Genomic DNA, 57,671 nt, shown 5'->3' with positions numbered 1-57,671 from the left:
AGGCGTCGAGACGTTCCACGGCCTTGTCCCGGCCCCCCATGGCGGCGAACAGACCGGCAGGGTTGTGCTGCACCATCCACGTGTACTGGGCCGCCGTGCCCTCGACGAAGCCGTTGCCGGTCGACGGCGTGAAGCCGGTGACCCAGCTGCCGTCGGCCTTGCGGTTGGCGATGTAGCCGCCGGTCGCGTCGGCGGCGATGTCGAAGTTGTTCTGCCACCACTGGGAGCGCTTGGCGAAGGCGGCCGCCGTGTCCTTCTCCCCTGCCTCCGCGGCCAGTTGGGAGAGTGAGAAGTCGGCGCCGGACATCTCCAGCGTCTCGGCCGCGCCGCCCCAGGCGTTGGAGACGGACGGCATGTAGTGCAGCTTCAAGTACTTGTCGAGGGAGGGCCGTTGGCCGACCGACAGCACCGGCTTCCCGGCCGACGAGAGGTCCTGTCCGGTGGGTACGGTGGCCGCCTTCACGAGCGAGTCCAACGCGCCGTGCAGGTCGAAGTCCGTGCCGCCGAAGGCGCGGATGCCGGCCAGGGCGGTCGGGGACGGGTCGCCGTTCATGACGTGGGTGCCGCTCGCGCCGTGCAGCCAGCGGTCCCAGATGCCGCCGTTCTGCTGGGCGAGCTCATACAGCGACTGCGCGATGTCGGAGCCCGTGCGCGGGCTGAGGAGGGTCAGCAACTGCACCTGGTCCCGGTAGACGTCCCAGCCGGAGAAGGTGCCGTACTGGGCCTGATGGCCGCGCGCGACCGTGTGCACCTTGCCGTCGCTGCCGCGGTATCTGCGGTCGGCGTCGCTGATGACGTTCGGGTGGAGAAGGGCGTGGTAGAGCGCGGTGTAGAAAGTGGTGCGCCCGGCTTCGGTGCCGCCGCCGACCCGGACCGCGTCAAGGCGGTCGCGCCAGGCGCGGCGGGCGGCGTCCTGGACCGAGTCGAAGGAGCGGTACGGCGGGTTCTCGGCGGCGAGGTTGGCCTCGGCGCCCGACTGGCTCACGTACGAGATGCCGACCTTGACGTTCACCGGGTCGGCGCCGGGCTCGAACTCGACGTAGCCGCCGGCTCCCTTGCCGGCGACGGGCCGCCCGCCGCCGGAGAATCCGCCGGTACCGCCGGACGTTTCGAGGGACCCTGGGCTGAGCTTGTCGTCCTGCCAGGTGCCGGTCGCCTTGAAGGCGCGGTCGAAGCGGGCAGTGAAGTAGAGGGTGTAGTAGGCGCGTTGGCCCTCGGGGTCGAGGTAGCCGCAGAAGTCCCCGGAGGTGACGGAGCCGGACACGGTGCGGGTCGCCGGGTCGATGTGGACCGTCGAATCGGTGGAGCCCACCTCGGAGTTGGCGGTGCGGATGAGAAGGGAGGCGGGTTTGTCGGCCGGGAAGGTGAAGCGGCCGGAGCCCGTCCGGGCCGTCGCCGTGAGGTCGGCGGTGACACCGGAGGCGAGCCCCACCTTGTAGTGGCCGGGCTCCGCCGTCTCGTCGGCATGGCTGAAGTCGGACGCGTACACGGCGTCCTTGGTGTCGCTCGCGGGCGAGGAGGTCACCTCACCGGCGTACGGGAAGAAAGGGATGTCACCGCTGCCGCCCGCGCAGCCGGTGCCGGACATGTGGGTGAGGCTGAAACCGCGGATGCGGGTGGCGTCGTACTGGTAACCGCCGGGAGCGGCCGTGCGGGTGGCGTCGCCTCTGGTGTTCTCAGGGCTCCAGGAGAGCATCCCGAACGGGGTGACGGCGCCCGGGAAGACATTGCCGCCGCTCTTGGTGCCGATGAGCGGGTCGACGTACGAGGCCGGGTCCCGGACGAGGTCCGGTGGGGCGGCGGTGGCCGCCAGGGCGGGGGTGGCACCGCCGACCGCGAGAACTGCGGCCAGCAGCAAGGACGTAGGACGGAAACGCATGACGCGGCCCCTCCTCCTTCGGACGGGTCGCGCACCACGGGTCGCACAAGCCGCAGGGACAGTAGCGTGCGCCACGGGTACCACGAAAGAGTGCCTGCGGGGCGGGGGCGCGCGGGAGGGACACCCGCACGGGTCTGCGGGGAAGGTCAACTGGTTTGACAGCGTTGTCCGTTGACGCGGTAGAGTCTTGTGTAGACCAATCGACAACGTTGTCGTCGCATCGCGGCGTCGCCACAAGCCAGCAGCATCACAAGCCCGCACCACCCGGGCAGGTACTCCCCCGGCCTGCACCGGCTCGCGGACCCGGTGGACGGTCCCACCGCGCCACCGGGTCCGCCCAGAGCGGCGGTGCAGAGCCCGTGAACGGACTCTCAGCCGACCTGGCAGGGCAGGATCGTCGCCGTATCACCGCCGTCGCCCGCGACGACGTATCCGAAGGTCGTGCTCTTCCCCGGATCCAGCGAACCGTTCCAGTCGGCGTTGTGGACCATCACGTCCTGGCCGTTGTAGGTCGCGTTGCCGTTCCACAGGCTGTCGACCTTCTGGCCGGTCGGCAGTGTCCAGTCGACCATCCAGCCCAGCATCGGGACATCGCCGGTGTTGGTGACGGTCACCTCGGACTGGTAGCCGCCACTCCAGCTGTTGGTGGTCCTGCGGGTGGCCTCGCACTTGCCCGGTACGGGGTCGGTCGGGTCGCCCGGGTCGTGGATGCCCGTCACCTCGCCGTTGCCGCCGTCGAAGACGACGTCGGAGCAGGAGTAGAAGGTCTCCGCGCTGTCCGAGCGCTGCCAGACCATGTAGATGATGTGCCGCCCGGACTTGTTGGCCGGAAGCTGCCCCGTCCAGGAGTAGTTGGCCTCGACCGTGCCCGGGGTGCCGTTGAGCGGCGGGTGGTCGACGGTGAGGAAGGGCTTGTCCTCGATGTCGTCCCAGGTGAGCGGTTTCGTCGGGTCGAAGCCGTCCTTGGTGATGTAGACGTAGAACCAACCCGGGTGCGCCGCCCAGGCGTTGTACGAGAAGTCGACGGTCGCGCCCGAGGTGAGATGGGTGAGCGGCCAGTCGTTGCGTGGGAGGTTGAAGCCCGTGAAGTTGGGGTTGCCGCCGCTGCACAGCTGGCCGTCCGGGACGAAGCCGCGGGTGCGGCCGGCGCCGTCGGAACGCAGCACGGAGAACCAGTTGTAGAACGGCGTGGTGCCGCTGACCTGTTGGGCCGCCTTGCAGGCCGGGTTGACCGGTTTGATCTCACCGGTGCTGGTGAGGCCGTCCTGCCAGCACAGGAAGGTGCGGCTGCCGGGTTTCATGGGGGTGCCGTGGGCCTCGGCCTTGCCGCCTGCCGTGATGACGAGGGCGAGGGCCGGGAGGGTGGCGAGGAGGGAGACGAGGATGAGGAAGAGGGTTCGGGTGGGGGGCGTTAATCGGCGCGCCGGTCGGCGCAGACTTGTCAGGATCATGACAGATACATTCCTTCAGCTACGGCCATACGGGTGCGGGTGTGCGGAGGTGAGCGGAGTGGGAGCGACCCGAGGGCGGCGGGTTCCGGTCCGTCGCCATATGGGAGCGCTCCCACCCCGCGTGTGGGGGAAGGTAGCGCCGGTTGGGTCGGTTGTAAACGGGGGGCGCGTGGGCTGTATGGCGTGGCGGGGGCGCGACGCGCGTCAAACGTGCGCCGTGGCATCGCCGCTTCAGGTGAAGGTACCTTCGTACGTACGATCACGCCGCGTATCGGCTTCCACACTGGCGTCCATGGGAGCAGTGATGACGACACCCCAGCAGGGACGGGCCACCGAGGACACCTGGATGTTCCCGCCGGCCGACGGCTGGACCTTCGACCAGGTCAAGGACTTGGAGCTGCCCTTTGACTGGGAACTTGTGGACGGACGGATCGTGGTTCGAGGACAGACCAAGTTTTGGCACAACCGCGTGCGGGACAAGCTCGCAGCCGCCCTGGAGGCGGCGCGTACCCAGCCGTACGAGGTCGTCGCCGAGCAATGCGTGATGGTCGATGATCAGAACACTCCCAAGCCCGACGTGATCGTCTTTGACCCCCGCAAGCTGAACTTCTTCGAGGTCGAGTGTGTTCCGGTGGGGAAGGTCTCCCTGGTTGTGGAGGTTGTCTCGCCCGGCTCCCGCCAGGACGACCGAGTGCGCAAGCCTGCCCTCTTTGCCGCACACAAGGTCCCCTGTTACTGGCGCGTGGAACTCGGCCGGGACCAGAAGCTCGCGGTGCACGAGTACTGGCTCAACGCGGACACTCGCTCGTACATCCCCGCCCCGATGCATCCGGTGCACCACGACAAGCTCGTCACCGAGTTGCCGTACCCCGTCGAGATCGATCTCGAGGCGCTCGTCGGATTCTGACCGGGGCGAGGGCTCAACGGACCGGCACGGCCGCCGGGAGCAGTGCCGTGAGTTCGTCGCCGAGGATCGACACGCCCTCCTCGGTCAGCAGGGACTCCGGATGGAACTGCAGCGAGCGGATGTGGGGCCCGCGCAGTGCGTGGACCTCTCCGGTCTCCCGGTCGCGGCAGACCTCGACGTCCTCGAAGCGGTCGTCGGCGGACAGGGCAGCGAAGGAGTTGTAGTAGCCGACTCGGGTCCGGCGGCCGAACAGGTCGATCTCCTGCTGCAGGCCCTGGTTGGGCGGGTTCTTGCGGATCAGTTCGAGGCCCAGTTCGCGGCACACCACTTGGTGTCCCAGGCAGACCGCCAGGAAGGGGCGTTGTTCCTCGATCAGCCTGTGCACGGTACGGCTCAGTGCAGCGATCTTGGGGGCCCTGCGGTCCCGTGGGTCTCCGGGTCCGGGGCCGATGACTACGAGGTCGAAGTCGTCGGTCTCGTAGGGCTCGTCGAAGCGTCGGACGGTGACGAGGAGACCCAGGGCGCGCAGTTGGTGGCCGAGCATCGCGGTGAAGGTGTCCTCGCCGTCCACCACGAGCACGCTGTGGCCGGTGAGTTCCTCCCGGTGGTAGTCGACCGCGCCGGGGGGTTCCAGCCAGAAACGTGACAGTGTGCGGTTGCGCTGGGCCAACGCCCGGCGGATCTCGGGGTGTTGGGCGATGGCGGGGGCGCCGTCGGCATGGTGCCCGGCGGGTGTGTGCGTGCCGCGCGCGGCGTCCAGCAGGGCGGCCGTCTTCGCGTGAGTTTCGGCCACCTCGGAGTCCGGGTCCGAGTGGCGGACCAGTGTTGCTCCGACGCCGATCCGCAGCCGGCCGTCGGCCGAGATGTCCGCGGTGCGGATGAGCAGGGACGAGTCGAGCCGGCGGGCGCCGGAGTCGTCGCGGCCGACGAGGGCGAGGACTCCGCTGTAGTAGCCGCGCCCTTCGGCCTCGTGGCGCTTGATGACCCGGCAGGCGTTCTCCAGCGGGCTGCCGGTCACCGTCGGGACGAACATGGTCTCCCGAAGGATCTCCCTGACATCCCGTGAACTCCGGCCGGTCAGCAGGTACTCGGTGTGCGTGAGGCGGGTCATCTCCTTGAGGTGGGGGCCGACGACCCGGACGCCGGGCTCGCAGATCCGCGCCATCATCTTGAGTTCCTCGTCGACCACCATGTAGAGCTCGTCGGTCTCCTTGGGGTCGGCCAGAAAGCGCAGGACGTCCGGCACCGTGGGTCCGGCCGGCGGATGCCGGTAGGTCCCGCTGATCGGGTTCATCAGCACGGTTCCGGCCTGCAGGCTGGCGTGCCGCTCCGGGGTGGCGCCCACGAGCGTGCGGTTGCCCGTATGGACGAGGAAGGTCCAGTAGGCCCCCGACTCGTGCGCGAGCAGTCGGCGGAACACCGTGAGTGCGGCGTCCGTCGGAGGGCCTTCGACCGTGGCCGCGAACGACCTCTTGATGACGAAGTTCGCGCCCTCGCCCCGGCCGATCTCCTCGTCGAGGATCCTGCGGACCACGGTTTTGTAGGCCTCGTCGTCCAAGTCGAAGGCCTCGTCCAGGAGTTCCGGCGGACGGTCCGGAATCCGCTCCAGCAGGGTGCGGGCATCCATGGTGCTCTGTTCGCGGACCGTCATCGCCAGCAAGGGCGCGTCGTCGTCCCGGTGCGCGAACCCACGCTCGGCTATCTGCCGGTAGGGGACGAGTACGACCATCTCGTGCCCGGCCCCCGCCGGTTCCTGAGGCAGCGGAAGCTCCGCGAGGGTCGGTATCTCGGTGCAGTCGCCCACGAGGATCTCCACCCGGTCGTGCCCGGCCGAAAAGGGGCGGTGCAGCAGGGCGAACGGGGGTGCTTCCGGGGTGAACAGGGTGTCGAGGCGGGCAATATCAAATTCGCTCACTATGGCTCCCCATCGGGAATTCGACGGAACGGGTGATGATCGGCTCTGCCCCTTCGGTCCGACGATTCTGGCATCGAGGCCGGTCCGCCCACCACTACTCACTCGAGTAATGAAGAGCGGGTCGAGCAGCCTTGTCAACGAATCTGGACTGCTCACACGAGTAGCCTCATGGGCCGCGCGCCGGACTACAGTCGGAACTCGTCCACCGCTTCGATCCGGGGACGGAAACGTCGCTGATTCGACAGCCGACCGACGACTCCGACGACTCCATGGAGAAACCTTGATTTTGCTGCGCGGGCATTCGACAAGGTCCGTTGCCTCATGAACGTCGCCATAAGCTGGACCGGTCTCACCGAATCGCACGCCAGGCTGTCCGAGCACGAAATCACTTCGTGGCGGTCGCTGCCGGCCCTGCAACAGCCCGACTGGCCCGACGACTGGCTTCTCGCCGAAGTCACCAGGGATCTCGCAACGCTCCCGGAACTCATCGACGCGGACGAGACCGAAGCGCTGCGGCTGCTGCTCGGCGAAGTGGCCGAGGGGCGGCGTCAGGTCATCCAGGCCGGGGACTGTGCCGAGGACCCGGCGGACTGCGCGCCCGGCCCGCTGACCCGCAAGGTCGGGCTGCTCGACGCCCTGGCCGGTGTCATGCGCGTCGGCACCGGCCTGCCGGTGATCCGGGTCGGCCGTATCGCCGGCCAGTTCGGCAAGCCCCGGTCCAGCCCCACGGAGCGGGTGGACGGCACCGAACTGCCCGTCTACCGCGGGCATCTCGTCAACGGCCCACAGGCCACGGCGGAAAGCCGCAGGCCGGACCCCCTGCGACTGCTGGCCTGCCACGAGGCCGCCGGCGCCGCGACGGCGTTCCTGCGCAAGCAGCAGGACGGATTCGGCGCGCCGGTGTGGACGAGCCACGAAGCCCTTGTCCTCGACTACGAGGTGCCGCAGCTACGTCGCGACACGGACGGCCGGCTGCTCCTCACCTCCACACACTGGCCCTGGATCGGGGACCGCACCCGCCGGCCGGACGGCGCGCATGTGCGCCTGCTGGCGGCGGTGAACAACCCGGTGGCCTGCAAGGTGGGGCCCGGTATGACTGAGGACGAACTGCTGCGGCTGTGCGAGGTCCTGGACCCGGCCCGGCAGCCCGGCAGGCTCACTCTGATCGCGCGTACGGGGGCGGGCCGGGCAGCCGGGCACCTCCACCGGCTCGCCGCCCGGGTACGGTCCGCGGGCCACCCCGTCGTCTGGCTGTGCGATCCCATGCACGGCAATACGGTGCGTGCCACGAACGGCCGTAAAACACGCCTGCTCTCCTCCGTCACACAGGAGGTCCGAGAATTCCGGGAAGTGCTCGGTGATCTCGGTCTGCATCCGGGCGGTCTTCATCTGGAAGCCACTCCGGATCACGTCGCCGAATGCCTGCCCGACGCTTCGCAACTCGATTACTGCGACGGGCCGTACACCACCTTGTGCGACCCCCGGTTGAACATGCGCCAGGCGCTGGCCGTCGCCGAATCATGGAATCGAGAGGAACAAGAGGAGCGAGAGGAATCCGTCCCGTGCCCGTGATGCGGACTCATGCCGCCTGCGACCGGCTGCGGGAAATCGTGGCCGCGGTTCTCGAGATCGATATGACGGAAATCCAGGCCGATTCGCTTTTCTACGACGATCTGGCCGCCGACTCGCTGGAAAAGGTGGAGATCGCCGTGCGGATCGAGCGGGAGTTCGGTGTGCCCGTCGATGCCGAGGAGGGTGCGGAGCTGAGCAGCGTCTCGGCCGCACTCGCCCTGCTGCGGGCCAAGGGCGTGGTGAGCTGATGGCACACCTCGCCGTCGGCCCCGGGGAGTGCGTGGTCACCGGCGTCGGCGCCGTCTCCCCGGCGGGCATCGGGAGCGCCCCGCTGTGGGAGACGGTGTCCGGCGGCCGCGTGGCGACCGGCCCGGTGACGCGGTTCGACACGTCCCGTTACCCGGCGCGGAACGCCGGTGAAGTCCCCTTGTCCTGCCTGCCCCAGCTCGATCGTCTGGTACCCCGGCACCCTTCGCGCGCGGCTCGTTATCTCGCCGCCGCGACGGCCGAAGCAGTCCAGGACGCGGCGCTCGTGCCCAGTCGGACGCCGGGCCGTACCGGGGTCTTCGTCGGCACCGTCATGGGCACGCGCCCGCTGCTCGAACGCGGGCTGGACGACACGGGGTTGACACCCGTCGGTACCGAATGGGCCGAGCCGGAGCGCCTGTTGGACCTGGTGCCCGCGGTAGTGACCGTCGACGGTCCCATGGTCCTGCTCGCCTCCGGCTGCTCGGTGGGCGGGGACGCCGTCTCCCGCGGTGCCGCCGCGATCGCGGCCGGCGAGGTCGAGGTGGCGGTCTGCGGCGGGGCGGAGGAACTGTCGCAGGAGGTCTTCGCCATGTTCACCGCCCTGCGGGCCCTCGCCCCGGACGTGGCACGCCCCTTCGACGCCGATCGGCGCGGAATGCTGCCGGCCGAAGGGGCCGGCGTGGTGGTCCTGGAGAGCGCGGAACACTGCGCCGCCCGGGGCGGCCGGGCCCGGGCCGTGCTGCTCGGGCATGCGTCCGCCGCGGACGCCTTCCATCTGACGCAGCCCCGGCCCACCGGTGATGCCCTCATCGAGGCACTCACCACTTGTCTGAAGGACGCCGGACGCACCGCGGACCAGGTGGACTGGGTGTGCGCCCACGGAACGGGGACCCCGGCGAGCGACGGCGTCGAGGCACGGGCGATCGCCACGGCCCTGGGCACCCCCGCGCGCCAGCCCGTCGTGTCGTCCCTCAAGGGGTCCCTCGGCCACACCCAGGGCGCCGCCGCCGCACTGGAGACGGTCGTGGCCGTACAGGCCCTGACCGCCGGAAGGATCCCGGGCAACGCCACACTGCGGCGTCCGGATCCCGCATGCGCGGACGTCGACCTCGTCCCACCACAGGGCCGCACGGCCCCCGTAGACCTCGTGGCGAGCCTTGCCTTCGGCCTGGGCGGCGGGGTGTCCGCGCTGGTGCTGAGCGCCCCAAAGGGGCGCGGGGCTGCATCGATTTGCGGCTCCGCCGCGGGGCGCGACCAGCCACAACAGACCCGCAGCGGACCGACGGCCAACATACGGATCACCGCACTCGGCGTCAGCCTGATCCCCGTACAACCCGCCCCGCAGGATCCCCGCACCGACGACGAAACCCAGCACGCATTGGCCGCCGTCACGAGTGCGCTCCACGGCCTCAACATGCCCGAGGGATCACAAACCGGCACGGTCTGGGCCGGCTCCACAGCCGGCCTCCAGGAATTCGCGCAGACCTGCGCCGACATTCCCGTGCTGGGCCCCGCTCGGGTCTTACCGCGGCGCGCGGCGCGGTCGGCGTTCACCGGACCGGTCACGGCGGTCTCCGTGCGGTACGGCTTCCAGGGCCCCTATCTGAATCTCACCGGCGCCCAGGACGCCGGCGCGCACGCCGTGGCCGAAGCCGTGCGGATGCTCCAACAGGACCAGTGCGCACGGGTGTTGGTGGGCGGTTCGGCCCTGCGTTCCGGCGGGGCCGACCGGTCGGGGGGCGCGGCCTGCGTCGTACTGGAGCGGGACCCGGGTGGCGACGCGGGCACCGCTGTACGGCTGCTGCACCGGGCCCGCGTCGGCGCCGACCCTGCCCCGTTCATCGGCGACTGCCTGGAACGCATGACCGGCCCGCCCCGGCGGGTCGTCCTGTCCGCGGCCCCCGGCTCCCACACCCCCGCGCCCCTGGTGTCGCGCCTGTGCGGCGCTCCCTGTCTGGACGTGGAGTCGCGCTGGGGAGACCTCGGCGCGGCGGGCGGATTCGCGGCGCTGGCGGCCGCGGCCGCCATGACGGCCCGTCGTGGCGGGGCGGCGAATCCTCGCGTCCTCGTGCTGGCCGTCGGGGCCGGCAATGCCGTCGCCATCGAAGTCATCTCGCAGAAGTCATCTGGCAAAGGGGAAGTCGGTAATGGATCTGATCGAGCGGCTGCTGGGCACGCACCTGGCGGCCGGTGAAGGAGAACGGGTCTGCTACGTGGACCCCGACGTCGGCGAGGTCACCTATACGGCCCTGCACGACGCGGCGCGCGGCTACGCCGGTGCGCTCCGGGAACTGGGCGTGGCGCCCGGCACCCGTGCCCTGGTGGTCGCCGACGACTCGGTGGCGACCGTGGCCGTGATCCTCGGGCTGTGGTGGAGCGGGTGCGTGCCGGTACCGGTGAGCCCCGTACTGTCGGACGCCGAGATCCGCTTCATGGCAGCGGACTGCGAGGCCGGCTTCGCGCACCTCGACGCCCCTACGGCCAAACAGCAGGCGCTGGAGAAGGAGTTCACCTCCCTCACATGCACCACGGGGGACGGGGTCAGGGCCGTGTTCACGGCCGGTGACCGGACGGGCGTGCACCGGCCGGAGGCGGCGCTCGCGCCGGCCCAGTGGCCGACGGACCGTGCGGCGCTGGTGCAGTACACCTCGGGCAGCACCGGCTCGCCGAAGGGCGTCCTGCACTCCGCGGCGGGCATCGAGGCGGTCCTCGCCGGAGTCGGCAGCCTGCTGCGGCTGCGCCGGGACGACGTGGTCCTGTCCACCGCGAAGCTGTCCTTCGGCTACGGCTTCGGCAACTCGGTGCTGCTCCCGCTGGCGGCGGGCGCCCGGACCGTCCTGCTGCGCGGCAGCGTGGATGCCCATGTCGTCTCCAGCACCCTGCGACGGCACCGTCCGACCGTGTTCTTCTCGGTGCCCCGGATGTACGCGGCACTGCTGGCCCTCGCCGCGAGCCACGGCGCCGAGGGGTTCGCCTCCGTACGACTCGCCGTCACCGCGGGCGAGCACTGCCCCGAGCACCTCCACCAGCGGATCACCAGCACCTTCGACGTGCCGCTGGTCAACGGGCTGGGCGCCACCGAGGCCCTGCACATCGTCGTCGCGACCCCGCCGGACGCGATCGTGCCCGGCGCCACCGGCCGTGCGGTCCCGGGCACCGAGGTGACGGTCCGGGACGACAACGGGGTCCCGGTGCCCGACGGGACCGAGGGGCGGCTGCACATCTCGGGCTTCTCGGTCGCCCTCGGCTACCTCAACCGGCCCGAGGCGACGCGTCGGACCTTCGCCGAGGGCGGTGCCTTCACCAGTGACATCGTCCGGCGTACGGAGCAGGGCGACATCTGGCACCTGTGCCGCGCCGACGACGTGCTGAACCTGGGCGGCTACAAGGTCGCACCGGCGGAGATCGAGACCGTGGTCCGGGAGACCGAGCAGGTCGCGGAGTGCGCAGTGGTGGCCGCCACCGACGAGAACGGCCTCGAACAGGCCGTCGTCTACGCCGTACCGGTGGCCGGGGCCGACCACGCCGCGGTGCGCAAGGCGGTCCTGACGTCGATACGCCGGCAACTCGCCCTGTTCAAACGGCCCTCCCGCATCGAGGTGATCGACGCCCTGCCCGTCACCTCCACCGGCAAGCTGGCCCGGCACCAGCTGCGTGCATCGGCGGGTCGCCGATGAGCTGGGACATCACGGGCATCGGAGCCGTCGCCGCGATCGGCGAGAACCCGTACGACATCTTCGACTCGCTCTGCGCGGGACGCAGCGGCCTCTCCGAGCTGCGCGCCTTCGACGTCGACAACTACCGCGCCCGGCACGCCTACGAGATCGACGACCGCGACGGCTCAGGGGCGGACCGTCCGCTGCGCGCCACCCGCTGGCTGGAGACGGCGGTGGCGCAGGCCCTGTCCGACGCCGGACTCGAGGAGAACGCGGAGGCGTACCCCGTGCTCGTCGGCACGACCCTGCGCGAGCAGCGCTCGGCCGAGCTGTGGTGGCGGGAGAAGACCCAGCTCGCCCCGTCGGACCTGCACTTCGGGACCGCGCTGCACGAACGGTTCGGGACGGCGCGGACGTACACCTTCGCCAACGCCTGCGCGGCGACGCTGTACGCGCTCGGCATGGCCACCGACATGATCGAACTGGGCCTGGCCGACACGGTCGTGGTGGCGGGCGCCGACTCGATCACCGAGAGCGCCTACGGGGTGCTGGACCGGGTGCAGAACGAATCGCCCCTGGCGCTGCGCCCGTTCGACCGGGCACGCAACGGCATGCTCATGGGCGAAGGAGCCGTCGCCGTGGTCGTCCAGCGGTCGGGGGCCCGGCCCGGCGGTGCGCATGCCGTGCTGCGCGGGGTGAGCATGAACTGCGACGCGAGCCATCCCACCGCGCCCGACCCCACCACCATCGCCGCGGCCGTCGAGGACGCCTACCGGCGGGCGCATGTACGGGCCGACGACATCGACCTGGTGATGCTGCACGGCAGCGGTACCCAGCTCAACGACGCCGCCGAAGCGACCGCGCTGTCCCGCGTGTTCGCAGGCACGGGCGCCGATCCGCTGCTGACGGCCATCAAGTCGATGACCGGTCACACCCTGGGCGGCAGCGGTCTGCTGAGTCTCGTCATGGCCTCTCTCGCGCTGCACCGCGGTGTCGTACCGCCGGTCCTCGGGCTGGAGAACCCGATCGAGGAGGCGTCCGGGCTGCGTCTGGTGCGCGACGGGGCGGCCACCGCCGAACTGTCCACCGCGCAGGTCAACGCCTTCGGATTCGGCGGGATCAACGCGGTGGCCGTGCTGGAGAAGGGAGCGTCATGACGCCCGAGACCGCCGTGATCACGGGTGTGGGGCTCGCCGTCCCGGGCCTCGACGGGGCGCGGGATCTGCTCGAACCGCCGTCGGGCGACGGCGGGTTCGACCCCGCCACGGGGCTGAAGGGCCGGGAGATGCGGCACAAGGACCGCGCCTCACGGCTCGCGCTGCGGGCCGCCGAACCCGCTCTGCGGGAGGCGGGCCTGCTCTCGGACGACGGGACGTACGGCGGATCCGCGCCGGCCACCGCCGTCGTGGTCAGCACCAACTTCGGCAACCTCGACAGCGTCTGCGACTTCGCCGACATCATCGCCGAACACACCGTCACCGGGCTGAGCCCGCTGGGGCTGCCGCACACGTCCAGCAATGTGATCGCCGGCTGGATCGCCATCCGCTACGGCATGCGCGGACCGAACGTCACCGTGTGCAACGGCCCGACGAGCGGCACCGACGCCCTGTACTGGGCGCGGAACCTGATCGCGGTCCGGCGGGCCGAGGTGGCCGTCGTGATCGGTGTGGAACCGGACACCGAACCGGTGGCCCGCCTGCTGTCGGACGGCTCGGGCCGGACGGTGCTCGACGGTGCGGCGGCCCTGGTCGTCGAGTCGGCCGCGCACGCCCGGGCCCGGTCGGCCCGGCCGCTCGCGGCGCTGGCCGAGGTGGCCCGGGCCTCGGATCTGCGGACCGCGGTGGCCGAGGTCCTGAAGGCGGACGCGGCGCCCGTCGGGCTGTGGCTCACCGCCGAGGAGACCGCGGCGGACGTGGCCCCGGACGCCGACGCGGTGCCGTCGCTGGATCTCACGGCCCGGCTCGGTCACTGCTCGGGAGCGCTGGGTGTGCTGCAGTGCGCGGCGGGCGTCGCGCACCTCGGCCGGGGCGGCTCGGGCTCGGTCCTGACGACCAGCGGCGGATCCCCGGCGGACGACGCCGCGGCGGCGCTGCTGCTCACCGGCATCGGTGCGGCGCCATGACCCCGGGACGCGACGACGGGCGCCGGGTCGTGGTGACCGGCATGGGCTCGATCTCCTGTCTGGGTACGGGTGTTGACGCCTTCTGGGCGGGTCTGCTGGCCGGCGGCGGTACCCCCGCGACCGTCCCGGACCCCGACGCCCGGATGGCCAACCGGCTGATGTACCTGGTGGCGCCGGACCAGGTGCCCGCGGAGCCGGCCCGGCTGGCCGGCTCGACCCTGGCGGCCGGTCCCCGGATGGCGGTGGCCGCCGCCCGCCAGGCCGTCGCCGACGCCGGGCTCGACACCCGTACGCGGGCCCGCCTTGCCGTCGTCCTGGGCGTCGAGATGGGCAACGCGGGGTGGCACGAGAGCCGCCGGGCCGGTGTCACGTCCGTCGCCGAGGGCGCCGCCTGGTCGCCGATGACGCTCACCGCGGCCGCCGTCGGCGCGGCGCTCGGGGCCGGCGGCGGCAATACGAGCGTCGGCAACGCCTGCGCGGCCAGCGGTTACGCCGTCGCGGTCGCCGCCGACATGATCCGCGGCGGCGAGGCCGAGGTCGTCCTCACCGGGGGTGCGGAGGGCGTCACCCGGGTGGGCATGGGCGTTTTCAACCGGCTGGGGGCGCTGGATCCCGAGCGGTGCCGCCCGTTCGATCTGCACCGGCAGGGCACTCTTTTCGGCGACGGCGCCGCCATGCTCGTACTCGAATCGGCGGAGCACGCCGCGCGCCGGGGAGCCACCGCGTACGCCGAGGTGGCGGGCGCCGCGTGGAGCTGCGACGCACACCATCCGACGGCCCCCGACCCCAGCGGCAGCCAGGCGTCCCGGAGTATCCGCCGGGCACTCGACGAGGCCGGTCTGAGCGGCGAGGACGTCGGCGCCGTCGTCCCGCACGGCACGGGCACCCCGCTGAACGACGCCGTCGAGGCGCGCGTGCTGCGCGAGGTGTTCGAGGACCGCTGTGACCGGCTGCCGCTGTTCAGCCTCAAGGGGCTGATCGGACACACCGCGGGGGTCGCCGGAGCCTTCGGCGCTCTGACGGCAGCACTGCTGGTGCACCACCGGAGTGTCCCCGCGAACGCGCCCCTGGACGAACAGGACCCCGAGTGCCCGGTGTGGCTTCCGCAGAAGGAGCCCGTCCCGCTGGCGGAGAAGGCCGTCCTGGTCAACGCCTACGCGTTCGGCGGGAACAACGTCTCGCTCGTGCTGACCGGCCCGGAAGGAGCCCCGTGATCAGTCTCGACGTACTCGGCCTCGGTGTCGTACTGCCCGGCGCCGACAAGCCCGCCGACGCCCGGACAGTGCCGGACACGCCCGCACCCGGCTGGTTCGACGTGGTGACCGCGCTGACCGGACGCGGCTACAAACGCCTGCCGACCGCCTGCCAGTACCTGCTGGCCGCCACCCGCAACGCCCTGGACGACGCGGGAGACCCGCAGGAGGCGGTCCCCGCCGAGCGGCGCGGCGTCGTCGTCGGCACCAACAACGCCGGCATGGCGCTGATGGAGGACCAGGACCACAGCATCCTGGAGGAGGGCGCGGACGCGATCAGTCCGATCACCGCCCCCTACTTCGCGATGAGCCTGTTCGCGTCCCGGCTCGCCGTGGAACACACGGTCCACGGCTTCACCCTCACCACCAACTCGCCCCGGACCGCGGGTTTCGACGCGGTCCAGGCGGGCGCCCGCGCCCTCGCCCGCGGCAGGGCCGACCTGCTCGTCGTCGGCGCGACCGAGGAGGCGCTGCCGAGCGCCGAGCCGGGCGCCGAGGACAGCGACATCGGTGCCGTCGCCCTGGTCTGCGCACGCAGCAGGGGGGCGCCCGATCCGGCCGCGTACGGCAGTTGCCGGGTCCTGAGCGCCTTCCTGCCGCCGGGCGTCGAGCCCGCCGACGTGCTCGACGACACGTGGGCGGCGCTGACCGCCGACGGGCCGCGGCCGGACCGCGTGGAGGCGGTGCTCGACGACTCGCCCACGGGCCGGGCCGTCTCGGACTGGCTGGCGGGCAAGGCGGCGACGGTGTCCGTCTCCCCGGCCCGACCCGGCTGTCTCTCGCCGATGCGCCACCTGGTCGCACGGCTCGCCACCGGGGACGACGGCCCCGAACACGTCGTCGTCACCGCCGCGGCCGAGGGCAACGTGGCCTTCGCGCGACTGACGACCTTTCCCGACAACCACCCTCAGCTGCACGGGAGTTGGCAATGATTACTGAGATCCGGGGATCCTGGTCCCTCGTCCTGGGTGTGTCCAGTGGCTTCGGACGGGCCACGGCACGCGCCCTCGCGGAACGGGGCGGGAACATCATCGGGGTCCACTTCGACACCTCCGACGGTGCCGAGGCCGCGGCGAAGTTCGCCGACGAACTGCGCGACCTCGGAGTGTCCGGCCACTTCTTCAACCTCAACGCGGCCAGCGCCTCCACCCGCTCCGAGGTGGTCTCCAAGGCCGCCGAACTCGCCGGCCAGCAAGGGGTGCGCATCGTCCTGCACTCCCTGGCGTTCGGCTCACTGCTGCCGTTCGTGTCCGCCTCCCCGGAGCAGGGGACGATCGCGCCGAGGCAGCTGGCGATGACCGTCGATGTGATGGCCCACAGCCTCGTGTACTGGACCCAGGACCTCGTGGCGGCCGGACTCCTGCCCCGCGGGGCGAAGATCTACGGCATGACCAGTGCGGGCAGCACACAGGTCCTCGACAGCTACGGCGCCGTGTCGGCCGCCAAGGCGGCGCTGGAGGCGCACCTGCGGCAGCTGGCCGTCGAACTGGCCCCGCGCGGTGTGGCGGTCAACGCGCTGCGCGCCGGCACCACTCTGACGCCCGCCCTAGAGAAGATCCCGGGCAGTGCCGCGTACGCCGACGCGTGCCGCGCCCGCAACCCCCACGGGCGGCTGACCGAGCCGGAGGACGTCGCCGAGGCGATCGTGCTGCTGTCGATGAGCAGTTCGTCCTGGCTGACCGGCAACGTGATCGGCGTCGACGGCGGTGAACTCCTCACCGCCTGACCAACCCTCCCTGTTCTCACAACACTTCACGAAAGGAACCCCCATGTCCGAGAACACCGCATCCACCACCGCCCTCGACCTCGACGAACTGCGCGCGATCGTCGCCGACGCCCTCGAACTGCCCAAGGAGGAGGTCACCGACGAGGCGCACTTCGCGGACGACCTCCAGGTGGACTCGCTGATGGCGCTGGAGATCGTCGTGCATCTCGAGAAGCGGTACGGCATCAAGGTCGCCGAGTCCGAGTTCAAGGAGCTCAGCACCCTGCTCCAGGTCCGCGGCCTGGTCGAGTCCAAGCTCGCCGGGGGGAAGTGACGATGTCGGACAGCCTTCGTCCGGTCGCCCTTGTGTCGGGCGGTTCCCGGGGTATCGGGCGGGCCGTGGTGAACCGGCTCGCCGGGGACGGCTTCGACGTGGCGTTCTGCTACCGGTCCGACGAGAAGGCCGCCGAACAGGTGGTGAAGGAGGCGGCCGGGGCAGGCGCGCGGGTGCTGGCCCGCCGGGTCGATGTCTCCGACGGCGCTGCGGTCCGCGCCTTCGTGGAGGCCGCGGAGTCCGAACTCGGGCCGCTGGACGCCGTGGTCACCTCCGCCGGCATCACCCGCGACAACCCGCTGGTGAGGATGGCCGACGAAGAGTGGCGGGACGTCGTCTCCACCAACCTGGACGGCACCTACAACGTCTGCCGGGCGGCGATCTTCTCCTTCATGAAGCGGCGCACCGGGGCGATCGTCACGCTGTCCTCGGTCGCCGGGGTCCACGGCAGCGCCACCCAGAGCAACTACTCGGCCTCCAAGGCGGGCATCATCGGCTTCACCCGGGCGCTCGCCAAGGAGTGCGGCCGGTACGGGATCCGCGCCAACTCGGTCGCGCCCGGGCTGATCGAGACGGACATGACGGCGGCCATGGCCGATGCCTCCAAGGAGCGGATCCTCGAGCGGATTCCGCTGGCCCGCTTCGGCACCCCCGACGACGTCGCCGATCTCGTGTCCTTCCTGGTCTCCGGCCGCGCGGGCTACATCAGCGGTCAAGTACTGGGCGTGGACGGCGGGTTGGTCGTCTGAGCGCGTACGCCCCCCCTGCGAGGAGGTCCTGTGAGCAAGAAGCTGTTGGCGGTGTGCGCCGCGCCCCTGGTCGCGACCAGGGCGGCCTACGCGGCGTTCCACCCGCCCCCGCCCACCGGGCGGCGCAGGCCGGACCAGTTCGGTCTGCGCGCCGAGGAGATCACCATCGCCGTCGCCCCCTCCGGCATCCGGCTCAGCGGCTGGCTGTGCCGGGGGGACCCCGGGCGGGTGGTGCTCCTCGGCCACGGTCTGGGGCTGGAGAAGTCGCGCAGTCTGCCGTACGCCCGCTTTCTCCATCAGGCCGGGTACACGGTGCTGCTGTTCGACTTCCGCAACCACGGCGACAGCTCCCGGGACCGCAGTTTCGGCGGCTTCGACCGGCGTTTCGCCGAGGACGCCGTCGCGGCCGCCGCCCATGTGCGGTCGCTGCCGGAGTTCGCGGGCGCGCGGCTGGTGCTGTACGGCTTCTCGCTGTCGTCCTTCGCCATGCTGCGTTCGCTCGCCGATCTGGACGGCACCGTGGACGCGCTGGTGTGCGACAGCGGTCCGGCCTGCGACCCGCCCGCGGTCTCGCCGAACCTGCTGCGCACGGGGCTGCTGCCGGTGCCCGAGGCCATGCGGGCAGGTCCCGCCCGGCCGGTGGTCGAGCGCGTGTTCCGCCTGCTCAACCACCTCACCATGGGCAGATCGGGCAACTGGCCACCGGCGCCCGGAAGCCCGGTCTACGCCACCACTCCGATGCTGTTCATCGCCGGCGGCACGGATCCCGTCGTACCCGCCGAGGAGATCGTGCGGCTGGCACGTCCCTATCCGCGCGCCGAGACCCTGGTCGTGCCCGGCGCGCGGCATCTGCGGGCGATGTGGACCGACAAGGAGCGGTACACCTCGACCGTCCTCGACTTCCTCAACCGTTGTCTGGAACCCACGAAAGCGGTCCGCTGATGCGACTGGGCCTCAACCTCCGTTACCTCGGCGCCCTGGGCGCCGGCGCCGACCCCAGGACCTCCGCGTTCCAGGTACGGGAAGCCGAACGGCTCGGCTTCTCGGTGGTGTGGACGGCCGAGGTGTTCAGCTCCGACGCGGTGTCCCTGCTGGGCTGGCTCGCCGCGCAGACCACCCGGATCGGGCTCGGCACCGCGGTGATGCAGATTCCCGCCCGCACCCCGACCATGACCGCGATGACCGCGGCCACCCTCGACATCCTCTCCGAGGGGCGCTTCCGGCTAGGTCTGGGTGTCTCCGGACCGCAGGTCTCGGAGGGCTGGCACGGCGCCCGGTTCGACCGGCCGCTGGCCCGCACCCGCGAGTACGTCGACGTGGTGCGCCTGGCCCTGCGCCGGGAGGACGTCGCCTACGACGGCGAGCATCACCGGCTGCCGCTGCCGGACGGGCCCGGCAAGGCACTGCGCCTGGGAACCCGCCCGCTGCGCAAGGACGTTCCGGTGTACCTGGCGGCCGTGGGGCCGCGGAACACGGCCCTCGCCGGTGAGATCGCGGACGGCTGGCTCTCGGTGTTCTTCCAGCCCGAGCACGGCGCCCGGCACCTGGCGGACCTGCGCGCCGGACGGGAGAAGCGGGGCCTCGGCCTCACCGGGTTCGACGTCGTCGCGGCGGTCCCCGTCGTGGTGGGCGACGACCTCGCCGAGTGCGCGGACCGGGTCCGGATGTACACCACGCACTACCTGGGCGGCATGGGATCACGCAAACAGAACTTCTACAACAGCCTTGCCGTACAGCTGGGTTACGGCGATGCCGCCCGCCGGGTGCAGGAGCTGTACCTGGCCGGAAAACCGCGCGAGGCGGCCGCCGCCGTACCGCAGGAATTCCTACAACGCACCTGTCTGCTGGGCCCGGTCGAGCGGATCGCCGACGGCCTGCGGGCCTACGCCGAGGCAGGGGTGACCACGCTGTCCGCGATGGTCTTTCCCGAGCACGGCGGCGACGGTCTGAGTGAACTGCGCGCACTCACCGAGGCGTTCGAGAAGTCGGGAGTCGCCGAGTGACGCCCGCTCTGCCGCGCACCGACCCGCCTGGGAAAGGACACCCCTCGTGTACGACGTCATAGTGGTGGGCGCGCGCTGCGCCGGAGCCCCGACGGCCATGCTCTTCGCCCAGGCCGGCTATCGCGTGCTGATGGTGGACAAGGCGCGGTTTCCCCGCGACACCATGTCCACCCTCTACATCCACCAGCCCGGGGTCGCCCATCTGCAGCGCTGGGGCCTGCTCGAGGCGGTCGCCGGGACCGGCTGTCCTCCCATGGACCGGCACGGCTACCAGGTGGCGGACGTACGGCTGGACGGCTGCTCCTGGCCCGTCGACGGGATCCGCGCCGCCTATGCGCCCCGCCGCCACCTGCTCGACCCGATCCTCGCCGAGGCCGCCGTCGCGGCGGGCGCCGAGTTCCGCGAGGGGTGCACGGTCGACGACCTGCTCTTCGAGGACGGCCGAGTGGTGGGGGTCGGCCTGAGGACGGCGACGGGGCGGTCCGAGGAGCGCGCCCGGCTGGTCGTCGGCGCGGACGGCATGCGCTCGAGGACGGCGGCCCTGGCCGGTGCCCCTGTGGCCTTCGAGGACCCCCTGATGACGTGCGCCTACTACACCTTCTGGTCCGGTCTGCCGACCGGCTTCGAGGTGTACCAGTCGACGGACCGATGGGTGGGTTTCGTTCCCACGAACGACGGGCTGACGCTCGTGGGAACGTATTTCCCGCAGTCCGACTTCGACACCGTTCGCGCGAACGTCAGGCGTGCCTACCTCCGCAATGTCGCCGCTGTCGCGCCAGGCCTCGAAGAACGGCTGGCCTCGGCCACCCAGGAGGAGCGCATCTACGGCACCGGCGAGCAGCGGAACTTCTTCCGGCAGGCGGCGGGCCCGGGCTGGGCGCTCGTCGGGGACGCCGCGCACCACAAGGACTCGATCACGGGCAAGGGCATCACCGACGCGTTCCGGCAGGCGACGGCCCTGACCGAGGGCGTGGGCGACGATCTGCAGGACCGGCCCCTGCTGGACGCCGCCCTCGCCCGATACGCCCGCGGGCACCAGGAACTGCTCATGGACGGCTACCAGGACACCCTGGCCGTGGCCGAACTCAAGCCGCTGCGCAGGCTGGGGCTGCTGCGTGCCATCGCGGACGATCCGGTCATGGTCGAGCGGTTCTTCTCGACCGTGTCGGGTGCGTGTCCGTCCAGTGAGCTGATCACGCCGGAATGGCGGGAACGTGCCCGGGTGTGACGGACCGCCGGGCCGCCCGCGGCGGCCCGGCGAAACCGGGTCAGAGGCCGAACACGCCGGGGTCGGTGGCCACCGAGCGGAAGTACTCGGCCGGGTCGGCGACCAGCTTGCGGGCCTTCAGGTCGAGCAGCCCGCCGACGTTGAAGACCTCGGCCACCAGCGTGCCGTCGGGGAGGCTGAAGGTCTGTTCCACACGGAACGACTTGCCCTCCCCGAAGATGAAGGCGCACGTGATGTCGACCTCGTCACCCGCGACCACCTCCCGGCGGTAACGGATGGTGCTCTCCAGGTTGATCGGGCCGACGCCCTTTGCCAGCAGCGCGTTCTGCTCGATTCCGGCGGCCCTCAGCAGTTCCCAGCGTGCGTGCTCGGCATGCTGCAGATAGATGTTTCCGTTGAGGTGTCCCTGGGCGTCGGTCTCGTAGGCGCGAACGGTCACTCTCACGGTGAACAGGTCTGACATGCCAATCCCTTCATCACGGCGACTCATGGACGCCTTGGGTCACGTAACGGGTCACTTCGACCCGCGAACTGATGCCGAGCTTCCGGAAGATCGCCCGCAGGTGGTAGTTGACGGTGTGCGGAGAAAGCGCCACCCGGCGGGCGACCTGACGATTGGTCATGCCCTCGCTGACCAGACTGGCGATGGTCCGCTCGGTCTCGCTGAGGGACTCCCACTGGGACGCCGGCCGGCCCGCCCGCCGGGCCGGAGCCCGGGCAGGAGCGGGAGCAGCTGCGGGTGCGGGCGGCGCCGAGGCGATGTGCCGGTTGATCAGTTCCTGCACCCGGGCCGCATCCGCGTTCGCCCCGAACTGCTGGAACCGGTGCAGCGCGGAGCGCAGCCGGTCCAGCGCCAGGGCCCGGCCGCGGCCCTCGTCCGCCGCGAGCAACGCGCCCAGATCCTCGTCCGCCAATGCCCCCGAACACGGGCTGAGATGCTCCCGGGAAGCCCGGCGCAGCGCCCCCGTGTCCTTCTCCAGCAGGCCCCTCGCATGGGCCGCCGAGACGCCGACCGAGGGGAAGTCGGGGTTGGCGGCGGCGACCGCCTCCACTCCGGCGACCACGGTCGCCGCGAGGGGCGTGTCGTCGGCGGCGAGCGCCAGCCTGACCAGCCAGGGAGCCGCACCCACCTCCTCCACGTACAGCTGCGGCTGGGCCAGCAGGTCCACGTACTGGGTGGTGAGCAGTTCCGCCGCTCGCCGTGGGGCGAGCTGGGCCGTGGACACCAGGAACTCCCCCCAGGAGTACTGGATCGAGGGGAAGACGGTGCGGTCCGCGCTCACCACGGCGCGGGTGCGCCACACGTAGTCGGCGGCGGAGGACAGGTCACCGCGGCGCAGGGCCACCAGGATCAGGACGGCCTGTCCGACGGGGACGACCCAGCTGCTGCCGGCCTTCACCGCCGCGTCCAGCCCGGCCTGGGCCGCGTCCTGCGCCTCCTGGAGACGGCTCGCCTGGAGCAGCAGCCTGGCCCGGGTGATCAGGATCGCCGCGGTGTGACCGGTGAGACCGGCCCGGTCGGCCTCTTCCCTGGCAGTGCTGATGAGCTCCTCGGCCTCGTCGAACTGCCCGACGTCGGACAGCTTGGCGGCCAGCGCGAGCCGTACGTACGGCCGCCACATCGGGGGCGTGAACTCGCCGATGCGACTCACCGCGCGCCTGCCCCAGCGCAGTCCGGCGGCGAGATCGCCCTTGGCCCATTCCAGATTGGAGATCAGTGCCGTGGCCGTCACCACGTCCGCGTCACTGCCGCCACCGGTGTGGGCATCGAGGATCGCCTGCGCGTTCCTGCGCACCCGCCCGCTGTCGCCGTCCAGGAGCGAGACGACCCGGCGGGCCGCTTTGTCGACCTCCGTCGCCGCGGTGACGTGGACGTCGGCCAGAGTCCGGGTGAGTTCGGCCCGGATCTCCTCGGCGAGTCCCAGCGGCAGCGACTCGCCGCGGGTGCTTCTGGCCAGCAGCAGCGCGGGGACGAAGCGATCGGCGGGATTCAGTGCGACGGCCTCCTGCACGACAGTCGGCACCGAAATGTGAACAGGCGCCGTCTTCGCGGTGGCCCCGCCCGGAGCTCCATGGAACTCCGAGGCGATGAGGGCATTCAGCGGCCGGGGATTTCGCAACGCGCCGATCTCTTCACTCAGGGCGGTCCGCACAGCCGAGGGCAGCGCCTCCGCCACCGCTCGCCTTATCAGTTCGTGTTGGAAAACTGCCTGCTCGGCGGGGAAAACGAGAAGCCCCGCGGCCATGACCTCGTTCACGGCGGGCAGAATGGACGCCGTCGTCTCACCCTGCATTGCGGCCAGTTCGCCGATCATAAAGGGCCCGCCCATCGCGGCGGCGATCTGAATGAGCTGATGCGACTTCTCGGACAACGCATTCAGCCAGCGCGCGGCGACTTCCCGGATCCGCCGCGGTGTCCGAAAGTCCTTCAGGCGAGCCAGTCCGTCATGGATCTCGACGTTCTGCTCCTCGCACAATCCGCTGACGAGTTCGGTGACGAGCAGCGGGTTGCCACCCGCGTCCTTGACCATGGAAATGATCTCGGTGGCGGGTTTCGCGCCCAGCAGTCCGGCGGCAAGTTCGATGGCCTCCTCGTCCGAAAGCGGCTCCAGGTCGACGCGCGTCACACCGTGACCATGACCGAGGAACCCCTTCGCAGACCGGCTGCCGCAGCACGAGCGCAGCGCCAGCAGCCACGCCACGTGCGGATGGCTGCGCCGCGCGCGCACCGAGAGGACGCGGTCGAGCAAAGCCTCGGTCGCATGGTGGAAATCGTCGACCACGACCAGGAGACGCTCCGAGGTCCCGACGGATCCGGATTCCAGTCCGGCCAGAAACGACTCGAACCCCCCGTCGCCCGATGAACCTTCACGGGAGGGCAGCGAGAACGAGGCGGTGACGAACCCGAGATCAGCGGCGAGACGTTCCGCGTCCTGCAGCAGTCGGGTCTTGCCCGTTCCGGCCGGCCCCTCGAGGGTCAGAACATTTCCATAGTCGCCCGAACTTGCGGCGAGGAACTTTTCAATGTTTTCCCATTGGTGGCTGCGGCCCAGCAATAACGCCCCGTCGACGCATCCTGTCATTACTCCCCCACTGTCCTCCGAAGCACGACTCGAACCAGCCGGTCCAGGCGACACATACGCCTCGGAGCCTAACGACCGATCGCAGTGAACGGAGCCTCCCCTGTATTGCTTAGGCCTTTCTTTACCTCATCCCAGACCCGTACGCAGCCCCGCCTACCCAACCGTAACCTACCCGGATACTTGAACGGCCCAACAGCGAATCGTTGGCCAACGATTTCGGCCAATCATTCGGCACGCGCGGCAATCCTTGCATTAAGAGGGCGGCCCATGATATTCTCCTGCGCCAATTTGTCATGCCCGAATAGAAAAGGCCGTTGCCGCCTGAACCGTGTCGCCCACCCGCGGCAATTCGATCGTGAACTCCGTGCGGCCCGGGACGCTGTCGACGTCGACTCGTCCGCCGTGCGCCCCGACGATCGCCGCTGCGATGGCCAGCCCCAGCCCCGAACCGCCTTCCCTGCCCGCGGCGCGCGAGCGGGACGTGTCGGCGCGGGTGAACCGCTCGAACACCCTCGGCAGCAGCTCCGCCGGAATCCCCGGCCCGTTGTCCCGGATCCGTACGACACACCGCTCCGGCGTCGCCGCCACCTCCGCGACCACCGTCGTGCCCGCGGGCGTGTGCACACGGGCGTTGGCCAGCAGGTTGGCCACCACCTGATGGAGGCGTGCCTCGTCGCCCGCGACCAGAGCCGGCGCCTCGTCGAGGGACAGGACGAGTTGCCAGTCGTGGCCGCTGCCTGCCGCCCGTGCGTCCCACAGGGCCTCGGCGGCCACGGCCGCGAGGTCGACCTCGGCGGACTCGAGCGGCCGGCCCCCGTCGAGACGGGCGAGCAGGAGCAGGTCCTCCACCAGGCCCGTCATCCGCGCCGACTCCGCCGAGACACGGCGCCAGGCCAGCACCGGCTCGACGCGGTCCGTGCCGCGGTTCATCAGTTCCGCGTAGCCCGCGATGGACGCGAGGGGTGTGCGCAGTTCGTGGCTCGCGTCGGCCAGGAAGCGCCGCATGCGTTCCTCGCTGTGGCGGACCTGCTCCTCGCTGCGCCGGCGTTCGGCGAGGGAGGACTCGACGTGGTCGATCATCCGGTTGAGGGCGGCGCCGACCTGGCCGACCTCGCTGCGGGGGTCGGTCTCCCGGGCGGGGACGCGGGTGAGGCCGGTGACCTCGCCGCGGCCGAGCGGGGAGCGGGAGACCTCGACCGCGGTGGCGGCGACCCGGCCGAGGGGGCGCAGCTGGCGTCGTATGACCACGGCGCAGACGATGCCCGCGGCGGCCAGGCCTGCGGCCGCGACGACCGCCTCGGCCTCGACCAGTCCGTCGATCATGTCCTGTACGTCGTCCATCGGGAGCCCGGCAAGGACGCGGATCCCGTCCGAGTCGAGCCCGGCGATCCGGTAGGTACCGAGGCCGGGCACGGTGACGGTGTGTTTGGAGCCGTTGGTCGCGGTGCCCTTCAGGGCGGTGCGCTGGACGGCGCTCAGGTTCTGCGGCGGGGCGTCCTGGCTGACGATCGCCGCGGAGACGACGGTGCCGTGGTCGTCGAGCCTGGCGGCGAGCATGCCGACGGGGTGACCGTTCTCGGTGAGGAAGGAGAGGTTCGCCTCGTCGTCCCGGTGCAGAGCGACTCCGCCCAGGCTGCGCTGGGCGGCGTTGGTGACGCGGCCGTCCAACTCGCCCATGAGAGAGGACCGTTGGACCACGGCCGTGGTGAACGTCATCGCCGCGCACACGACGACGAGCGTGACGCCGACGAAGAGCAGCAGGCGGGTGCGCAGGGAGCGTCCGCCCAGGCCGGCGGTCATCTGCCGTCCTCCGTGGACCTGATGGTGTACCCCATCCCCCGTACGGTGTGGATCATCGGCGCCCGGCCCTTGTCGATCTTGCGGCGCAGACTGGAGATGTAGACCTCGACGAGGTTGCCGCCGCCGTCGAAGGAACTGCTCCACACATGCTCGAGGATCCGGGCCTTGCCGAGCACCTGGCGCGGGTGGTCGACAAGGAGGCTGAGCAGGTCGAACTCCCTGGCCGTGAGCCGGATCGGCCGGCCCGCGCGGTGGACCTCGCGGGTCTCCCCGGTCAGCACGAGGTCGCCGAGGACGCGTACGGAGTCGTCGGCCCGGGTGCCCTCGGTGCCGGCCCGGCGCAGCAGGCCGCGCAGCCGGAGCACGACCTCCTCCAGGGAGAAGGGCTTGGTGACGTAGTCGTCGGCGCCGTTGTGGAGGCCGTCGATGCGGTACTCCAGGGCGTCGCGGGCGGTGAGCATGAGGACGGGGAGCTTCGGGTTCTCGTACCTGAGCCGGCGCAGCACCTGGATGCCGTCCAGGTCGGGCAGCATCCCGTCGAGCACGACGGCGTGCGGGGCGCAGCCGCGGGCGATCCGCAGTGCGCTGTGCCCATCGGCGGCCGGGTAGGGCCGCCAGCCCGCCTCGGCGACGGCGACGGAGAGCACGTCGATGAGCGCGGGCTCGTCGTCGACGATGAGCACGCGCACCCGGCCGGTTCGGGACGCAGAGGTGCCTGACATGTCTCGATGCTGTCCCGGTCCGCTGAGGGAACCCTGTGTTCCACCTGAGGGTGGCTGATGACCTGGGGTTTCCGGGGCCGGACACGGCGAAGGCCGCGCCCCCGGCGAACCGGGGACGCGGCCCTCAACTGCCTTGCGCTGCCGCCTACTTGCGGATCAGCGAGCGCAGCACGTACTGCATGATGCCGCCGTTGCGGTAGTAGTCGGCCTCACCGGGGGTGTCGATGCGGACGACCGCGTCGAACTCGACGCCCGTGTCGGTGGTGACCTTGACCGTGCGCGGCGTGGTGCCGTTGTTGAGCTCCTCGACGCCGGTGAAGGAGAAGGTCTCCTCGCCGGTCAGACCGAGGGACTCGGCGTTCGCGCCCTCCGGGAACTGCAGCGGCAGGACGCCCATGCCGATGAGGTTCGAGCGGTGGATGCGCTCGTACGACTCGGCGATGACGGCCTTGACGCCGAGCAGCGCGGTGCCCTTGGCGGCCCAGTCGCGGGACGAGCCGGAGCCGTACTCCTTGCCGGCCAGGATGACCAGCGGGGTGCCCTGCTCGATGTAGTTGCGCGAGGCGTCGTAGATGAAGGAGACGGGAGCGTCGTCCTTCGTGAAGTCGCGGGTGTAGCCGCCCTCGGTGCCCGGCGCGATCTGGTTGCGCAGGCGGATGTTGGCGAACGTACCGCGGATCATGACCTCGTGGTTGCCTCGGCGGGAGCCGTAGGAGTTGAAGTCACGACGCTCCACACCGTGCTCGGTGAGGTACTTGCCGGCCGGGGTGTCGGCCTTGATCGCACCGGCCGGGGAGATGTGGTCGGTGGTGACCGAGTCGCCCAGCTTCGCGAGGACGCGGGCACCCGTGATGTCGGAGACCGGGGTGGTCTCCATCGTCATGCCCTCGAAGTACGGGGGCTTGCGCACGTAGGTGGACTGCGGGTCCCACTCGAAGGTGTCGCCGGTGGGGATCGACAGGGCCTGCCACTGGGCGTCGCCCGCGAAGACGTCCTGGTAGGACTTGTTGAACATGTCCTCGCCGATGGCGTTCGCCACGACGTCGTTGACCTCGGCCTCGGTCGGCCAGATGTCGGTCAGGTAGACCGGCTTGCCGTCCTGGTCGACACCGAGCGCGTCCTTGGTGATGTCCACCTTCATGGAACCCGCGAGGGCGTACGCGACGACCAGCGGCGGGGAGGCCAGGTAGTTCATCTTGACGTCGGGGTTGATACGGCCCTCGAAGTTCCGGTTGCCGGAGAGGACCGAGGTGACCGCGAGGTCGTGGTCGTTGACGGCCTTGGAGACCTCCTCCGGCAGCGGGCCGGAGTTGCCGATGCAGGTGGTGCAGCCGTAGCCGACGAGGTTGAAGCCGACCTTGTCGAGGTACGGGGTCAGGCCCGCCTTGTCGAAGTAGTCGGTGACGACCTTCGAACCCGGGGCGAGGGTGGTCTTGACCCACGGCTTGCGGGTCAGGCCCTTCTCGACCGCCTTCTTGGCCACCAGGGCGGCGGCGACCATGACGTACGGGTTCGAGGTGTTGGTGCAGGAGGTGATGGCCGCGACGGTCACCGCACCGTGGTCGATCGTGTAGGTCGAGCCGTCGGGGGCAGTGACCTGGACCGGGTTCGACGGGGCGCCGTTGGGGTGGATGGCCGGGGCGTCGGAGGCCGGGAAGGACTCCTGGCCCGCCTCGTCCACGGTGTCGACGTAGTTGCGTACGTCCTGCGTGAACTGCTGGGCGGCGTTGGCGAGGACGATGCGGTCCTGCGGGCGCTTCGGGCCGGCGATCGACGGGACGACCGTCGACAGGTCGAGCTCGAGCTTCTCGGAGAAGTCCGGCTCGGCCTGCGGGTCCAGCCAGAGGCCCTGCTCCTTGGCGTACGCCTCGACGAGCGCGAGCTGCTGCGCGTCACGGCCGGTCAGCTTCAGGTACTTGATGGTCTCGCCGTCGATCGGGAAGATCGCGGCGGTGGAGCCGAACTCCGGCGACATGTTGCCGATGGTGGCGCGGTTCGCGAGCGAGGTGGCGGCGACGCCCTCGCCGTAGAACTCGACGAACTTGCCGACGACACCGTGCTTGCGGAGCATCTCGGTGATGGTGAGCACGAGGTCGGTGGCCGTGGTGCCCGGGGTGAGCTCACCGGTCAGCTTGAAGCCGACGACGCGCGGGATGAGCATCGAGACCGGCTGGCCGAGCATCGCGGCCTCGGCCTCGATACCGCCGACGCCCCAGCCCAGGACGCCCAGGCCGTTGACCATCGTGGTGTGCGAGTCGGTGCCGACCAGGGTGTCGGGGTAGGCCTGGCCTCCCCGGACCATCACCGTGCGCGCGAGGTGCTCGATGTTGACCTGGTGGACGATGCCGGTGCCCGGCGGGACGACCTTGAAATCGTCGAAGGCGGTCTGGCCCCAGCGCAGGAACTGGTAGCGCTCCTTGTTGCGGCCGTACTCGAGGTCGACGTTCTGCTTGAAGGCGTCGTTCGTGCCGAACTTGTCGGCGATGACCGAGTGGTCGATGACCATCTCGGCCGGCGAGAGCGGGTTGACCTTCGCCGGGTCGCCGCCGAGGGCCTTCACGGCCTCACGCATGGTGGCGAGGTCCACGACACAGGGCACGCCGGTGAAGTCCTGCATGATCACGCGGGCGGGCGTGAACTGGATCTCCTGGCTGGGCTGCGCCTGGGAGTCCCAGCCGCCGAGGGCGCGGATGTGGTCGGCGGTGATGTTCGCGCCGTCCTCCGTGCGGAGCAGGTTCTCCAGCAGGACCTTGAGGCTGTACGGCAGTCGGGCCGAGCCCTCCACCTTGTCCAGCCGGAAGATCTCGTACGACTCGTCGCCCACCTGCAGCGTGCTGCGGGCGTCGAAGCTGTTCGCCGACACGACAGTCTCCTTCATTGATGTGCGCGTACCTCACCGCAATCCTGCCGCCACGACGTCTTGGCCGATCCGCTAAGGTAAGGCTAAGTTAGGCAAGCCTTACTGCCAGACTGGCGATGCGTGCGGCTGCGGTGCGCCTCGGCAGATATCTCGATGTCGAGATAACTCTAGTACACGGGGGCTGAATGGTCATGCCCGGCCTCCGTTTGTGACGCCCCACACGGCGGGGCCCTGCCAGGCGATTATCCGGCGGAACGGAACATTTGGCGCGGGCGCCCATCAGCGATTCGAGCCGGGGTGCCTCACCGGTGTACCGCAGGGCGACATTGACGGTCCGTCACCCGAATGGACCCCCAACACATGCCTCATCTCATATCTGAGATACCCTCAGCCCCATGGCAGACGACTACCTCGTACGCATCGGCAAGCTCATCCGTGACGCCCGGCAGCACCGGGGCTGGACACAGGCACAGCTCGCGGAGGCACTCGGCACCAGCCAGAGTGCCGTCAACCGCATCGAGCGCGGCAACCAGAACATCAGCCTTGAGATGATCGCCCGAATCGGTGAAGCCCTGGAGAGCGAAATCGTCTCGTTGGGCTATGCGGGGCCGATGCATCTGCGAGTGGTCGGCGGCCGCCGGCTGTCCGGCGCCATCGACGTCAAGACGAGCAAGAACGCGTGTGTCGCGCTGCTGTGCGCCTCCCTGCTCAACAAGGGCCGCACGGTGCTGCGCCGGGTGGCGCGGATCGAGGAGGTCTACCGGCTCCTCGAGGTACTCAACTCCATCGGTGTGCGCACGCGCTGGATCAACGACGGCGTCGACCTGGAGATCGTGCCGCCCGCCGAGCTGGACATGGCGGCGATCGACGCCGACGCCGCCGTACGGACGCGGTCCATCATCATGTTCTTCGGCCCGCTGCTGCACCGCATGGACCGCTTCAAGCTGCCGTACGCGGGCGGTTGCGACCTGGGCACGCGGACCATCGAGCCGCACATGATCGCGCTGCGCCGGTTCGGGCTGGACATCACCGCCACCGAGGGGCAGTACCACGCCCTGGTGGACCGGACCGCGCGGCCCGACCGGCCGATCGTGCTGACCGAGCGCGGGGACACCGTCACCGAGAACGCGCTGCTGGCCGCCGCCCGCTACGACGGCGTCACCGTCATCCGCAACGCGTCCTCCAACTACATGGTCCAGGACCTGTGCTTCTTCCTGGAGGCGCTCGGTGTCAACGTCGAGGGCATCGGTACGACGACCCTCACCGTGCACGGCGTGCCGCAGATCGACGTCGACGTCGACTACTCCCCCTCCGAGGACCCGGTCGAGGCGATGAGCCTGCTGGCCGCCGCGGTGGTGACGGAGTCGGAGCTGACGGTGCGTCGCGTACCCATCGAGTTCCTGGAGATCGAGCTGGCGGTCCTGGAGGAGATGGGGCTCGACCACGACCGTACGCCCGAGTACTTCGCGGACAACGGCCGTACCCGGCTGGTGGACCTCACCGTGCGGCCCTCCAAGCTGGAGGCGCCGATCGACAAGATCCACCCGATGCCGTTCCCCGGCCTGAACATCGACAACGTGCCGTTCTTCGCGGCCATCGCCGCCGTCGCGCAGGGCAAGACGCTGATCCACGACTGGGTCTACGACAACCGTGCGATCTACCTGACGGACCTGAACCGGCTGGGTGGCCGCCTCCAACTCCTGGATCCGCACCGGGTGTTGGTGGAGGGCCCGACCCGCTGGCGCGCCGCCGAGATGATGTGCCCGCCCGCACTGCGGCCCGCCGTGGTCGTGCTGCTGGCGATGATGGCGGCCGACGGCACGTCCGTACTGCGGAACGTGTACGTCATCAACCGCGGTTACGAGGATCTGGCGGAGCGGCTGAACTCGATCGGGGCGCAGATCGAGATCTTCCGGGACATCTGACCGCGCTCAGCTGGAGTGCCGCCGCGCCCTGTCTGACCTGTGCGGATGCAGGCTTGGACGGGGTGCGGCGGCATCCCTCCACCAGTCAGTGGGCGACGAGCGCGCCACTCGACAGACCGCCTGCCCATGGCGCGTAGGAGGAAAGCCGTGCCCTGGGCGAGCCTTCAACCCCCGTCCCTGCCGCTCGAACTGCAGGTTCCCCTGGCCTCAAAAGGACAGGTCGCGGCAGGGGACGGGTCACGACCCGCCAGGAGAGGAGAGGCGCCGCGGCGAGCCAGGAACAAGACGACGAGCTGTTCGACCTCATCGGCGCGACAGGTGCCGGGATGGGCGTCGCCAAGGACCAACAGCTTTCCCCCCAGCCGCTCGTCAGGTCGGCACGGACGTTGCGGAGAACGCCGCAGCCAAGCTCGCGGAAAAGGATGCAGTCCGCGCTGCTCTCCGGGCACGGGCCGGCTGCCGGCGCAAGCCGTGCCCCCGACGGGGCACTGTCCTCCGGGCCTGCGCTGCGCTACAAGCGCGCGCCGTGTACGTGTCGCGGCTCTGCCAGCAGACCGTAGATGACCAGCACGGACACCAGCATCGTGAACAGAGACCAGAACGGGTAGACCGGAAGGAAGATCATCTGACCGACGAGACAGAACACTGCCAGACAGATGCCCGTCAGCCGCGCCGCTCTGGAGCCCACGAGTACACCGAGACTCGCCAGGGCCATCACGATGCCGATGGCGACCCAGATCCAGCCCCAAGCCGTGTAGTTGAAGATGAGCAGCCGGTTGCCTCCGGAATAGACGGTCGAGTAGTAGCCGTGATTGAAGATCGCCACAAATCCGTTGAGCAGGTTGAAGAGGGCGCTGACCATCAGCAGGATTCCGGCGAAGGCCACCCAGTGCGATCGCTCCATCGGAGGCACGGCACCGTCTGGTGGAGAGGTTTGTTGCTGCATGGACCCATGAGATGCAGCACCACCGCAGCCCGCAATCGGTAGTGGCCCAGGAGTGTTGCGCGACTGCCTGTGCTCCGGGGGACCGAGAGTCGCCCGTATATGGCCTGCCGGACAGTGGATTGCGTCGGAACATCAGTTGATCTTTGCCTGTCCGTTCCTGTTACCCGGGGTCAGCAGGACGGCCGTGTCCCCCGGCCGGGGAAGGAGTGTGCCGGCTTCCGTGACCGGGTCGAGGCGGCCGTCCCGGCGCACGAGGAACAGCAGATCGCTGCCTGGCCGCAGGGCGTCGTCGGCGGGCTGCCCCAGGACGGCTGCCCCGTCCTCGTACCTGCGGGAGAACGTCGGCCAGGTCAGATCCGGGCCGAACAGAACCTCACCGCCGATGTAAGGCGCCACTACGCCGTGGCTGTCGGCCGGTGCGTTGAGACGGTGGACCGTGCTCTCCACGCTGCCTCGCAGAAGCGCTGCCGCGAGTGCGTTGAAGTCGTCCTCGGCGGTGAGAAAGTACATCGCCGTGATCCCCTCCAGCTCGGCGGCCCCACCCGTGGCGGCGCCCAGCAGGTCACCGGGCGCAAGTTCGATCCCGGCCTGCCGGATGCGTTCACGCTGTTCCTCTCCCCCTGCCCACATCAGCACCTCCAACCCTGCCGACTTCAGGGCCACGCCCAGGTCGACCACCCAGGGGTCGCCGCCGACCAGCAGGGGCCGCGAGCGGGACGGGCGCACCACGCCCAGGCGTCGGGCGACGGGCGAGGCGGTCAGGCCGTAGAGCGTCACGGTCGCGACGATGACCACGAACGTGGCCGGAAGGATCTTCGAAGCGCCGCCGATCCCCTGGGCCACCAGGTCGGCCGAGAACGTCGAAGCCGTGGCAGCCGCGACGATGCCGCGCGGCGCCATCCAGCCGATGAAGCCCCGCTCGCTGCGTGTCAGGTCGGTGCGGAGGGTGGACACGACCGCGACCAGCGGCCTGACGACCAGTACCAGAAAGGCGGCGAGCCCGAGCGCGGGCAGCCACACATGGCGCAGCGAGTGCGGGGTGACGGTGGCCGAGATCGAGATGAAGAGCAGGCCGAGGATCAGGCTGACCAGGGTCTCGAAGAACGGCCGACGCGCGGGTACGTCCATGCCGGGGAGGTTGGCGACGGCCAGGCCCATCACCACGGCGGCGATGAGTCCCGTGTCGTCGCGCAGGACATCGCAGAACGCCGCGACACCGATCACCGCGGCAAGCTGCGCCGTGGTCCCGAGGACCTCGCCGAGCCGCAGCACCCGGAACAGCACCCACAGCAGAGCCGCGCCGACCGCTCCACCGGCCACTCCGATGCCCATACTGGCGAGGAAATGCCCCGCCCCACTGCCGAGATGGTGGCGCGAGCCGGCCACGACCGCGTGGAAGACCAGTGCTCCCAGGACGCCGCCGACCGGGTCGATGAGGGAGCCTTCCCAGATCAGGATGTGCTGGAGACGGTCCTTCGGCCGCACGAAGCCGAGCAGCGGTCCGACGACCGTCGGCCCCGAGACCACAAGGATCGCGCCGATCATGACGGCTGCCCGTGCGGACATCCCCAGCAGCGGCGCGGCGAGGAGCGCGCCGAGCAGTCCGGTGACGGGGACACCGATCCAGATCAGCCGGACGACGACGCGGCGGGTGTGGCCCTTCAGCCTCGCCAGGTCCAGCCCGAGGCCCGCGTCGTAGAGGATCACGGCCACGGCCAGCGACACCAGCGGTGAGAACGCAGTGCCCAGCAGCTGCTCAGGGGCGACGTCGTCGATCAGCGCGCCGGCGCAGAAGCCGACCGGCAGCAGGACGATGAGGGCGGGGATGTGCAGACGGCCGGCCAGGATCTGCGATCCGACGGCCAGGACCAGGATCACACCCACGCCGATGAGCACCTGGTTCGTCGTCACATTCGGCCCTTTCGGTGCGGGGTGGTGGGACGAGCGGGTGCTCTTGCCGTGACGGCGTCGTCACTCCCCCCACGGAGTGATCCCCCAGCGGACGGTGTGCTGTTCGCCGGGGCCGAGGCTGACGAGCCCGGTGCCGCTGCGGAAGGCGTCCGGGGGGCAGGTCATCGGTTCGATGGCGACCGCTCGACGGCGCTCCCTGGGCGGGAGGGTGTCGCCGGTGTAGAGCTGCACGTAGTCGGCGCCCTCACCGAGCCACACGTCCGTGCCGAACGCGCCCGACGGGTGGGCCAGGCGCACCACGGCCCGGCCGTCCGCGTCCCGGTCGAGGTCGCCGAAAGGGGTGTCCAGCCGGAGCGCACCGACGGCTCGGGGCGTTCGCAGGTCGTACTCGCTCCCGGCGACCGGCTCGGCGGCGACCGGCAGACCGCGCTCATCGGTGCGCAGCCATGTGCGTGCGGGGACGGTCAGCACCGCCTGGTCGACGACGGCGGTGCCCGCGGTGATGTAGGGATGCTGGCCGAAGCCGTACGGTGCGGCGCTCGCGTCGAGGTTGCGCGCGGTGACGGCGACGTCGAGCCCGCTCTCGCCCAGGGTGTACTCGGCGCGGAGGTGGAGGTGGAACGGGTAGCCCGGCTGCGGCCACAGCGAAATCTCCAGGACGGCGCGGCTGCCGCTGGCCTCCACGACCTGCCACGCGACCCACCGGAGCAAGCCGTGGATGGCGTTGCCGCCGGTCGGCTCGGTGAGCGGCAGCTGCAGCTCCTGCCCGTCCCAGGAGTAGCGGCCGTCGCGGATCCGGTTGGGCCATGGCACCAGGATCTGGCCGTGTCCGCCGGTGATCCGGTCCTGTTCGGCGAATCCGTCGATCACGGTGCGCTCACCGACCGCGTACGACCGAAGGGCCGCGCCGAGCTCGACGACAACGGCACGGTGCCTGCCGTGACGAAGGGTCAGTTGCCGTCCGGTGCGGCTCTCCTGCACGCGTGGCCTCCTCGGTCCGCCCGGCCGTCCTCGGGCGCCGGCGCAGTGGTGGCCTGCGGTGCCGGCCCTCCCGTCGGGAGCGTGCGGCCCCTCATGGGCCCGGTCAAGCACGACACGTTCCTGTCGGCGCGATCGCCGGGCAGGTTCGCCCGCTGAGGCCACAGGAGCGTGCGGCGGTCGACGCAAGGGCGCTCGTGCCGGCTCCCGGACGGCGGCGTCACCCGCTGCCCGCGCGCCCGTAGCGACGGCCGATGCGCCGCCAGACAGCCCGTTGGAATCTGATCATCAGCACGCCCACCAGGATCAGCAGTCCGATGTTGAGCAGGAGCTGGATCAGGGATCCGCGCGCCTCGCTCCAGCTGGAGAACGCGCTGGAGACGCCGATGTCGGCGGCGGCCGGGATGGTGGTGACCGAGATGAAGACGCCGAGCAGAGCGCTCGTCCTGGCCTGGGTCAGGGACATGATCCCGACGATGCCGGCCAGCACCGCGACGACTACGGAGAAGGCGTTGGGGGCGTCGATCAGCGTGGAGACGGGTCTGAAGCCCAGCTCGAACGCCTTGGGTTGAAAGTCGAGGCCCCGGACCGCCCACGAGAACAGGAAGGTCACGAGGATGGCCAGCAGGAATCCCACGGTCAGGGCGAACAGGCCCTGGCGGATCCTGGTGCCGTTGCCGCGGTCGATGCCCAGTGCAACGCTGGTGATGGCGCCGTACTCCGGTCCTACGACCATCGCCGCGACAATCAGGATCTGGGAGTTGGTGATGATTCCCACCGCCCCGATGACGCCTGCGATGACCAGGTAGACGTAGAAACTCGGCAGATAGGTGCCCTCGGCGCGAATCCGCGCCTCGACCTCCTCCCAGACCGGCGCGTGCGCGAGCGCCCCGAGCTGCTGCTGCTCGGCTTCGGCCGCTGTACCGGAGAAGGCCATCTCGACCGGTTCGATGACGATGGATCCGCGGCGGTCGAGTTCCAGTTCGCGCAGACCGCGCAGCACGGCATTGGCCGCACCGGCCAGGATGTCGCACTCGATCGCGTCGCCGTCGGGGTTGTGCGCCAGTTCGGCAAGGACGACCAGGTTGAAGACATAGCGGTCGTCGGTCAGCAGCCCGACCGCCCGGGGGGTGAGATCAGCGGGGCTCACCAGCCGGACGTGGATCATCTCCATGCACCACCTCCTTCGCTCGCCGACTGCGCCATCGCGGCGCCACGGTGCCCGAGCGCCGGAGCTCCCCGCTTGTGACCGGCTGACTCCAGTAAGTAACGCCCGGTGGGTGGGGGGCGGCAAGCCGGGTGCGCTGCTCGGGCACCGGAGCCCCCGGTCACATCGGTCACTTCCGGCGCGCAAGTACCACCCGATTGGCCCATAGTGGACTCAGGGGTTCTTTCCGACTTTTCGGAGCAACCATGGATCGCTACCCACCCATCGCCGAACACGGCCTGGTGGGCGACCTGCAGACCGCCGCGCTCGTCTCCTCGCAGGGTGTCGTGGACTGGTTCGCCGCTCCCCGGTTCGACTCGCCCAGCATTTTCGCCGCCCTGCTCGACCACGACGGCGGCGGGTACATGCGGCTGGCCCCCGAACACCCCGACCAGACCTGCAAGCAGCTCTACTACCCCGACACAGCCATTCTGGTGACCCGGTTCATGTCACCGGACGGGGTGGGCGAGGTGGTCGACCTGATGCCTCCGGACCGGACCGGCACCGCCACCGACCGGCACACCCTGATACGCGTCGTGCGTGCCGTGCGCGGGAGCGTCGACTTCACACTCGAGTGCCGGCCGCGCTTCGACTACGGCCGGGCCGAGCACCAGTTGGAGCTGGGCGAGGGCGAGAAGAGCGGCCTGTTCCGGTCGCCAGGGATGGACGCGCACCTGCAGACCTCCTTCCCGCTCGAGCGGGACGGCCAGGACGTACGCGGCAGGGTGGCGTTGCGCGCCGGCGAGTCGGGCGGCGTCGTGTTCACCGTCTGCGCGTCCGGCGGCGAGGCGCCCGCACCCCTCACGGTCGACGGGCTCACCGCACAGGTCGACGACACCGGCCTCTTCTGGCAGGACTGGCTGCACCAGTCCCGCTACCGGGGCCGCTGGCCCGAGCTGGTGCACCGTTCGGTCATCACCCTCAAGCTCCTCACCTACGCCCCCACCGGCGCCCTCGTCGCGGCGGCCACCACGGGCCTGCCCGAGCAGGTCGGCGGAGAGCGCAACTGGGACTACCGGTTCACCTGGGTACGCGACGGCGCGCTGTCCGTGCGGGCCATGCTGGACCTCGGCTTCGTCGAGGAGGCCACCGCCTTCGTCCACTGGCTCATGGGCAGGCTGCACGAGCGCGAGGGCAAGGAGGAGGAGCCGCTCCAGACGATGTACCGGATCGACGGCAACCCCGACCTGCCGGAGGAGACACTCGAACACTTCGAGGGCTACCGGGGCTCCTACCCCGTCCGCATCGGCAACGGCGCCGCCGACCAACTCCAGCTGGACATCTACGGCGAGGCCCTCTACGCGCTGTCCCAGGGCCGCGAGATCGGGCCGCAGGCCACCTACCGGGCATGGAAGACGATGGCCAGGACGCTGGACTGGCTCGCCGACCACTGGGACCGGCCGGACGAGGGCATCTGGGAGACCCGCGGCGGCCGCCAGGACTTCACCTACAGCCGGGTGATGTCCTGGGTCGCCTTCGACCAGGGGATCAGCCTGGCCGAGCACTACCGCAGGCCCGCCCACGTCGACAAGTGGCGCAGCGCCAGGGACGCCGTCCTCGAACAGGTCATGGAACGCGGCTGGAGCGAGAAGGAGGGCGCCTTCGTCCAGCACTACGGCGGCGACGTCCTGGACGCCTCCCTCCTGCTCATGCCGAGGGTCTCGTTCATCGCCCCGAAGGATCCGGCCTGGCTCTCCACCCTCGCCGCCATGGACCGCAAGCTCGTCTCCGACAGCCTCGTCTACCGCTACGACCCGGCGGCATCCCCCGACGGGCTGCGCGGCTCGGAGGGCACCTTCAGTCTGTGCACCTTCCTCTACGTCGACGCGCTGGCCCGGGCGGGGCGACTGTCCCAGGCCCGCTACACCTTCGAGAAGATGCAGACCTACGCCAACCACGTCGGGCTCTTCGCCGAGGAGGTCGGTCCGACCGGGGAGCAACTGGGCAACTTCCCGCAGGCGTTCACCCATCTGTCGCTCATCATGGCGGCCACCACCCTCGACCAGGCGCTCGACGCGGAGCAAGGGCGCTGACCCATGACCACCCGTGCCCGTCCGGCAGGACCGCCACGGCTGACCAAGGACGAGTTCGGTGTGCTCCACCGGCACCTGCTCTCCCGCGCCGCCTGGGCCTCCGGGGACCGGGGCGCCCTGGAAGCGCTCACTCCCGCCCGGGTGGTGGCCGCCACCCGCGAGGTGCGGACGGGCCGGACGGTGACGCTCGCCGCGCCGGTGGAGACACTGCCCGGCCCGGACAATCCGGAGCCCGCGAAGCACCGGATGAGCGGCCGGACGGACGACGACACGTCCAGCGGGCTCCACTTCGCGAGGGACAGCTTCGCGATGAACGTGCACGGCGACGCCGACAGCCACCTCGATGCCCTCTGCCACGTGATCTACGACGGCACCCTGCACGGCGGCGTGTCCGCGAGCAGCGTCACCGCGGACGGGGCCACGGCGCTCTCGGTCGAGGCGGCGCGCGACGGGATCGTGGGGCGCGGCGTGCTGCTGGACATCGCGCGGCTGCGCGGCGTGCCCTGGCTCGAACCGGGTGATCACGTGACGGTCGGCGACCTCACCGCGGCCGAATCCGCCCAGCACGTCCGCGTGACCGAGGGCGACCTCCTGTTCGTCCGCGTCGGCCATCGCCGACGCCGTGCCGAACTCGGGCCGTGGCACGCGGCGCGTGAGCGCGCCGGACTCCACCCGTCGGCACTGGAGTTCCTCGCCGACCGGCGGGTCGCCGTGCTCGGCGGCGACGGCAACAACGACACGGCCCCGAGTTCCACCGAGGGCGTCGACTTTCCCGTGCATGTGCTGGCGGTCCAGGCCATGGGCCTGCACCTGCTGGACTACCTGCAGTTCGAGGACCTGGCACCGGTCTGCGAGGCGGAGGGACGCTGGTCCTTCCTCTGCGTGATCGCCCCACTGAGGCTGCCGGACGCCACCGGCTCGCCGGTCAATCCGATTGCCGTCCTGTGACCCCGGCACCCTCGGTCGTGGTGGTCATGGGTGTCTCGGGATCGGGCAAGTCCACCGTGGGACTGCTGCTCGCGCAGCGGCTCATGGTGCCCTTCCTGGAGGCGGACGACGTCCACCCGGCCGCGAACCGCGCCAAGATGGCCGCGGGCCGCCCACTCGACGACGAGGATCGCCGCCCGTGGCTGCGGTCCCTCGCCCAATGGATCCGCGAGGCGACCGACGCCGGACAGGGCGGGGTGGTGGCGTGCTCGGCCCTCAAGCACGAGTACCGGGACGAGTTGCGCAGGGCAGGCGCAGGCGTGTGGTTCCTGTATCTGGCGCTGGACCGCGCGATCGCCGACCAACGGGTCACAGGCCGTGCGGGCCATTTCATGCCCGCCCGGCTGGTGGATTCCCAGTACGCCGCCCTGGAACCGCTGCGGCCCGACGAACCCGGGCTGACCGTCGACGCGCAGGCCGACCCGCAGACTCTCGTCGACCAGGCGGTGCGCGCCGTCCGGGCCGTGAAGTGACGGGCGCCTGATCGACTCCGCCGGGTCGCCGCCGACCGACCCACCCGATAGTTTGGGAATTGGCGCTGAATGTCCCGAATGCGTGAATGTCCGTGCGGAACGGCACAGCCCGGAGCCCCCTGGACGGGCGCTTCGGCCAGGACAGCCGACGACTCCTAGAACGGGACCCTCTCATGGCCGACGATCAGCACTACGACGTCATCGTCATCGGTACGGGAGCGGGCGGCGGCACGCTCGCCCACCGGCTGGCCCCCTCCGGCAAGCGGATCCTGATCCTGGAACGCGGCGGCTACCTGCCGCGGGAGCGGGACAACTGGGACTCCACCGCCGTCTTCGTCAAGGGCAGGTACCGTGCCCCGGAGTTCTGGTACGACAAGCACGGCAACCAGTTCCCGCCGGAGGTCAATTACTACGTCGGGGGCAACACCAAGTTCTACGGCGCCGCGCTCTTCCGGCTCCGGCCCGAGGACTTCGGCGAACTGCGCCACCACGACGGCATCTCTCCGGCCTGGCCGATCCGTTACGAGGACCTGGAGCCGTACTACACCCAGGCCGAGCACCTCTACCTGGTGCACGGCCGGCACGGCGAGGACCCCACCGGAGGGCCGACCAGCGCGCAGTACGCCTACCCGCCGGTCGAGCACGAGGCGCGTATCCAGCAGCTCAGCGACGATCTGGGCAAGGCCGGCCTGCACCCCTTCCACCTGCCGATCGGCGTGAACCTCACTCAGGACGAGCACGGCCGGGCCACCCACGACAGCGTCTGCATCCGCTGCGACCGGGTCGACGGCTTCCCCTGCCTGATGGGCGCCAAGTCCGACGCGCAGGTGATCTGCGTCGACCCGGCGCTGAAGTACGAAAACGTCACGATGGTGACCAACGCCGATGTGCAGCGCCTGGAGACCGACCCGACCGGACGCACCGTCACCAGGGTCGTCGCCGAACTCGGCAACGGAGCGACCGAGGAATTCAGCGCGGACATCGTGGTGGTGGCCGCCGGCGCGGTCAACTCCGCCGTTCTGCTGCTGCGTTCGGCCAGCGACAAACACCCTGCCGGTCTGGCCAACAGCTCGGACGTGGTGGGTCGCCACTACATGCGGCACAACAACCTGGCGCTGATGGCGGTGTCGAAGGAACCGAACCCCACCAGTTTCCAGAAGACCCTGGCGCTGAACGACTGGTACCTGGGCGCGGACGACTGGGAGTTTCCGCTCGGCGGCATCCAGATGCTCGGCAAGTCGGACGCCGACCAGATCCACGGCGAGGCTCCGCGCTGGGCCGGCGCCGTCATGCCCGACATGCCCTTCGAGGTACTGGCCCACCACGCCGTCGACTTCTGGCTCTGCGGAGAGGACCTTCCGCTGCCCGAGAGCCGGGTCACCCTCGACAAGGACGGCGCCATCCACCTGGCCCTCGACGAGAAGAACAACATCGCCGGGTTGAAGCGCCTCCAGCACAAGCTGCGGGGGATGCTCGGGCACTTGGGCATGCACGAGCACCACCTGCTGGACCACAGCATCTACCTGCACAAGGGCATGCCGATCGGCGCCACCGCACACCAGGCCGGCACCGTGCGGTTCGGCGACGACCCACGCAGTTCGGCCCTGGACGTCAACTGCAAGGCCCACGACCTCGACAACCTCTACGTCGTGGACACCAGCTTCTTCCCCAGCATCGGCGCGGTGAACCCGTCCCTGACCGCCATCGCCAACGCCCTGCGGGTCGGCGACCACATCGCCGCCCGGCTGAGCTGACCGGGGGCCGCTACGCGTTGTCGCCGGACGCTCTGGCGGCCCGGGTGTCGGCGTCGGTGAGCTCCTCCAGCTCACCCATCGTGTCGAGCCGGTAGAGCAGTACCAGCGCCGGGCCGACCAGCACGATCGCGATGGCGGTGACGATCACCAGCCAGCGCAGGGTGTGCGTGGCCCCGGCCGCCTCGGTCACCGTCAGCGAGGTGGGCAGCACGTAGGGCCGCTGCGCGAAGCCCCAGGCGCCGACGACCAGGGCCACGCTCGCCACCGAGGTGTGGCGGGACCAGCCGTGGGACCGGCGCAGCAGAAGCAACACCGTGGCCAGACCGCAGACCGCAGCCAGAATGATCAGCAGCAGGCCCCAGCCCCCGGTGAGGCCGTCCCAGACGTAGCGGGCGTCATCGTGCGTGACAGGCAGGGCGATGAGCGCGAGGACCACAATGGCGCCCAAGGCACACAGCGCCCGCACGCGGAAGTAGTCGACGAGATCGAGCGCGCCGAACCGCAGGGCGTCGGAGCAGAGGAAGACCGCTCCGAGGAAGGCGGTGGCGGCGATGGCCAGCAGACCCGTGAGGACGGAGGTTCCATTGGCCCAGGCATCCGCGGAGGCGGTCGTGCCGACCTCGACCCGGCCGGAGGCGATGCCGCCGAGCACCGCCCCGAGGAAGAACGGCGTCATCAGTGACGAGACGGCGAACATCGCGCCGTAGATCCGTTGTTGGGCCAGGCGGCGGGTCGGCTTGCGCAGGGCGAACCCGGCGCCGCGCAGGACCAGACCGACGGCGGCGAGGGCGAGCGGCAGCCACATCGCGGTGAAGACGGCCTGGAACATCGTCGGGAAGCCGGTCCACATGATGACCAGGACGAAGATCAACCAGACGTTGTTGGCCTCCCAGACCGGTGCCATGGCGTGGTCGATGAGCCAGCGGGGCCGCTTGCCACGCTCGGCGCCGCCGGCCAGGAGGTCCCAGAAGCCCGCGCCGTAGTCGGTGCCTCCGGCGCAGGCGTAGGCGGCGATGGCGAGCACCAGCACCCATGCGATGAATTCGGCCATTACGACGCACCGCCAGGGGTGTGGTCGGATCCGCCACCAGGCAGGGTGCCGGCGGTTGTGGGCTCGGGCTCGCTTCGGGGCCCGTAGGGGGTGTCGGTCTCCGGCGGCAGTTCGGCGCGCGCGGCGGCCGAGCCCTCGTCGGCGATGCGCCAGCGGGTACGCATCTTCAGGACGACCGCGAGGAACGAGCCGAAAACGGCCACGTACACGACGATGACGATGCCGAGCATCGCCCACAGCGATCCGGCGCGGGTGCTGGTCACCGCCTCCGAGACCCTCATGTACTGGTAGACGATCCAGGGCTGACGGCCGACCTCCGTGGTGATCCACCCGCACTCGACGGTGAACAGGCAGGCGACTCCCGCGAGCGCGGCACAGCGGTAGAACCAGCGGCTGCCGGGGTTGTCCCGGTGCCGCCACCAGGACCAGGCGTACCAGAGCGCCAGCAGGATGAGCACGCTGCCGATGGTGGCCATGATGTCGAAGGCCCAGTGGGCGATGGTGGCCTGAACCGCCGTCGGGCGGTCGCTCGCCGCGACCGACGACAGGCCCGTCACCTTGGTGTCGGGGCTGAATCCGGCGAGGATCGAGTCCAGCTGGGGGATCTTGAGGCCGCCGGAGATCGTCCCGTCGGGGTGCAGACGCCCGAACATGTACTCCGGTACATGGGTGTCGGTCTTCCAGACGATCTCCGTGGCGGCGAACTTGATCGGCTGTTTGTGGAAGACGGCGCGGGCGGCGGAGTCGCCGAGCATGAACTGGACCGGGGTGAGGATCGCGGCAACCGTGAACGGCACGGTGAAACCGAGCCGGTGGTAGCGGTCACGGCGCCCGCGCAGCCAACCGACCGCGTACACACCGGCGACCACGTAGCCGGCGGTCAGGAGCATCGCGACCACGAAGTGCCAGTACTCCGGGCCGAACATCGGTGTGAAGATCGCCTGTTGCACGTCGACGTGGATCGGCTTGCCCTGGGCGTCGAGGCCGAATCCCTGCGGCGTGTTCATCCAGGAGTTGGCCGCGATGATGCCGAACGCCCCCATCAGGGCGACCAGTGGCAGCGGTACGGCCAGCCAGAAGTGCGTCCAGGGCTTGAGCCGGCGCCAACCGTAGAGGTAGATCGCGATCAGGACGGCCTCCAGGAAGAACGCCCATGCCTCGACGCCGAACCCGAGGCCGAACACATCGCCCCAGCGGCCCATCATGCCGGGCCACAGCAGGCCGAACTCGAAGGACAGCACGGTGCCGGTGATGATGCCGATGGCGAACTGAACGGCCATCACCGCCGACCAGCGCCGGGCGAGGGTCAGGGCGACGGGGTCGTTGCGGCTCAGTCCCCGGTGGTGCATGAGCAACGTGATGAACGGCAGTGCCACTCCGAACGGGACCAGCAGGATGTGCGAGGCCAGGGTGAAGGCCATCAGCTCTCGCGCCGGCAGGAGCTGGGCGGGGGTGCTGTTCGCCAGAAGGACAGCGGTGCTGAGCATGTGCGCCTCGATGGTCTGCACTGCGTGCGGGGGGCGGAGGGGGGACAGGGCGTGGAAAAGTGCCCGTGGAGGGCCGGCCGGGCCCGTCCTCAGGGGGGCGGAGACGCCGCCGGCCCGGCCGCCCGGGCTGCCGACCCGTCGGTGTCGGGCATGGTGAAGGCGCGTTCGCGGCGCGAGCCGGTGGCGAAGGCGACGGACCAGCTGAGCACCGCTCCCAGCCTGCTGCGGAAGCCGGTGAGGAAGGCCACGTGGATGAAGAGCCAGGCCAGCCAGCCGGTGAAACCCGACACATGCAGCGGGCCGACCTTGACCACGGCCCGGCCGCGGGCGATGTAGGCGGCGCTGCCGAGATCCACGTACTTGAAGGGCTTCGGTTTCTTCGTCCTGCCTTCGACGGCGTGGCGTACGCTCCGGCCCGCGTACGCACCCGACTGCATGGCGACCTCGGCCAGACCCGGCAGCTTGTTCAAGCTCATCACGTCGCCCGTGACGCGGATCTCCGGATGGCCGGGGAGGGTGAGGTCGGGTTCGACGAGGATGCGTCCGGCCCGGTCCTGCTTGGCACCGGTCGCCCGGGCCAACGCGGCGGCGATCGGTGGCGCCTCGACGCCCGCCGTCCACAGCACGGTGCGTGCGTCGAACCGAGTCGTCCTGCCGTCATGGTCCCGTACCGTCAGGCCGTCCGCGCCGATGTCGGTGACCGTCGTGCCCAGGTGGAGCTCCACACCGAGACCCTGCAGGGTTCGGGCCGCACGGCGGGCCAGTCGAGGGCCGAACGCGCCCAGCACCGCGTCGGACCCCTCGAAGAGCAGCACCCGGGCCTTGGCGGAGTCGATCGTCCGGAACTCCCGCTCGAGCGTGTGCCCGGCGATCTCCCGGATCTGTCCCGCGAGTTCGACACCGGTCGGCCCTGCGCCGACCAGCGCGAAGGTGAGCCATTGCTGCCGTTCCCGGTCGTCCGCGGCCGTTTCGGCCATCTCGAACGCCCGGTAGATCCGTCGGCGGACATCGAGCGCGTCGTCCAGGGTCTTCATGCCGCGGGCGTGCGCAGCGAACTCGTCGTGCCCGAAGTAGGACTGGCGCATACCCACCGCGACGATCAGATCGTCATACGGCAGCACGAGGGCCCCGCCCTCGGGTCGCCGGGCGTGGACCAGCCGGGCGCCGGCATCCACGTCGGTGGCTTCGGCGAGCGCACAGTGCACGTTGTGGTGGCGCCGCAGGACGCCGCGGAGCGGTTGTGCGATCTGCCCCTCGGACAGGATCCCGGAGGCGCACTGGTACAGCAGCGGTTGGAAGAGGTGGTGGGCGCGGCGGTCGACCACAGTCACCGCGACCGGTGAATTCCGTAGGGCACGGGCGGCGAACAGCCCCGCGAACCCTCCGCCGAGGATGACCACCCGGCGGGGCGTGACGTGATCCTGCATCGGAGATCAGCCTCCGGTGGCGAACCCGGGGAAAAGAGTCATTCCGCCGTCGACGTAGAGGGTGGTCCCGACGACGTAGTCGAGCAGGTCGGATGCCATGGCGACGACGGCGTCGGCAATGTCGTCCGGGTCCCCCACGCGGCGGTACGGGATCAGCTGCAGGAGGTCGGCCTCGGCCTCGGGGGTGGACCAGGCGTCGCGGTTGATCGGCGTGCGGATGGCGCCGGGTGCGACCGCGTTGACCCTGATCCGATGGGGGGCCAGCTCCTGGGCGAGGGTCTGCATCAGCATGCCCACACCGCCCTTGGAGGAGGCGTAGTTGACGTGCCCCGACCAGGGGACGATCTGGTGGACCGAGCTCATACAGATGATCTTTCCCGCCGAACGGGAGACCTCCTCCACCACACCGCGCCGCATGAACTCCTTGGCGGCCTCCCGCGCGCAAAGGAACTGGCCGGTCAGGTTGACGTCGATGACCTTCTGCCACTGGGCCAGCGTCATGTCCGTCAGGGCTGCGTCCCGCTGGAGGCCCGCGTTGGCCACCATGATGTCGATGGTGCCGAACTCCTCGACCATCCGCGCGAACATGGCGGTCACCTGGTCCTCGTCGGACACGTCGGCCTCGTGGGCGTAGGCGCGGACCCCGAAGCCCTCGATCTCCTTCACGACGTTCTCTGCCTCGTGCGCACCGACGACGTAGTTCACCACCACGTCCGCTCCGGCCCGGCCCAGAGCGATGGCGGTCGCCAGGCCGATGCCCGAGTTGGCACCGGTCACCAGCGCCTTCTGGCCCCTGAGAAGCTGCGCGGGCATCGCCCTGCGCCTCTCGCTGACGTTTGCTGTCACCACGATCTCTCCTTCTGCGTTGCGGACGGACGCCCTCGGCAACCGGACGACGCGCAGGAGAATGGCTGGACGTCGGCCGACCCGTCAGGACCTGCACCGGAGCCGTCGCACACCCGGCCCCCCGACGAAAGCACCCTGCGTCGCGGGGGGACTGACCGGCGCGCAAGGCAGCCGCACTTCGGCCGGGCACGTCATACGATCGGGCTACGAGCTGATCCCAAACCGCCTTCGTACGCCGCGGCCCGCCGCACCGGTATGTCACCGACAGTTCGCCGGACGACCTGCTCCATCTGCCGCCACGTACACGTCGGCCACCGTGCTCGGCAGCCAGTCGAAGCGGTCGATGTCCTGTGCCGTCAGCCGGGTCGGTCCGTCAGTGGTGGCGGAGGCCGATGCCGTCGACGTACTGCCGGGCCGGCGAAGCGGGCCTCGACGCGTATCTCTTCCGTGGTCGGGATCGTGGCGTGGATGTCGAACGAGGCGCGCTCGGCGTCCACGTGTGGCCGTACCTGTCCTCGGCGCAGGGCGGACCGGCCGCGCAGGGTTTCTGCGCGGCCGGAATCACTCGGTTTCAGACCTTCAGGGAGACGTATTCCTTGCCCTGGTCGTTCTCCACCCGGACCTTGGCGACGTCGTCGATCGGAATGGCCGCCGAACCGTCGAGGTTGGCGCCCTTGTCCTCGTCGGCGACGACCCAGCTGCCGGCGACCTCGCGTTTGCCGTCCTTGCTCTCCACGATGAGGCGGCAGTGCTCGCCCACCGGGATGCCGGCCACCGAGGCGTTCACCCGGACCCACGACGCGGCCGGGGTCACCCGTACCGTCATCCGGCTGCCCGTCGAGGCGCTGGTGCCCGAGGCGAGCCGGGTACCGGCGGGCGGGGTGGCGGTCGCCGTGATCGAGGGCGTCGGGGGGTCCGCGACCGAGCTGGTGTCTCCGCCCATCTGCCGGCCGATCAGCACACCGCCGCCCAGTACGGCGGCCGCAGCGACCGCGGCGACCGCGGCCAGGACCGTCCGTCGCCGGCGCTCCACTCCGTCGCGTTCGTTGCGCACCTGCCTGATCGTGCGCTGCAGCAGCAGATCGCCGCCCTCCGGCGGACCGTCGAGGAACGCCTCCGGCGGCACCTCACCGAGTGCCGCTTCCATCTCCCGCAATCCGTCCAGTTCTTCGCGGCACCGGTCGCACGAGGCCACGTGTTCGTCCACGGCCCGCACTTCCCGCTCGTCGAGCGTGCCGAGGACGTAGGCGCCGAGCAGTGCGCTGTCGTGCTCCTTGATGCTCATGCCGCCACCTCCTTCAACGCGACGAGCTTCGCGGTCTTCGGTTTGTCTCTGTACAGGTCCCTCAACTGTTTCAACGCATAGTGTGATCGGGATTTCACGGTCCCGGGAGGTATTCCGAGAGTCTCGGCCGCCTCGGCGACGCTGCGACCCTGGAAGTAGATCTCGTTGAGCACGTCCCGGTGGTCCGGGGAGAGCTGGTCGAGGGCCTCCATGACGAGCATCGAGTCCACCACGCCCTCCGCGTGGTCCTTCTCCACCGGGGTGGTGCTCACGGACTCGGCGACCTCCTGCGGCCGCGCCGCCTTGGCCCGGAACCGGTCCGTGATGATGTTGCGGGCCACGGTGAGCAGCCAACCGCGCACCGAGCCCTTGCCGTTGACCAGGGCCTCCTGGTTCTTCCAGGCCCGGATCAGGGTCTCCTGGACCACGTCCTCCGCGGCGGCATGGTCACCCGTGAGCCGCTGGGCGTAAGCGAGCAGGGCCCGGCCGTGCTCCTCGTACAAGGAGCGGATCAGTACCTCGTCGCTTGTTCTCTGCTTGTCCCGAGCGCGGGACCACAGCGCCGCCATCCACTTTCTCCCGTCCTCTCCTGAGCTGACGCGCTGTACACGGGTGGCAGCCGGAGTCGGTTCGATCGAGTTCGGAACTTTTTTCACGCCAGGCTCCGGCGTCACTCCGGTCGGCAGTGCCGGCCCTCGTTGAGGCAGCCGACCAGCGCGGACATCCGACGGTCCGTCATGACGTCGATGAACATGCCGTGGTCCGTCTTCGGGTCGCGCTTCTCCTCCGGGAAGGAGTCCACCGCGTACGGGGTGCCCTGCGGCAGCGCGTACGTGAGGGTGATGCGCAGTTGCGGCACGGCGAAGGTGGCGTGCGGGCAGACTCCGTCGGCCGCCGGGAACACCACATGCGTACGGTGGTCGGGGCTGTCCGTGGACAGACCGTCCCAGCAGCTGGGGAAGTCCAGGGTGCGGGTCGGCCCACTGCCCTGCGGGCACAGGGTGTACCTGGTCGTGAAGCGGTCCGTGAAGCCCGAACAGCCCCACTGGGCACGCACGTTGGCGTCGCCCACGATCACCGCGACCGGGTCGCCGGTGACCAGCCGGAGGAACCGGGGCATGGCGACCACCTTGCTCACCGGGTTGCCGCGGAACTCGATTCCGACCGAGACCGGCGTCAGGATCTCACCGGTGTTGCCGTCCGCCCCGCCGCCCATGGCGTGGGCGTCCGCCCCCGCCCGGTCCAGCCGCCGCAGCACCGGCCAGTAGTACGTGGAGCGGTCGCCGCCGACACAGGTGGTGCGGGCGGCGGCCAGGCTCTCGTTGCTGGACAGGGCGGTGGTCGACACATTGCCCACGTAGTCGTGGACATGATGGGCCGAGCCCGAGACGCCGGGTGAGACCACCAGGTTGTCCGCGTTGCGGTGGGCGTTCTCGTTGCGGCCGCAGTCCTCGGTGTACGTACCCGTGGAGGCGTCCGGCAGGACGGCGGGCAAGGAGACCCGGGCGACCGAGGCGATGTCGACGTAACGGTCGGCGGCCGGCGCGGCCTGGGCCGCGGACGGACGGCCGGCGACGATGAGACCGGCTCCCAGGACGGCCGACACACCGACGGCCGCGGGCAGAACCATCCGGAGTAGACGGGCTCTTGAACGGAAGAGTCGAATCCACACGCGAGCAGGGTCGCAGTAACGTCTAGACCAATCAAGTCTCGCTTGGAACGATGACTGATTCTTGAAGGTCGTCCGCCCGGAAGCCGTCTGTTACTGAACGGTGGTTCACCTGTTGTTGAACGGCGGTTCAGCGGAAGAGCTGGCCGCGGACCGCTCCGTCGGGGAACTCCTCGGTGTGCAGGTTGGCGTAGAAGCCGGTCGGGGACTTCTTGATCTGGGCGAGGACCGAGGGATCCTGGACGCTCACGGTGCCGGAGATCGCGAAGATGTTCTGCGGGACCGGGGTGACGAACAGCGGGATCTTCACGTCGCCGTTGCGGCCCAGCGTGCCCTGGTGGACGTGACCGGCGAGCGGTTCGCCGATGTTCACCCAGGCCACGGAGTAGCCGACGCGGCTGCTTCCGGGGTACAGGAACGTGACCGCGTGGCCGTCCGGATCGCCGACCCGCTTAGGGTCGCCGGTCGGCACCTCCTGGCCGCCGTCTGCGAGCGCGCGCAGCTTGCCGCCGCGGATGATGCTGAGCGGGTTGACGGGCTTGGCCAGCGGCCGCAGCTGACCGCGCACGGCACCGCCGGGGAACTCCTTGGTGTGCAGGTTGACGTAGAAGTCGGCCGGGTCGGTGCGCAGTCGGCGGGCGAGCGCCGCGTCGGTCACCGAGGTCTGGCCGGCCGCGGACTGCACGGTGGACGGCATGGGAGTGGTGAACAGACCGACCTTCACATCGCCGTTGGTGCCCGTGGCGCCCTGGTGGATGTGGCCCAGCGTCGGGCGGTCGATGCCGTTCCAGGAGAGGGCGAAGGTGATGCGGTTGCCCTTGACCTTGACCAGCGCGACGGCCTTGCCGTCCGGGTCGCCGACAGCGGGGCCGCCCTTGACGGGCACCTCCTGGTCGCCGGAGAGCTGGGCGATGAGGGAGACGGCGGGTTCGTTCGGGGAGACGGCGGGCGGCGGTGAGGCCGTGGCCGACTCCGATGTGCCCATGGCGCCGTGCGAGCCGTGGCCCTCGTGGGCAAGTGCCGGGGACGTGGCGAGCAGTCCGGTGGCGAACACGGCTGCGGACACCGCGAGAGAGAGCTTGCGCATTCTTTTCTCCGTCGTTTCGGTTTTCGGTCCAGTGCAGTGCCGGAAACACGAGCGGACGCAGCAACCGGTTCAATTCCATTGCCGTAGAAGAAAACTGAACCCGAAACCGACTCGGCACGTGTGGGTCGCGGGGATGCGACCCCCTCCAATTCACGGCTGAGAGAGGTCATCACAATGCGCGCACGGACGGCTCTGATCGCGATACCGCTGGCTCTGGGGCTGGTCGCCTGCGGCGGGGGCAAGGACGACGGCGGCGCCGGCCAGGGGTCCGGCGGCAAGAGCGAGGCCATCGCCGTCAAGGACTCCGGGCTCGGCTCCATCCTGGTCGACGGCGAGGGCCGGACCCTGTACGCCTTCACCAAGGACAAGGGCGGCGCGAGCAACTGCGACGCCAAGTGCATCGCCGTGTGGCCCGCGTTGACCGGCGGCGCGAAGGCCTCCGCCGGGAAGGGCGTCAAGTCCGCACTGATCCAGGAGGCCAAGAAGTCGGGCGGTGCCGTGCAGACGACGTACGGCGGCTGGCCGCTCTACTACTACGTCGGTGACGCGGCACCCGGTGACGTCAACGGGCAGGGCCTGGACGGGCAGTGGTTCGTCGTGCGGGCGGACGGCAAGCTCGTGCGGAACGACACCTGAGAGCACCCGTCGCTTCGTACGCGGATGGCACGCGAGCGCCGGTCGACGGCCCGCGTGCCGTCCGCGTTTTCGTGCCCGCACATTTGACATGCCCGGGCTTTGAACCGCCCCGCCCCGGGTCCCGTTCCTGGTGCGAGGCAGGACAAGCCCGCCGAACCACGCACCCAGGGAGGAGCCCATGGCCGAGATCAACATGCCCGGAGACGAGGTGGAGCGCCTCGGCACGCTGCTGCGGCAGGTGATGGACCTGATCGAGACCAGGTCGAGCGGTTTCGACGCCGACGCCGTGGGCCGGCCCCTGGTCGACGCGGGCAGCAACTTCGACAAGAAGTGGAACGACGGGCGCACCCAGCTCAAGCGGAACAGCAAGGACCTCAGGGAAGCCTGCGAGGCCATCGTGAAGGCGTTCGCGGACGCCGACAACCAGCAGGCGTCGGCGCTCGACGGCAATGACGGAAGCAAGTCCTGACGACGGCGACGGCCGAACGTGACGAACCAACCGGACGCGACCAACCCAAGGAGCACGGTCCCCATGACCAACGGTTCGCAGACCTTCGGGATCGCCATCCCGGACAACTGGACGGAGTACGACCTCAGCGGCGACACACTCGCCGAGCGCCGGGCCGAGCTGCTGCGGCAGACCCCCGACAAGCCGACGCGGGACGTCGTCAACCAGGCCTTCCGCAATGCTCGGCGGATCATGGACGGTGCCCGCAGGCGCGGCGCCGTGTACGCCGCGGGCACCACGACCATGTACGAGGACGGCCTGCTGATGGCCGGTCTGCTGGTGTTCAGCATCACCCCGCCGCCCGGCGAGGACTTCTCCGCGCACGGCCTGGCCAAGCAGTTCTCCGCCACCGGGGACCGCCGGGGCGAGGGCACGACGCGGACGTTCACGACGGAGACGCTGCCCGGTCCCGGGCAGGTCGGCCGGCTTGTCGGCATCGAGGAGAGCGAGGTCGCCGCGGGCGTCTCGTACAAGCTGGTGGTGATGCACACGGTGGTGCCGGTGCCCGACAGCCGACGCGTGCTGATCATCACCTGCTTCAGCCCGAACATCCCGCTGGCCGACCAGCTCTACGACCTCTTCGACGCCATCACGTCGACGTTCGCGTTCGGGGAGGAGGCGCCGGTCGGCGCCGCGCGCTAGGCGCGGGGAGACGAAAGGGCCCTGCCGTCCGTCGGACGGCAGGGCCCTTTCGTACGGGCGCAGTGGTCAGTCCACCGTCGTCTCCGGCACCCGTACCGTCAGGAACCGGCCGTCGCCGAGCTGGAGATGGGCGCGGCCCGGTTCGCTGTCCTCGCCGAGGATGCCGCGGGGGACGCGGGCGCCGACGAGTTCGCCGTCGCTCGCCGAGCGCGGGGCGAGCAGCGCTCCGCAGCGGTTGCGGCGGACGATGGCCTGCCAGCCGGACAGGCCGCCGAGCAGGACCTCGTTGTTGCCGGCCACGACCAGGCCCCAGCCGTCGCCCGCGCTGCCCCGGGCGAGGGCGGCCAGGTCGTTGTCCAGCTCCGAGTTGATCATCAGCTCGGCGTCGTCGACCAGGATCGCGCCGGCCGGCGAGTCGACCCTGCCGAGCGCCGCGCGGAAGGCGGCCACCTCGACGTCGGAGTCCGTGAAGACCTCGACCACACCGGGATGTCCGGAGAGCCCCCGCAGGGGCGAGGTTCGGGGCGTGATCACCACGAGCTTCGTGCCCAGGTCGAGCAGCGATCGGGCCATGGTGAGCAGCACGGTGCTGCGGCCCGAGCGCGGCGGTCCGCCGATCACGAAGGACGGGACCTGGGACATGTCGGTGCCCTGCGCGGAGAGTTCGTCGCCGCCGACGCCGACCATCGCCCACAGCGGGGAGACATTACGGGGCCTGCGCTCCAGCGCCTCCTCGAAGCCGAGCCGGTCGGGCAGCACGTCTACCCTGAACGGCCGCCGCCCGTCCGGGACTTCGGCGTCCCGCTCCGTCGTCCGCTCGGCCAGTGCGACCAGGGCGCGGGCCTGGGCGGCGCCGCTCGGGTCGGTGCCTTCGACGAGTGCGATCTGGGCGTTCGTCGTGTCCTTGGGCTGGATGGCGCGGCCCGCGGGGAGGTCCTCGGGGACGGAACGGGCGGTCAGGCCCACCATCGAGTAATCGTTGCGGTCGTTGAGCCGCAGCACCAGCTTGTCCTCCGTGGTGGAGGAGAACCGGCTCTGGCTCAGCACCCGGTCACCGGCTAGCACCAGATGCACGCCGACGCTCGCACCCTCGCGCATCAGCAGCGTCATCGCGTCCATCACACTGCCCTGGTCGTACGCGGAGAAGTCCCGCTCGAAGGCCTCGAACCGGTCGACCAACAGCAGTACGTGCGGCGGCCGTTGCTCCTCGGGCAGGATCCGGCGCAGCTCCGTGAGGTCCGCGACGCCCTGCCGGCCGAGCAGCGCACGGCGCCGGCCGACCTCGCCGGTGAGCCGGGACAGCAGCCGCACCACCCGCTCGGTCTCGCCCCGGTCGACGACCGCGCCGCAGTGCAGCAGCCCGGTCAGGGCCTGGAGGGCGCCGTTGCCGCAGTCGAGGCCGTAGAGGTGGACGTCGGCGGTGCCGTGCGCCCCGGCCAGGGCGGCGGCCAGGGTGCGCAGCGTCTGGGAACGGCCGCTGCGGGGCGAGCCGATGATGTGCAGATGGCCCATCCGGTCGAGATCGAAAGCGAGTTCGCGCTGCGCCTGCTCGGCCGGCACGTCGACCATGCCGTACGCGACGGGGGCGAGGTGTCCGGGTTCGGAGGCGGCGTCGGAGGAGGCCAGGTCGGCGAGCGCCAGTGTGTCGGGCAGCGGCGGCAGCCAAGGCCGGCGCGCGGGCGGTACGGCGAGCTGCTCCGCCGCCCCGCGCACCGCCTCCACCAGCACCGACAGGTCGGTGACCGGCTGCACGGCGAGCTCCGCGACGGCCGCACGGGGCAGCGGGTCGCCCAGTTCCTCCCAGTGGAGTTCGGTGAGGACCGGGGCCGCGTGCTCCTCGTCCAGGGCCGTCGGGTCGAGGCGCCGGCCGCCGATCCGGCCGGTCTGGAAGGGCAGCAGCGCCGCGTGTCCGAGCCGGGCGTAGGCCCGTCCCGGGGTGCGAGGCGAGAGCTGGCCGGAGTCGGGGGCGTCGATGATGTCGCGGCTCTCGCCGGTGTCCGTCGTGCGCAGAGCGATACGGAGGTTGGTGTTGGCGCGGATGTCGGCGGTGACCGCGCCGGAGGGGCGCTGGGTGGCCAGCATCAGGTGGATACCGAGGGAGCGGCCCCGCTGCGCGATGTTGACCAACCCCGAGACGAAGTCGGGCAGTTCGCGGATCATCGAGGCGAACTCGTCGATGACCAGCACCAGTCGGGGCAGCGGTGCGAGCTCGGGGCGCCGGGTGCGCTTGTCGGTGTAGTCGTCGATGTCCTTGGCGGCCGCCCCGGCCAGGATGTGCTCGCGGCGCTTGAGTTCGGCGCCGAGCGAGACCAACGCCCGTTCCACCAGGTGGGTGTCCAGGTCGGTGACCATGCCGACGGTGTGCGGCAGGTCCTCGCACTCGGCGAACGCGCTGCCGCCCTTGTAGTCGATGAGGACGAAGTTCAACTCGTCGGGCCGGTTGGCGACGGCGAGGCTCGCCACCAGCGTCTGCAGCAGCTCTGACTTTCCGGAGCCGGTGGTCCCGGCGATCAGTCCGTGCGGTCCGTCCGCGGCGAGGTCGACGGAGAACGGCCCGTCGACTCCCTCGCCCAGAACCGCCCTGGTGCTACGGCCGTTGAGAACCCAGCCGGCGGCGACCCCGTCCGGCACCGGCGGTTCCAGACCGAGCACGTCGAGCAGTCGTACGGAGCCGGGCAGCAGGTTCTCCTCGGCGTCGTCGCCCACGTCCCGCAACGGGGCGAGGGCGCGGGCGACGCCGACGGACCAGGCGCGGCCCGGCGCATCCATGAGCACGCCGACCACGGGGTCGGCCCCGGTCTGCTCGACGCGCAGCCGCCCGTCGGGCCCGGCCACCGCCACGGCCTGGCACTCCTCGGGCAGCAGCCGTGCCTCGTCGTCCACGCACACCGCGTACACGCCGACCGCCGGCCCCTCCCGCAGGATCTGGATGACGCCGGGCAGCGCGCGCAGTCTGCGGGCGCCGTCCAGGACGACCAGGACGTCCGGTTCGCCGGCCGCTCCCCCGCGCGGTCCGCGGTTCCCGGCGGCCTGCCGGGCGGCGATCAGCGCGCAGATCTCGGCGATACGGCGGCCCACGGACTCGGTGGTCGCGCCGACCAGGCTGCGGGTGTCCTCGCCGAGCGGGGCGGTGTGCGGCAGCCAGTGCACCCAGGACCAGCGGTCCTCGCCACTGCTGCCCGCGAGCACGCAGATCCGCAGGTCGGAGGGGCTGTGCAGGGTCGCGGCCTGGGCGGCGAGCCAGCGTACGAGCGGTTCGGCGGCGTCGCCGCCCGCGACGCCCAGCACTCCAGCGGCGCGCAGCGGAACGGTGACGGGCACGGCCCGGGTGATTCGGGTGATCCGGCGGCGGTGCTCCGCCTCGGCCGGGTCGTCGAGTTCGACGTAGGCCGGCCGGTCGGCGACACCGAGGCGCAGCAGCAGGAAGTCGTCGTCGCGCCAGCGCCGCTCCCACAGCCGCAGGCGCGGACCGGCGGCGATGAGCAGGGTGCTCGCCGGGTCGGGGCTCGCGGTCCGCCGGGCCCGCTGCTCCGCGAGCACCGCCTGGTCCACCTCCCCCTCCAGCTCGGCCTTCTTCTTCTCGTACTCGGCGACCTGCTCCTGGTGGCTCTCCTTGCCGCGCTTCTTGTTGGAGAGCTGGCTGACCAGGGCGATGACCGGGGAGAGGAGACCGAAGATCAGGAAGCGGAGGTTGCCGAGCAGCAGCACGGAGACCCCCGCCATCACCAACGGGGCGAAGATGAGCGGCAGTTGGAGCTTGTTGCGGGCCGGCTTGCCGGGCGGCACCGGCAGCTTGAACCGGTTCTGCACGGGCGGCGGCAGCAGCCGCGGCGGACGGTTGTAGTCCAGACCGACGCCGTCCTCGGAGGGGACGAGGGCGGCGTCGGGGAACGAGGGGGCGGCCAGCTCCAGCAGGACCGGGCCCACTTCGAGGACACCGCCTGCGGGCCACTCCGTCCAGTCGGGTACGGCGGTGTCGTCCAGCAGCACCCCCTCACCCGGCGCGGACCGCACGGTCGCGGTGCCGTCGGCCAGGACTTTCAGCTGGGCGGCCGTCTTGGCGAGGCCGTCGGCGGTCAGCCGGATCCGGCAGGCGTCGGCGGCGCCGATCTCGTAGTCGCCCGGCGGCAGCCGGAACACGGCCCCGGCGTCGGCACCACCGACCGCCCGCACCTCCGCGACCCCGTCCGGCTCCCGGCCGGGCACGGCCACCGGCACGTCCAGGGACAGCAGGCTGCCGGCCTTGAGGCCGGTGGCGCCCACGGGTTGGTCGTACGGCAGCGGGGTGCCGCTGTGGAAGAGGACCGGCTGCGCGTCGGGGTCACCGCCGCGCAGCCGCCGGCGGAGCTCCTCGGCGAGCTCGCCGACCGGAACCGATGGATCGGCCTCGATCACGATGTCCGCGGTCTGGCCCTGCTGCGGGTCGACGGCGGTGACGGTCAGACGCATGGTCGGTGCTCCTCGGTGCACGCGGAGGTATGCGGGGGGTGCGGAGGTACGCAGTGGGGACGGCGACGGCAGGCCGGGCCGGACCGCGGTGGTCCGGCCCGGCCGGCAGGAGTGAACGGGCCTACTTGGAGAGGCTGTTGCCCATGTCGGAGTCGAGCTGGTTGAAGCCCTTGCCGACGCCGTCGACGTACTTGGAGATGCCCGTCAGACCCTCGACGACCGAGCGGTAGCCCTTGGAGAAGTCCTCGACGAAGGGCTTGAACTTGGTCTTGGCGGCAGGGGTGTTGTAGCCGTCCTCGGTGAGCGCGTCCAGGTCCCGCTTGATCTTCTCCAGCTGGGCCACGGCCGTGTCGTATTCGTTCATGGTGCTGGAGGCGGTCGCGGAGGTCTTCTCGTCGTTGACGATGTAGTCGGCCATCGGAATTCTCCCGTTTCTGTATCGGTAATTCGCCGCTGTGCGGGCTTCTTTGGTGGCTTTTCTCTGGGCTTCTTGGTCCGGCGCCATACACACGTGGGGCGCGCGGAAGTGGTTCAGAGAGTGACGGGCTTTTCGTCGTTCGAATGCGCGAAGTCGACGTCGGCGTTGTTGCTGAGGCCGCCGAGCACCTTTGTGGGCAGGCTGGAGACGGCTGTCTCGGGGCCCTTGGTCTTGAAGACGTAGGAGTTCTCCAGCTGCTTGTTGCCGAGCGAGCTGCCGATGCCGTTGCCGATCCTGATGCCGGCGTTCTCCAGGGTGGTAAGCGGGTCGGCGTGGTTGGCGCCGATCTGGTAGGCGGCGCTGATGCCTTGGTTGAAGACGCCCTTGAGGACGCTGGTGACGGCCTCGTAGCCGTACTCGCGCAGGTCGGTCACCGCGGTGGGCCCGCTCGTGTGCGAGTAGTA

46 protein-coding genes (2 of these 46 running past the window's edge) are annotated in these 57,671 nt (G+C 70.4%); 23 read left to right on the top strand and 23 right to left on the bottom strand.

Features of this window, described 5'->3' with window-relative positions; genetic code table 11:
• Together ACFY10_RS09445 and ACFY10_RS09440 are read right to left on the bottom strand one after the other, a co-directional pair.
• Positions 1–1,879 carry the 5' portion of a GH92 family glycosyl hydrolase gene (locus ACFY10_RS09445; RefSeq protein WP_390664470.1) on the bottom strand. Its footprint begins 1,394 nt before the window's first position, so only the first 1,879 of its 3,273 coding nucleotides appear in the window; it begins with the start codon at positions 1,877–1,879; the stop codon falls past the left edge of the window.
• Positions 1,880–2,250: 371 nt separating this feature from the next.
• The gene (locus ACFY10_RS09440) at positions 2,251–3,330 is read right to left on the bottom strand and encodes a lytic polysaccharide monooxygenase (RefSeq protein WP_390664469.1); all 1,080 of its coding nucleotides are present in this window, start codon (positions 3,328–3,330) and stop codon (positions 2,251–2,253) included.
• A gap of 292 nt (positions 3,331–3,622) precedes the next feature.
• On the opposite strand from ACFY10_RS09440, the gene ACFY10_RS09435 reads away from it, so the two are divergent.
• Positions 3,623–4,237: a Uma2 family endonuclease gene (locus ACFY10_RS09435; RefSeq protein ID WP_390664468.1), complete on the top strand. Its 615-nt coding sequence runs from the start codon at positions 3,623–3,625 to the stop codon at positions 4,235–4,237.
• 13 nt (positions 4,238–4,250) lie between these two features.
• Here the strand turns inward: ACFY10_RS09435 and ACFY10_RS09430 are convergent, their stop codons facing one another.
• The gene (locus tag ACFY10_RS09430; protein ID WP_390664467.1) at positions 4,251–6,152 is read right to left on the bottom strand and encodes an anthranilate synthase family protein; all 1,902 of its coding nucleotides are present in this window, start codon (positions 6,150–6,152) and stop codon (positions 4,251–4,253) included.
• 321 nt (positions 6,153–6,473) lie between these two features.
• On the opposite strand from ACFY10_RS09430, the gene ACFY10_RS09425 reads away from it, so the two are divergent.
• Genes ACFY10_RS09425 through ACFY10_RS09360 form a run of 14 tightly spaced genes read left to right on the top strand, consistent with a single transcriptional unit; the run spans position 6,474 to position 21,023 of the window.
• On the top strand, positions 6,474–7,724 hold the full coding sequence (locus ACFY10_RS09425) for a 3-deoxy-7-phosphoheptulonate synthase (RefSeq protein WP_390664466.1): 1,251 nt from the start codon (positions 6,474–6,476) through the stop codon (positions 7,722–7,724).
• Positions 7,724–7,972: an acyl carrier protein gene (locus ACFY10_RS09420; protein WP_390664918.1), complete on the top strand. Its 249-nt coding sequence runs from the start codon at positions 7,724–7,726 to the stop codon at positions 7,970–7,972. Before ACFY10_RS09425 ends, ACFY10_RS09420 begins: the two co-directional genes overlap by 1 nt.
• Entirely contained in the window at positions 7,972–10,167 is a 2,196-nt protein-coding gene (locus ACFY10_RS09415) for a beta-ketoacyl synthase N-terminal-like domain-containing protein (protein WP_390664465.1), read from the top strand. Before ACFY10_RS09420 ends, ACFY10_RS09415 begins: the two co-directional genes overlap by 1 nt.
• Complete coding sequence (locus ACFY10_RS09410; RefSeq protein WP_390664464.1) at positions 10,121–11,650, top strand: AMP-binding protein; 1,530 nt, start codon at positions 10,121–10,123, stop codon at positions 11,648–11,650. The genes ACFY10_RS09415 and ACFY10_RS09410 overlap by 47 nt, the downstream gene beginning before the upstream one ends.
• Positions 11,647–12,786, top strand: a complete 1,140-nt coding sequence (locus ACFY10_RS09405) for a beta-ketoacyl-[acyl-carrier-protein] synthase family protein (protein WP_390664463.1) — start codon at positions 11,647–11,649, stop codon at positions 12,784–12,786. Before ACFY10_RS09410 ends, ACFY10_RS09405 begins: the two co-directional genes overlap by 4 nt.
• A complete protein-coding gene (locus tag ACFY10_RS09400; protein WP_390664462.1) occupies positions 12,783–13,751 on the top strand; it encodes a beta-ketoacyl synthase N-terminal-like domain-containing protein in 969 nt (322 codons plus the stop codon). The genes ACFY10_RS09405 and ACFY10_RS09400 overlap by 4 nt, the downstream gene beginning before the upstream one ends.
• The gene (locus ACFY10_RS09395; protein WP_390664461.1) at positions 13,748–14,965 is read left to right on the top strand and encodes a beta-ketoacyl-[acyl-carrier-protein] synthase family protein; all 1,218 of its coding nucleotides are present in this window, start codon (positions 13,748–13,750) and stop codon (positions 14,963–14,965) included. Before ACFY10_RS09400 ends, ACFY10_RS09395 begins: the two co-directional genes overlap by 4 nt.
• Positions 14,962–15,936 (top strand): beta-ketoacyl synthase N-terminal-like domain-containing protein, encoded by a 975-nt coding sequence (locus ACFY10_RS09390; RefSeq protein WP_390664460.1) that lies wholly within the window; start codon positions 14,962–14,964, stop codon positions 15,934–15,936. Before ACFY10_RS09395 ends, ACFY10_RS09390 begins: the two co-directional genes overlap by 4 nt.
• Complete coding sequence (locus tag ACFY10_RS09385) at positions 15,933–16,730, top strand: SDR family oxidoreductase (protein WP_390664459.1); 798 nt, start codon at positions 15,933–15,935, stop codon at positions 16,728–16,730. The genes ACFY10_RS09390 and ACFY10_RS09385 overlap by 4 nt, the downstream gene beginning before the upstream one ends.
• A 43-nt stretch (positions 16,731–16,773) precedes the next feature.
• On the top strand, positions 16,774–17,043 hold the full coding sequence (locus ACFY10_RS09380; protein ID WP_390664458.1) for an acyl carrier protein: 270 nt from the start codon (positions 16,774–16,776) through the stop codon (positions 17,041–17,043).
• Positions 17,044–17,045: 2 nt separating this feature from the next.
• On the top strand, positions 17,046–17,792 hold the full coding sequence (gene fabG / locus ACFY10_RS09375; protein ID WP_390664457.1) for a 3-oxoacyl-[acyl-carrier-protein] reductase: 747 nt from the start codon (positions 17,046–17,048) through the stop codon (positions 17,790–17,792).
• A 30-nt stretch (positions 17,793–17,822) separates the two neighbouring features.
• Positions 17,823–18,734, top strand: a complete 912-nt coding sequence (locus ACFY10_RS09370) for an alpha/beta hydrolase (protein ID WP_390664456.1) — start codon at positions 17,823–17,825, stop codon at positions 18,732–18,734.
• A complete protein-coding gene (locus ACFY10_RS09365; protein WP_390664455.1) occupies positions 18,734–19,795 on the top strand; it encodes an LLM class F420-dependent oxidoreductase in 1,062 nt (353 codons plus the stop codon). The genes ACFY10_RS09370 and ACFY10_RS09365 overlap by 1 nt, the downstream gene beginning before the upstream one ends.
• A 46-nt stretch (positions 19,796–19,841) precedes the next feature.
• Positions 19,842–21,023 (top strand): NAD(P)/FAD-dependent oxidoreductase, encoded by a 1,182-nt coding sequence (locus ACFY10_RS09360; protein ID WP_390664454.1) that lies wholly within the window; start codon positions 19,842–19,844, stop codon positions 21,021–21,023.
• Positions 21,024–21,063: 40 nt separating this feature from the next.
• Here ACFY10_RS09360 and ACFY10_RS09355 read toward each other — a convergent pair whose 3' ends face one another.
• The 5 genes from ACFY10_RS09355 to acnA form a co-directional block, all read right to left on the bottom strand.
• The gene (locus ACFY10_RS09355) at positions 21,064–21,486 is read right to left on the bottom strand and encodes an acyl-CoA thioesterase (protein ID WP_390664453.1); all 423 of its coding nucleotides are present in this window, start codon (positions 21,484–21,486) and stop codon (positions 21,064–21,066) included.
• Between the two features lie 13 nt (positions 21,487–21,499).
• Positions 21,500–24,106, bottom strand: coding sequence for a LuxR C-terminal-related transcriptional regulator (locus ACFY10_RS09350; protein ID WP_390664452.1), 2,607 nt, complete (start codon positions 24,104–24,106; stop codon positions 21,500–21,502).
• 291 nt (positions 24,107–24,397) lie between these two features.
• Complete coding sequence (locus tag ACFY10_RS09345) at positions 24,398–25,906, bottom strand: sensor histidine kinase (RefSeq protein ID WP_390664451.1); 1,509 nt, start codon at positions 25,904–25,906, stop codon at positions 24,398–24,400.
• Positions 25,903–26,628 carry a response regulator transcription factor gene (locus ACFY10_RS09340; RefSeq protein WP_390664450.1) on the bottom strand — a complete coding sequence of 242 codons (726 nt, stop codon included), beginning with the start codon at positions 26,626–26,628 and terminating at the stop codon, positions 25,903–25,905. Before ACFY10_RS09340 ends, ACFY10_RS09345 begins: the two co-directional genes overlap by 4 nt.
• 145 nt (positions 26,629–26,773) lie before the next feature.
• A complete protein-coding gene (gene acnA, locus ACFY10_RS09335) occupies positions 26,774–29,491 on the bottom strand; it encodes an aconitate hydratase AcnA (RefSeq protein ID WP_390664449.1) in 2,718 nt (905 codons plus the stop codon).
• A gap of 392 nt (positions 29,492–29,883) precedes the next feature.
• Here acnA and ACFY10_RS09330 point away from each other — a divergent pair, with 392 nt between their 5' ends.
• Positions 29,884–31,413 carry a helix-turn-helix domain-containing protein gene (locus ACFY10_RS09330; protein WP_390664448.1) on the top strand — a complete coding sequence of 510 codons (1,530 nt, stop codon included), beginning with the start codon at positions 29,884–29,886 and terminating at the stop codon, positions 31,411–31,413.
• A gap of 511 nt (positions 31,414–31,924) precedes the next feature.
• Here ACFY10_RS09330 and ACFY10_RS09325 read toward each other — a convergent pair.
• The 4 genes from ACFY10_RS09325 to ACFY10_RS09310 form a co-directional block, all read right to left on the bottom strand.
• Positions 31,925–32,359: a hypothetical protein gene (locus tag ACFY10_RS09325; protein ID WP_390664447.1), complete on the bottom strand. Its 435-nt coding sequence runs from the start codon at positions 32,357–32,359 to the stop codon at positions 31,925–31,927.
• A gap of 132 nt (positions 32,360–32,491) precedes the next feature.
• Entirely contained in the window at positions 32,492–34,270 is a 1,779-nt protein-coding gene (locus tag ACFY10_RS09320; RefSeq protein WP_390664446.1) for a cation:proton antiporter, read from the bottom strand.
• Between the two features lie 60 nt (positions 34,271–34,330).
• Entirely contained in the window at positions 34,331–35,251 is a 921-nt protein-coding gene (locus ACFY10_RS09315; RefSeq protein WP_390664445.1) for an aldose 1-epimerase family protein, read from the bottom strand.
• Positions 35,252–35,468: 217 nt separating this feature from the next.
• Positions 35,469–36,422 (bottom strand): DUF389 domain-containing protein, encoded by a 954-nt coding sequence (locus tag ACFY10_RS09310; RefSeq protein ID WP_390664444.1) that lies wholly within the window; start codon positions 36,420–36,422, stop codon positions 35,469–35,471.
• A 239-nt stretch (positions 36,423–36,661) separates the two neighbouring features.
• Here ACFY10_RS09310 and ACFY10_RS09305 point away from each other — a divergent pair, with 239 nt between their 5' ends.
• The 4 genes from ACFY10_RS09305 to ACFY10_RS09290 all read left to right on the top strand — a co-directional run bounded on the left by ACFY10_RS09305 (position 36,662) and on the right by ACFY10_RS09290 (position 41,702).
• On the top strand, positions 36,662–38,488 hold the full coding sequence (locus ACFY10_RS09305) for a glycoside hydrolase family 15 protein (protein WP_390664443.1): 1,827 nt from the start codon (positions 36,662–36,664) through the stop codon (positions 38,486–38,488).
• Between the two features lie 3 nt (positions 38,489–38,491).
• Positions 38,492–39,436 carry a cyclase family protein gene (locus ACFY10_RS09300; RefSeq protein WP_390664442.1) on the top strand — a complete coding sequence of 315 codons (945 nt, stop codon included), beginning with the start codon at positions 38,492–38,494 and terminating at the stop codon, positions 39,434–39,436.
• Positions 39,433–39,948 carry a gluconokinase gene (locus ACFY10_RS09295; RefSeq protein WP_390664441.1) on the top strand — a complete coding sequence of 172 codons (516 nt, stop codon included), beginning with the start codon at positions 39,433–39,435 and terminating at the stop codon, positions 39,946–39,948. Before ACFY10_RS09300 ends, ACFY10_RS09295 begins: the two co-directional genes overlap by 4 nt.
• 173 nt (positions 39,949–40,121) lie before the next feature.
• The gene (locus ACFY10_RS09290; protein WP_390664440.1) at positions 40,122–41,702 is read left to right on the top strand and encodes a GMC oxidoreductase; all 1,581 of its coding nucleotides are present in this window, start codon (positions 40,122–40,124) and stop codon (positions 41,700–41,702) included.
• 10 nt (positions 41,703–41,712) lie between these two features.
• Here ACFY10_RS09290 and ACFY10_RS09285 read toward each other — a convergent pair whose 3' ends face one another.
• From ACFY10_RS09285 to ACFY10_RS09250, 8 genes are all read right to left on the bottom strand, one after another.
• On the bottom strand, positions 41,713–42,753 hold the full coding sequence (locus ACFY10_RS09285) for a cytochrome d ubiquinol oxidase subunit II (RefSeq protein ID WP_390664439.1): 1,041 nt from the start codon (positions 42,751–42,753) through the stop codon (positions 41,713–41,715).
• Positions 42,753–44,240, bottom strand: a complete 1,488-nt coding sequence (locus ACFY10_RS09280; RefSeq protein ID WP_390664438.1) for a cytochrome ubiquinol oxidase subunit I — start codon at positions 44,238–44,240, stop codon at positions 42,753–42,755. The genes ACFY10_RS09285 and ACFY10_RS09280 overlap by 1 nt, the downstream gene beginning before the upstream one ends.
• Positions 44,241–44,329: 89 nt before the next feature.
• Positions 44,330–45,667 carry an NAD(P)/FAD-dependent oxidoreductase gene (locus ACFY10_RS09275; protein WP_390664437.1) on the bottom strand — a complete coding sequence of 446 codons (1,338 nt, stop codon included), beginning with the start codon at positions 45,665–45,667 and terminating at the stop codon, positions 44,330–44,332.
• Positions 45,668–45,673: 6 nt separating this feature from the next.
• Positions 45,674–46,480, bottom strand: a complete 807-nt coding sequence (locus ACFY10_RS09270; RefSeq protein WP_390664917.1) for an SDR family oxidoreductase — start codon at positions 46,478–46,480, stop codon at positions 45,674–45,676.
• A gap of 604 nt (positions 46,481–47,084) precedes the next feature.
• A complete protein-coding gene (locus tag ACFY10_RS09265; protein WP_390664436.1) occupies positions 47,085–47,798 on the bottom strand; it encodes a zf-HC2 domain-containing protein in 714 nt (237 codons plus the stop codon).
• Positions 47,795–48,367: a sigma-70 family RNA polymerase sigma factor gene (locus ACFY10_RS09260; protein ID WP_390664435.1), complete on the bottom strand. Its 573-nt coding sequence runs from the start codon at positions 48,365–48,367 to the stop codon at positions 47,795–47,797. Before ACFY10_RS09260 ends, ACFY10_RS09265 begins: the two co-directional genes overlap by 4 nt.
• Before the next feature lie 101 nt (positions 48,368–48,468).
• Positions 48,469–49,428 carry a DUF1996 domain-containing protein gene (locus ACFY10_RS09255; protein WP_390664434.1) on the bottom strand — a complete coding sequence of 320 codons (960 nt, stop codon included), beginning with the start codon at positions 49,426–49,428 and terminating at the stop codon, positions 48,469–48,471.
• Between the two features lie 169 nt (positions 49,429–49,597).
• The gene (locus ACFY10_RS09250) at positions 49,598–50,554 is read right to left on the bottom strand and encodes a CHRD domain-containing protein (RefSeq protein WP_390664433.1); all 957 of its coding nucleotides are present in this window, start codon (positions 50,552–50,554) and stop codon (positions 49,598–49,600) included.
• A 174-nt stretch (positions 50,555–50,728) separates the two neighbouring features.
• On the opposite strand from ACFY10_RS09250, the gene ACFY10_RS09245 reads away from it, so the two are divergent.
• The 3 genes from ACFY10_RS09245 to ACFY10_RS09235 all read left to right on the top strand — a co-directional run bounded on the left by ACFY10_RS09245 (position 50,729) and on the right by ACFY10_RS09235 (position 52,340).
• Positions 50,729–51,190, top strand: a complete 462-nt coding sequence (locus ACFY10_RS09245) for a hypothetical protein (RefSeq protein WP_390664432.1) — start codon at positions 50,729–50,731, stop codon at positions 51,188–51,190.
• Positions 51,191–51,368: 178 nt separating this feature from the next.
• Positions 51,369–51,659, top strand: coding sequence for a hypothetical protein (locus ACFY10_RS09240; protein WP_388823661.1), 291 nt, complete (start codon positions 51,369–51,371; stop codon positions 51,657–51,659).
• A 63-nt stretch (positions 51,660–51,722) separates the two neighbouring features.
• Positions 51,723–52,340, top strand: a complete 618-nt coding sequence (locus ACFY10_RS09235; RefSeq protein WP_361260609.1) for a hypothetical protein — start codon at positions 51,723–51,725, stop codon at positions 52,338–52,340.
• A 66-nt stretch (positions 52,341–52,406) separates the two neighbouring features.
• Here ACFY10_RS09235 and ACFY10_RS09230 read toward each other — a convergent pair whose 3' ends face one another.
• The 3 genes from ACFY10_RS09230 to ACFY10_RS09220 all read right to left on the bottom strand — a co-directional run.
• Complete coding sequence (locus tag ACFY10_RS09230; RefSeq protein WP_390664431.1) at positions 52,407–56,789, bottom strand: FtsK/SpoIIIE domain-containing protein; 4,383 nt, start codon at positions 56,787–56,789, stop codon at positions 52,407–52,409.
• A 121-nt stretch (positions 56,790–56,910) separates the two neighbouring features.
• Entirely contained in the window at positions 56,911–57,207 is a 297-nt protein-coding gene (locus ACFY10_RS09225) for a WXG100 family type VII secretion target (protein ID WP_361260604.1), read from the bottom strand.
• Between the two features lie 113 nt (positions 57,208–57,320).
• Positions 57,321–57,671 carry the 3' end of a putative T7SS-secreted protein gene (locus ACFY10_RS09220; RefSeq protein WP_390664430.1) on the bottom strand. The gene runs 5,028 nt beyond the window's last position, so only the last 351 of its 5,379 coding nucleotides appear in the window; its start codon lies off the right edge, out of view; the stop codon is at positions 57,321–57,323.

The sequence above is a fragment of the Streptomyces sp. NPDC001401 genome, from assembly GCF_042895385.1.
Lineage (GTDB): Bacteria > Actinomycetota > Actinomycetes > Streptomycetales > Streptomycetaceae > Streptomyces.
The sequence above is the reverse complement of the archived record's forward strand: the minus strand, read 5'-3'. Positions and strand labels throughout refer to the sequence as shown.

Bases quoted from the DNA above. Each gene is read 5' to 3' on its own strand.
- ACFY10_RS09440 (WP_390664469.1), bottom strand. From the start codon at position 3,330: ATGATCCTGACAAGTCTGCGCCGACCGGCGCGCCGATTAACGCCCCCC.
- ACFY10_RS09435 (WP_390664468.1), top strand. From the start codon at position 3,623: ATGGGAGCAGTGATGACGACACCCCAGCAGGGACGGGCCACCGAGGAC.
- ACFY10_RS09425 (WP_390664466.1), top strand. From the start codon at position 6,474: ATGAACGTCGCCATAAGCTGGACCGGTCTCACCGAATCGCACGCCAGG.
- ACFY10_RS09420 (WP_390664918.1), top strand. From the start codon at position 7,724: ATGCGGACTCATGCCGCCTGCGACCGGCTGCGGGAAATCGTGGCCGCG.
- ACFY10_RS09415 (WP_390664465.1), top strand. From the start codon at position 7,972: ATGGCACACCTCGCCGTCGGCCCCGGGGAGTGCGTGGTCACCGGCGTC.
- ACFY10_RS09410 (WP_390664464.1), top strand. From the start codon at position 10,121: ATGGATCTGATCGAGCGGCTGCTGGGCACGCACCTGGCGGCCGGTGAA.
- ACFY10_RS09405 (WP_390664463.1), top strand. From the start codon at position 11,647: ATGAGCTGGGACATCACGGGCATCGGAGCCGTCGCCGCGATCGGCGAG.
- ACFY10_RS09400 (WP_390664462.1), top strand. From the start codon at position 12,783: ATGACGCCCGAGACCGCCGTGATCACGGGTGTGGGGCTCGCCGTCCCG.
- ACFY10_RS09395 (WP_390664461.1), top strand. From the start codon at position 13,748: ATGACCCCGGGACGCGACGACGGGCGCCGGGTCGTGGTGACCGGCATG.
- ACFY10_RS09385 (WP_390664459.1), top strand. From the start codon at position 15,933: ATGATTACTGAGATCCGGGGATCCTGGTCCCTCGTCCTGGGTGTGTCC.
- ACFY10_RS09380 (WP_390664458.1), top strand. From the start codon at position 16,774: ATGTCCGAGAACACCGCATCCACCACCGCCCTCGACCTCGACGAACTG.
- fabG (WP_390664457.1), top strand. From the start codon at position 17,046: ATGTCGGACAGCCTTCGTCCGGTCGCCCTTGTGTCGGGCGGTTCCCGG.
- ACFY10_RS09365 (WP_390664455.1), top strand. From the start codon at position 18,734: ATGCGACTGGGCCTCAACCTCCGTTACCTCGGCGCCCTGGGCGCCGGC.
- ACFY10_RS09355 (WP_390664453.1), bottom strand. From the start codon at position 21,486: ATGTCAGACCTGTTCACCGTGAGAGTGACCGTTCGCGCCTACGAGACC.
- ACFY10_RS09350 (WP_390664452.1), bottom strand. From the start codon at position 24,106: ATGACAGGATGCGTCGACGGGGCGTTATTGCTGGGCCGCAGCCACCAA.
- ACFY10_RS09345 (WP_390664451.1), bottom strand. From the start codon at position 25,906: ATGACCGCCGGCCTGGGCGGACGCTCCCTGCGCACCCGCCTGCTGCTC.
- ACFY10_RS09340 (WP_390664450.1), bottom strand. From the start codon at position 26,628: ATGTCAGGCACCTCTGCGTCCCGAACCGGCCGGGTGCGCGTGCTCATC.
- ACFY10_RS09330 (WP_390664448.1), top strand. From the start codon at position 29,884: ATGGCAGACGACTACCTCGTACGCATCGGCAAGCTCATCCGTGACGCC.
- ACFY10_RS09325 (WP_390664447.1), bottom strand. From the start codon at position 32,359: ATGCAGCAACAAACCTCTCCACCAGACGGTGCCGTGCCTCCGATGGAG.
- ACFY10_RS09310 (WP_390664444.1), bottom strand. From the start codon at position 36,422: ATGGAGATGATCCACGTCCGGCTGGTGAGCCCCGCTGATCTCACCCCC.
- ACFY10_RS09305 (WP_390664443.1), top strand. From the start codon at position 36,662: ATGGATCGCTACCCACCCATCGCCGAACACGGCCTGGTGGGCGACCTG.
- ACFY10_RS09300 (WP_390664442.1), top strand. From the start codon at position 38,492: ATGACCACCCGTGCCCGTCCGGCAGGACCGCCACGGCTGACCAAGGAC.
- ACFY10_RS09290 (WP_390664440.1), top strand. From the start codon at position 40,122: ATGGCCGACGATCAGCACTACGACGTCATCGTCATCGGTACGGGAGCG.
- ACFY10_RS09285 (WP_390664439.1), bottom strand. From the start codon at position 42,753: ATGGCCGAATTCATCGCATGGGTGCTGGTGCTCGCCATCGCCGCCTAC.
- ACFY10_RS09280 (WP_390664438.1), bottom strand. From the start codon at position 44,240: ATGCTCAGCACCGCTGTCCTTCTGGCGAACAGCACCCCCGCCCAGCTC.
- ACFY10_RS09275 (WP_390664437.1), bottom strand. From the start codon at position 45,667: ATGCAGGATCACGTCACGCCCCGCCGGGTGGTCATCCTCGGCGGAGGG.
- ACFY10_RS09270 (WP_390664917.1), bottom strand. From the start codon at position 46,480: ATGCCCGCGCAGCTTCTCAGGGGCCAGAAGGCGCTGGTGACCGGTGCC.
- ACFY10_RS09265 (WP_390664436.1), bottom strand. From the start codon at position 47,798: ATGAGCATCAAGGAGCACGACAGCGCACTGCTCGGCGCCTACGTCCTC.
- ACFY10_RS09260 (WP_390664435.1), bottom strand. From the start codon at position 48,367: ATGGCGGCGCTGTGGTCCCGCGCTCGGGACAAGCAGAGAACAAGCGAC.
- ACFY10_RS09255 (WP_390664434.1), bottom strand. From the start codon at position 49,428: ATGGTTCTGCCCGCGGCCGTCGGTGTGTCGGCCGTCCTGGGAGCCGGT.
- ACFY10_RS09250 (WP_390664433.1), bottom strand. From the start codon at position 50,554: ATGCGCAAGCTCTCTCTCGCGGTGTCCGCAGCCGTGTTCGCCACCGGA.
- ACFY10_RS09245 (WP_390664432.1), top strand. From the start codon at position 50,729: ATGCGCGCACGGACGGCTCTGATCGCGATACCGCTGGCTCTGGGGCTG.
- ACFY10_RS09240 (WP_388823661.1), top strand. From the start codon at position 51,369: ATGGCCGAGATCAACATGCCCGGAGACGAGGTGGAGCGCCTCGGCACG.
- ACFY10_RS09235 (WP_361260609.1), top strand. From the start codon at position 51,723: ATGACCAACGGTTCGCAGACCTTCGGGATCGCCATCCCGGACAACTGG.
- ACFY10_RS09230 (WP_390664431.1), bottom strand. From the start codon at position 56,789: ATGCGTCTGACCGTCACCGCCGTCGACCCGCAGCAGGGCCAGACCGCG.
- ACFY10_RS09225 (WP_361260604.1), bottom strand. From the start codon at position 57,207: ATGGCCGACTACATCGTCAACGACGAGAAGACCTCCGCGACCGCCTCC.